Origin of the sequence: Arenimonas sp., assembly GCF_035721105.1 — a bacterium.
GTDB lineage: Bacteria > Pseudomonadota > Gammaproteobacteria > Xanthomonadales > Xanthomonadaceae > Arenimonas.
The window spans coordinates 1-46,246 of the sequence record NZ_DASTNG010000066.1; the positions used below are offsets into that span (position 1 = coordinate 1).

The following is a 46,246-nucleotide window of genomic DNA, read 5'->3' on the forward strand; positions in this document are numbered from 1 at the left end:
GATCTGGGGCACGCCGCGGGGAGCGGGGGGCAGGCCATCGAGGTGGAAGCGGCCGATGGTGCGGTTGCCGGCGGCCATCGGGCGTTCACCCTGCAGGACATGGATCTCCACGCTCGGCTGGCTGTCGCTGGCCGTGCTGAAGGTCTCGCTCTTCTTGGTGGGGATGGTGGTGTTGGCCTCGATGAGCTTGGTCATCACGCCGCCCATGGTCTCGATGCCCAGCGACAGCGGGGTCACGTCGAGCAGCAGCACGTCCTTCACGGTGCCGGCGAGCACGCCGCCCTGGATCGCGGCGCCGATGGCGACGGCCTCGTCCGGGTTCACGTCCTGGCGCGGGTCCTTGCCGAAGAACTCGGCCACCGCGGCCTTGACCTTGGGCATGCGGGTCTGGCCGCCGACCAGGATCACGTCGCTGATGTCGCTGGCGCGCAGGCCGGCGTCATTGAGCGCGACGCGGCAGGGCTCGATGGTCTTCTTCACCAGGTCGTCCACCAGCGCCTCGAGCTTGGCCCGGGTCAGCTTGATGTTCAGGTGCTTCGGGCCCGAGGCGTCGGCGGTGACGTACGGCAGGTTCACTTCGGTCTGCTGGTTCGACGAGAGCTCGATCTTGGCGCGCTCGGCGGCGTCCTTCAGGCGCTGCAGGGCCAGCGGGTCCTTGCGCAGGTCGATGCCCTGCTCCTTGTTGAACTCCTCGACCAGGTAGTCGATGACGCGGGCGTCGAAGTCTTCGCCGCCCAGGAAGGTGTCGCCGTTGGTGGCCAGCACTTCGAACTGCTTCTCGCCGTCGATCTCGGCGATCTCGATGATCGAGACGTCGAAGGTGCCGCCGCCCAGGTCGTAGACCGCGATCTTGCGGTCGCCGCCCTTCTTGTCCATGCCGTAGGCCAGCGCGGCCGCGGTCGGCTCGTTGATGATGCGCTTGACGTCGAGGCCGGCGATGCGGCCGGCGTCCTTGGTGGCCTGGCGCTGGCTGTCGTTGAAGTAGGCCGGCACGGTGATGACCGCCTCGGAGACCGTCTCGCCCAGGTAGGCCTCGGCGGTCTTCTTCATCTTCTCGAGCACCTTGGCCGAGATTTCCTGCGGCGCCATCTTCTTGCCGTCGGCGGTGTTGACCCAGGCGTCGCCATTGTCGTGGGCCAGGATGCCGTAGGGCACCAGGTCGAGGTCCTTCTTGACCTCGGCGTCGGTGAACTTGCGGCCGATCAGGCGCTTGACGGCGTAGAAGGTGTTCTTGGGGTTGGTGACGGCCTGGCGCTTGGCCGAGGCGCCGACGATCACTTCGCCGTCCTTGGTGAACGCGACGATCGAGGGCGTGGTGCGGTCGCCCTCGGAATTCTCGATGACCTTGGCCACGCCGCCTTCCATGACCGACACGCAGCTGTTGGTGGTGCCCAGGTCGATGCCGATGATCTTGCCCATGTGGATGCTCCGTAATTTTCTTGGTGACTGCGGCGTGGGCCGCGGATGGTTCTAAGGTGGGGTTGCGGGTCGGGCCTTCAAGTGGCCGTCACGGCGTCATTCAGCGGCCACGACCACCAGGGCCGGGCGCAGCAGGCGATCGTTGAGGGCATAGCCCTTCTGGAACACCTGCACGACGGTGCCGGCGGCATGGCCGGGCGAGGCGATCTGGCTGATGGCCTGGTGCCACTCGGGGTCGAAGGCCTGGCCGAGCGGGTCGAGCTGGGCCAGGCCGTTGTCCTCGCCCACCTTCAGCAGCTGGCGCAGGGTCAGCTCCAGGCCGTCCTTGAGCGGGCCGGTCTCGGCGCCCGCCGCGGCCAGGCCGGCGTCGAGGCTGTCGAGCACGGGCAGCAGCTGCGAGAGCAGCTTCTCGTTGGCGAAGCGGCGGGCCTGGTCGACGTCGCGGGCCAGGCGCTTGCGCTGGTTGTCGAGCTCGGCGCGCTCGCGCAGGGCTTCCTCGCGGAGGCTGGCCATGGCGGCGCGCAGCTGCTCGAGCTCGTTGTCCAGGCCGTAGTCGTCTTCGGGCGCTTCCGCGCCCGGGGTCGGGTTCTCGTTATGCATGGTTTTCCACTGGCTTCCCCGCGCGGCCCGCGGGCTCGCCCAGCCTTATGGGGCCGGGGTTTCGGGATTCAAGGCGGCCCCGAGCAGGTCGGCGGTGGCCTGCACCATCGGGATCACCCGCTCGTAGGCCATGCGGGTGGGGCCGATGACGCCCAGCACGCCCAGGACCCGGCCGTTGGCGCCATAGGGCGCGGTGACCACCGTGCAGCCGTCCAGCGGGGCCAGGCCGGTTTCCTCGCCGATGAAGACGCGCACGCCCTGGGCGTGGATGGTGCGCTCGAGCAGCTGCAGGATCTCGCGCTTGCGGGCAAAGGCCTCGAACAGCTCGCGCAGGCGGTCGAGGTCGGACAACTCCTGGACCCCCATCAGCCGGGTCTGGCCCGCCAGCAGCATGTCGTCCTGGCCGGGCTCGCCCAGGGCCTGCTCGGACAGTTCGACCGCGGCCGACAGCAGCCGCTCCATCTCGCTGCGGGTGTCGCGCAGGTCGCGCAGCAGGGTGGCGCGGATCTCGTGCAGGCTGCGGCCGGCGAAGTGGGCGTTGAGGAAATTGGCGGTCTGCTCGAGCTCGGACGGGGTGTAGGCCCGGCGCGGGGTGATGATGCGGTTCTGCACCTCGTTGTCGGTGAAGACCAGGATCACCAGCACGCGCTGGGCGTCCAGCGCCACGAAGTCGATGTGGCGGAAGGCGAACTGGCCGCGCTGCGGCACGGTGACCACGCCGACGAACTGGCTCATCGCCGACAGCAGCTCGCTGGTGTTCGACAGCAGGGCCTGGGTGCCGGCGCCGGCCGCCAGGTTGGCGCGCATCTGGCTGACCTCGGCCTCCTGCACGGGCTTGACCTGCAGCAGGCTGTCGACGAACACGCGGTAGCCCTGCGCGGTCGGGATGCGGCCGGCGGAGGCGTGCGGCGCGGCCACCAGGCCGATTTCCTCGAGGTCGGCCATGATGTTGCGGATGGTGGCGGGGCTGACGTCCAGGCCCGAGCTGCGCGCCAGCGTGCGCGAGCCCACCGGTTCCCCGTCGCGGATGTGCTGGGAGATCAGGGTGCGCAGCAGGCGGCGGGCGCGGGGGTCGAGGCTCAGGTCCATCCGCCATAGATAAGGCCCGGCGGGCGGCGGCGCAAGCCGCCCGTTGCCTACCCCACGCCGGGCGGTCCACTGCTGGACCCGGCGACGGGGGCAGCTAAACCTGCGCGGATTCAGGCAAAATCGCCCGGCCCATGATCAGCCATCTCACGCTCAAGGATTTTGCCGTCGTCAGCGCCGCCGAACTGGCCTTCGGGCCCGGCATGACCGTTGTTTCCGGGGAAACCGGCGCCGGCAAGTCGCTGCTGGTCGACGCCCTGATGTGGCTCACCGGCGCCCGCGCCGATGCCGGCATCGTCCGCTTCGGCGCCGAACGCGCCGAACTGGCGGCCGAGTTCCGGCTCGACGACGCGCCCGCCGCGCGCGACTGGCTGCGCGATAACGAGCTCGACGAGGGCGACGCCTGCCAGCTGCGCCGGGTCATCCGCGCCGACGGCGGCTCCCGCGCCTGGATCAACGGCCGGCCGGCGACCCTGGGCCAGCTGTCCGAGCTGGGCGGGCGCCTGGTCGAGATCCACGGCCAGCACGAACACCAGGCCCTGCTCGACCGCGGCCAGCAGTTGGCCCTGCTCGATGCCTTCGGCCAGCACGAATCCCTGCTGGCCGAGGTCGGCCGGCTGGCCCGCGACTGGGCCGCCCTGGACCGCGAGCTGGGTGAACTGGCCCGCGCCGGCGACGTCGGCGAGCGCGTGGCCTGGCTGCAGCACCAGGTCGACGAGCTGGCCGGGGAAAACCTCGACCCGGCCGAGCTGGACGAACTGCAGGCCGCGCACCGCCGCCAGGCCAACGCCGCCGGCCTGCTGCAGGGCTGCGAATCGGCGCTGGCGCGGCTGGCCGGCGACGACGGCCTGTCGCTGGGCCGCGCCCTGCACCAGGTGGGCGCCGAACTGGGCCGCCTGAGCGCCGACGAACCGCGCCTGGCCGAGGTGGTGTCGCTGCTCGAGTCGGCCGGGATCCAGCTGGCCGAGGCCGGCGCCGGGCTCGAACGCATCCGCGACGACTTCGACCTCGACCCCGCCCGCCTGCAGCAGCTCGAGGACCGCCTGTCCCGCCTGCACGAGCTGGCCCGCAAGCACCGCGTCCCCTTCGACGGCCTGGCCGCACGCCGCGACGCGCTGCAGGCCGAGCTGGACGACCTGGCCGGCGCCACCGAACGGGGCGAGCGCCTGGCCCGGGCCCTGGCCACGGCGTCGCAGGCCTGGCAGGCCGCGGCGACCCGGCTGGGCCAGGCCCGCGCCGGCGCCGGGCAGCGCCTGGGCGCCAGCGTCGCCGCGCTGATGGCCGAACTGGGCATGGGCGGCGGCGTGTTCAGCGTCGCCCTGGAGCCGCTGGACAGCACCCGTCCCACCCCGTCGGGCGCCGAGCGCTGCGAATTCATGGTCTCGGCCAACCCGGGCCAGCCGCCGCGGCCGCTGCGCAAGGTCGCCTCGGGCGGCGAGCTGGCGCGCATCAGCCTGGCCATCGAGGTCGCGGCCCTGGGCCTGGACGCCGTGCCGACGATGGTCTTCGACGAGGTCGACACCGGCATCGGCGGCGCCGTGGCCGAGGTGGTGGGCCAGAAGCTGCGGGCCCTGGGCGCCGAGCGCCAGGTGCTGTGCGTGACCCACCTGCCCCAGGTCGCGGCCCAGGGCCACCATCATTTCCAGGTCAGCAAGGCCGTCGCCGGCGACGCCACCCACAGCGCCGTGCTGCCGCTGGACGACAAGGCCCGCGTGGAAGAGCTCGCCCGCATGCTGGGCGGCGTCGAAATCACCAAGGAAGTCCGCGCCAACGCCCGCCAGATGCTTTCCCGCGCCCAGCAGGGCTAGAGCGGTTCAGCCACGGATGGACACGGAAAGACACGGATAAAGCGAAAGCGAATTTTGGCCGGGGTTCGCCAGTCGCGCGCACCACGCACAAACCCGGAACAGCCAGCGATCCACTGGCTTTTATCCGTGGTTATCCGTGTTCATCCGTGGCTAAAAACTACTTCTTTTTCTTGGCGCGGACATACAGCACCAGGGCGTGCTCTTCGATCACGTAGCCATGCTTGGCGGCGATCTCGTGCTGGAGGCGTTCGATCTCCGGGCTGGTGAACTCGATGATCTTGCCGGTGTCGACGTCGACCATGTGGTCGTGGTGCTGGCCGCGGTCGAGTTCGTAGACGGCCTGGCCGCCCTCGAAGTTGTGCTTGAGCACCAGGCCCGCCGCCTCGAACTGGGTCAGCACCCGGTACACCGTGGCCAGGCCGATGTCGTCGCCGTTCTCGAGCAGCTGGCGATAGATGTCCTCGGCCGTCAGGTGGCGCGGGCTGGAGGTCTCCAGCACGTCGAGGATGCGGATTCGGGGGTGCGTGACCTTGAGGCCGGCCTTGCGCAGGTCCGTCGATTCCATGGGATCTCCTGAATGCTGTCCGTCGCGATGTGCACGGCGGCCGGCTGGCGGCCGCGGGGCTTAGTGTATCATCGGCCGGTCACCGATCCGGATCAGCACGCAATGCGCAAGGCCTTGACGCTCCTCGTCTTCACCCTGTTCTTCACCGGCTGTGGACTCATCTACCGGCAGCCCGTGTTCCAGGGCAACCTGCTCGAGTCCAAGAACGTCGAGCAGCTGAAGGCCGGCATGACCCGCCAGCAGGTCTTCAGCCTGCTCGGCTCGCCGCCGGTCGCCGACCCGTTCCACCAGGATCGCTGGGACTACGTCGCCACCGAGCGCCGTCGCCGCGGCGACACCGAGATCAAGAACCTGACCCTGTGGTTCGAAGGCGAGACCCTCGCCCGCTGGGAAGGCGAGTATTTCCCGGAGGCCGACCAGGCCCTGGCCATCGAGATGCGCCGCTTCGGCAACCTCGCCCGCGACAAGGACAAGCCGCGCCAGCCGCGTCCGCAGGGCAACTGATTTCCCACCGGGCGCCTCGGCGCCCGGTGCGTCCACCCCGCCGTCCGACGCGCCCCGCGCGCGCCGCTCAGGCCTTTCCCGCCGACTTCGCCCGTTCGCGCCGCGCCTGCTTGGGATCGGCGACCAGCGGCCGCAGCACCTCGACCCGATCGCCGTCGTGCAGCGCCGACGCCAGCGTGGCCGTGCGGCCGAAGATGGCCAGCATCGACGGATCCACCGCCAGCCCCGGCACCTTCGCCGGCAGGTCCGCGGCCGCCAGCGCGTCGGCCACCCGCGCCCCCGCCGCCAGCGACACCGGCACCCGCCAGCAGCGGTCCACCAGCGCGTACACCACCTCGATCCGCAGCGTCGCCGCAGCGCTCACGCCCGGTCGGCCTCGCGGCAGAAGTCGTCGACCATCTTGTCGGCCAGGCCCTGGAAGCCGAGGGCCAGGGCCGTGCCCAGCACCGCGCCGGCGACGTCGAAGTCCAGGGTCAGCGACACCTTGCAGGCATCCTCGGCCAGGCTGTGGAACTGCCACAGGCCGGTGAACTTGCGGAACGGGCCCTCGACCAGCTGCAGCTCGATCCGGTTCGGCGGCTCGAGCGTGTTGCGGGTGCTGAAGCTGGTGCGCAGCCCGGCCACGGTGAGGTCCAGTCTCGCCAGCATGTGGCGGTCGCTGGACTCGAAGACCTCGGAGCCCTCGCACCAGGCGAAGCGCTCGGGATAGCTGGCCACGTCGTTGACCAGGGTGTACATGCGCAGGGCCGAGTGGCGGACCAGGGCGTGTCGGTGGATGCTCGTCATCGGGCCTCGGGTGCTGTGCCCTCCCCCAGCCGGCCCGCGATGGGCGACAATGCCCGCCAAGGAAGGAACATGTCGAAGAACAACGCCAAGAATACCGGAAGCGGCAAGGACAAGGCGGGCGCCCCCAAGACGATCGCCCTGAACCGCAGCGCGCGCCACGATTACCACCTCGAGGACCGCTACGAGGCGGGCATCGCCCTGCAGGGCTGGGAGCTCAAGTCGATCCGCGCCGGCCGCATGAACATGGGCGACGCCTACGCGCTGGTCAAGGGCGGCGAGATCTTCCTGTTCGGGTCGCAGATCACCCCGCTCAGCCAGGCCTCCACCCACGTCGTCGCCGACGACCGCCGCACCCGCAAGCTGCTGATGCACCGGCACGAGATCGACAAGCTGATCGGCTACATCGAGCGCGAGGGCTACACCCTCATCCCGACCGCCGTGTACTGGAAGGGCAACAAGGTGAAGCTGGAGCTGGCCCTGGCCAAGGGCAAGCAGGCCCACGACAAGCGCCAGGCCAGCAAGGACCGCGACTGGCAGCGCGACAAGCAGCGCGTGATGCGCAAGCACAACAAGGACGCCTGAGGGCTGCCGATGCCGAGGCCGGACTGGCGTGCCCTGCTCTCGCTGCGCGGCCGCCTGGGCCGCGGGGCGTTCTGGTGGCAGTCGCTGCTGCTCGCGCTCGGATTCGCACTGGCCTTCCTGGCCCTCGAGGCCACCCTGGGGCGGACGGCGACCTGGCTGGTTTATCCGCCGGCGTTCTGGCTGGCCCTGCGGCTGGGCGTGCGCCGCTACCACGACCTGGGGCGATCGGGCGCCTGGCTGCTGTGCCTGCTGGTCCCGCTCCTGGGGCCGCTGTGGGTGGCGGTGGAACTGCTGCTGCGCGGCGGCCGGCGCGAAACCAACCGCTTCGGCGCGCCGATCGAAGGCAGGCGCCACGATTACCACCGGGTGCCCTGAACATGGCCGAGTCCAATCCCCTGCTGATCAATGACGTCACCGGGCTCAATCCGGTGCCGGTCTGGGCCGTGGCCAGGCCCGAGACCGTGGCCGAGGTGCAGGACGCCGTGCGCCGCGCCAGCGGCCCGGTCTCGATCGGTGGCGGACGCTTCAGCATGGGGGGCCAGGTCGCCAGCCCCGGCAGCCTGCACGTGGACATGCGGGCGATGAACCGGATCGTGGCCTTCTGGCCGATGGAAAAGCGCATCCGCGTCCAGGCCGGCATCCGCTGGTGCGACATCCAGGCCTTCATCGATCCGCACGGGCTGTCGGTCAAGACGATGCAGAGCTACGCCAACTTCACCGTCGGCGGCTCGCTCAGCGTGAATGCGCATGGCCGCTACATGGGCCTTGGCCCGGTGGTGCTGTCGGTGCGCGCCATCACCCTGGTCCTGGCCGACGGCGAGCGCGTGGAGGCCAGCCGGGGCGAGAACAGCGAGCTGTTCCATGCCGCCATCGGCGGCTACGGCGGCATCGGCATCATCGTCGAGGCCGAGCTCGACCTCGCCGACAACGTGCGCATGGAGCGGGTCTGCCGCAAGATGCCGGCGGCCGACTACCTGGCCTTTTTCCGGGCCCAGGTACGCAGCGACCGCCAGGCGATCTTCCACAACGCAGACCTGTATCCGCCGGAATACCGCCGGCTGCGCGCGGTCACCTGGCGCCAGACCGAGGACGAAGCCACCGAGCCTCGCCGCCTGATGCCGCCGCAGCCGAGCTACCCGCTGCAGAAGTATTTCCTCTGGGCCGTCACGGAATCACCGTTCGGGAAGTGGCGGCGCGAGTACCTGGTCGATCCGCTGCTGTTCGCCGGGCGCAAGGTCTGCTGGCGCAATTTCGAGGCCGGCTACGACGTCGCCGAGCTCGAGCCGGCGTCGCGGCTGTTCACCACCTACGTGCTGCAGGAGTACTTCGTCCCGATCGACCGGTTCGACGAATTCACCGCGAGGATGGGCGAGATCCTCCGCCGGCACCGGGTCAACATGCTCAACGTCTCGGTGCGGCATGCGGTGGCCGACCCCGGCACGCTGCTGTCCTGGGCGCGCGAGGAGTGCTTCGCCTTCGTGCTCTATTACAAGCAGCGGGTGCGCGCCAACGCCCGCGACCGCGTCGCGGTGTGGACGCGTGAACTCGTGGAAGCCGCGATCGCATGCGGCGGCTGCCACTACCTGCCCTACCAGGCCCACGCCACCGACGACCAGTTCCATCGCGCCTACCCCCGGGCACGCGAGTTCTTCGCGCTCAAGCAGCGGGTGGACCCCGGCTTCCGGTTCCGGAACGTGCTGTGGGACAAGTACTACGCGCCGACCGTCCTGCCGCCGCCGGCGCAGGCCGTGGCCACCGACAGCGAATTCCACGCCGTCTACGGCGAGACCGGAAGCCAGGATGCCTTCTATCGCTTCCTGCAGAACGTCTACCGCCTCTATCCGGAGGACCGCTTCCACACCCTGATCCGCCAGGCCTGCGCCGACCACCCGGGCGACGAAGCGATCTACCGCCAGCTGCAGCACCAGCTGCCGGGCATCAAGCCCTTCCTGGCCGACCTGCGCTTCGCGCTGCCGTCGCTGGCCAAGCAGAAGCGCGAAATGGTGCAGCAGACCCTGCGCATCCTCGGCGAGCGCCGGCGCTTCGATGGTTATGTCGAGATCGGCACCACCGGCCGCTATGTCCGCAGCCTGCGCAGGGCGCTCGAGCTGTCCGGCGACGTGGTGATCGTCAACGACGTGGCGCCGGGCAACGGGCCGGTCGACCTGGTCGAGCGCGGCCAGCTGCGCCAGGCCGGCCGTTTCCACCCGATGGACTACCGCGCCATTCCCGCGCACGTGGTGGCCGATGCCAGCGTGGACCTGGTGAGCTGCTACATCGGCCTGCACCACTGCCCGCCGGACACCCTGGACGAGTTCGTGGCTTCGATCGCGCGCATGCTGCGGCCCGGCGGCGTGTTCCTGCTGCGCGACCACGACGTGGCCACGCCGGCGATGGACAAGTTCGTGGCGCTGGCGCACACGGTCTTCAACGCCGGCCTGGGCGTCGACTGGCGGGTCAACCGCGACGAGCTGCGCTACTTCGCGCCGCTGCAGCGCTGGATCGACCTGCTGGCGGCGCATGGACTGCGTGACAGCGGCCAGCGGCTGCTGCAGGACAACGACCCGTCGATCAACACCCTGCTCGCCTTCACCAAGGACTGAGGAGAACGCCATGCGCGCCTTCGGATGGACCCTGCTGCTGGCGCTGTGCTGCGGCCTCGCGCACGCCGCCGGGCCGGCGACCCCCGAGGCCGATCGCCGCGGCGAGGACCAGACCTTCCTGACCTACCCGGAATGGTTCCTGGTCTACAGCCCGGACGAATACGCCGACTACCTGGCCGAGGACCGGCCACCCAGCGAGTTCCCCTACTTCGGCCACCTGGTGCAGTTCTGGCAGGCCTACCGCGCGCTGGCCGCGCGCACCGCGGAGGCCTACGCGTTCAATGGCGAGTACCACACCATGATCGGCGTCATCGGCGTCAGCACGTCGATCGAATACGGGATCAAGTCGGCCTATGAACTCACCATCGGCCGGGTGACCGAGGCCACGCGCGGCGCCGGACCGACCGCCGAGGACCGGCTGGCCGCCGAGGTGGCGCGCGACTACGTCGATTTCCTCGATCGCCAGCCCTGGTACGAGTACGACTACGGGCATCGCCTGCGCCAGCTGTGGACCGACACGCCCTGGACCGGCCCGGACATGCTGCGCAAGCTCGAGCGCCGTTATTTCCTGACCACCGAGTTCGCCGCCAAGGCGATCTATGCCCGGCTCATCGGCTGGGGCGCCGCCTCCAGCTTCGACAAGCCCAAGCCCGAGACGCTCGCCCTGGTGGCCGGACTGGCGGACGACGCGCCGCTGCCCCCGGACGTTCGCCGGGTCGGGCACCACCCGGACGGCCAACTGCTGGCGCTCCCGCGTTACCAGCCCTTCACGCCGGCGGCGCTGGCGCTGGCGCGCGACGGCGGCCGCTTCATCGAGATCGCAGGCAACCGCGACGCAATCCTGGTCACCGCGCTGGCGCCGGCGGACTGGCAGCCCGACGCCGCCTGGCCGCATGCCCTGCTGTTCCGCCAGCCGGTGCTGACCCGGCCCGCGCAGCACCGGATCGCGGTGGCCGTGCCCGTGGCCGAGCTCGGACCGCTGCTGGAACGCGCGGCCTCCCCGCCGCTGGTCCTGGAACACGTCTACGACTACTGAGGCCGGCGGCGAAGCATTCAGCTTCCGCCTTGTGGCCGCCGGGGAGTGGCCCCATACTTCGGGCATCGGTTGATCGATGTGTTCCCAACGTTTCCGGGGGTGTCCTGGCTTCGACGGGGGTTGCAAAGTCGACTGGTGCATGCCGAGGGGGTAGCTTTCCTCGTTAATCCAGCTGCAAAACTTAGTTGCCAACGACGACAACTACGCTCTCGCCGCTTAAGGCGTAAGCCCCGAACCCACTTGTGCCCGTGCTCGTGGATGTAGGGTCATTATCACGGAACAGCTGCCGGCGGCGACCCGCCAACCGGTAGTGAACTTAGCGGGTGTGGACGACGGTGTGCCTCGCACGTTGTGTTGCCGTCGTACGAGAATCAACAACGCGCTAAGCATGTAGTACCGGAGATGGCGTGCTCTCGGACGGGGGTTCAACTCCCCCCACCTCCACCAAACACGACAACGCCGCCCACCCGGGCGGCGTTGTCGTTTGCGGCGGCCGCCGGACCCGGCAGGAATTTGATCTGGCGCATGGCGTGGCGCCTGGAAGGTGGTACCTTGCCGCTATCCGCCCAATGAACCACCCCACATGCCCCAGGGCCCGCGCAGCGCCGCAGTGATCGCCCGGTTGGCCTTGGGGATCGGGCTGGTCGCCACCGCCCTCGGCGCCTGGCAGGTCAAGCGCGACATCGAGCGTGATGCCCGGGCCCAGATGGGCTTCGCGGCCGAGCAGGTGTCCATCAAGATCGGCGAACGCCTGCGCGCCTACGAGATGATCCTGCGTGGCGGCGCGGGCCTGTTCGCGGGAAGCAACGACGTGTCCCGGGAGGACTGGCGGCGCTTCGTCGAGGAGTTCCAGGCCAGCGCGCTGGTCCCGGGCGTCCAGGGCATCGGCTTCGCCCGCGCGATCGCGCCCGACCAACTGGCGGCGCACGAGGCCGCGGTGCGCGCCGAGGGATTCCCCGACTACCGCGTGCGGCCCGAGGGGCCGCGCGAGTTGTACACGTCGATCCTGTACCTCGAGCCATTCCGCGACCGCAACCTGCGCGCCTTCGGCTACGACATGTACTCCGAACCGGTGCGCCGGGCGGCCATGGTCCAGGCCCGCGACACCGGCGAGGCCGCGCTGTCGGGCAAGGTGGTGCTGGTGCAGGAAACCGAGGCCCAGGTCCAGCCCGGCACCCTGATGTACGTGGCGGTCTATGACCCGTCGCGCCCCACCGATACGCCGGAACAGCGGCGCGACGCCCTGCTCGGCTGGGCCTACAGCCCCTATCGCATGAACGACCTGATGGCCGGTTTGCTGCAGGGCTGGCAAAGCGAGGACGGCCGCTACCTGCACCTGCGCATCTACGACGGCGAATCGATCGATCCGGCCAGCCTGCTGTTCGACAGCGCGGCAGAGGAAGGCCTGGCCACTGCGCCGGCGGCCAGCGACGCCGCCCTGGCCGCCCGCCGGACGCTGCGCTTCCACGGCCGCCCCTGGCGGCTGGAATTCAGCCGCAGCGCGGCGGCACCCGGCATCAGCTACCTGCCGGCCTGGCTCACGGCCCTCGGTGGGCTGCTGCTCACCGGGCTGCTTTACGGGCTGCTGGTTTCGCTGTCGCGCACGCGCGAACACGGCCTGCAGCTGGCCCACACCCTCACCGAGGCCGTGCTGCGTCGCGAGAAGCAGCTCGAGGAAAGCGAGTTCCGCTGGCGCTTTGCGCTCGAAGGCTCCGGCAGCGGCCTCTGGGACTGGAACCTCGCGGACGACACCGTGTGGTACTCCAGCCGCTTCAAGCAGATGCTCGGCCATGCCGATGACGACTTCGGCGACGGCCTGGAGGCGTGGTCCGGGCGTATCCATCCGGAGGACCGCGAGCGCACCCTGGCGGCGGCCAACGACTACCTGGCCGGCCGGACCACGCTCTATTCCTGTGAGCACCGCCTGCGCCACAAGGACGGGCACTACGTGTGGGTGCTGGGCCGCGGCATGGTGGTGGACCGCGACGCCGGCGGCAAGCCCCGGCGCATGATCGGCACCGACGCCGACATCAGCGCCAGCAAGGCCCTCGAGGCCTCGCTCCGGCACAGCCAGGCCGAACTCGAGGAAGCCCAGCGGATCGCCGAGTTCGCCAGCTGGACGCTCGAACGCGACAGTGGCCGGGTCACCTGGACGCCGCAGCTGTTCCACATGCTCGGGCTGCCGCCCGATCCCGGGGGGAAAGCCCCGCCCTTCGACACCCACCACCGATTTTTCAGCAGGGAAAGCCACGCCGCGCTGTCGGCGGCGGTCGAGCGGCTGCTCGCGGACGGCACGCCCTATGAACTGGAGCTCGAGATGATTCGCGCCGACGGCAGCCACGGCTGGATGCTGGCCCGCGGCGAGCCGGTGCGCGACGCCGAGGGCCGCGTCACCGGCATCCACGGCGTCGCCACCGACATCACCGCGCGCAACCAGGCCCGGCGGCAGATCGAACAGCTCAACCGGCTGTACGCCGCGCTCAGCGAATGCAACTGGGCGATCGTGCACTGCGCCAGCGAGCCCGAGCTGCTCGAGCGCGTCTGCGACGTCCTGGTGCGCCACGGCGGCATCGACACCGCCTGGGTCGGGCTGCTCGACCCGGCCACCGGCGCGGTGCGGTCCGGACATGCCCGCGGCGAAGGGGCCGCCGAGGCCGCGGCGCTGCCGGCCTCGGCCGACCCGGGCGAACCGGCCGGCCGCGGCCCGTTCGGCACCGCGGCGCGCGAGCTGCGACCGGTCTGGGTGGACGAACTGATGGCCGACCTGCCCCCCGGGGCCTGGCGCGAGGCCGCGACCCATCGCGGCTGGCGCTCGGCCGCGTTCCTGCCCCTGCGGCGCGGGCGCGAGGCCTTCGCCGTGCTCAGCCTGTTCTCCACCGAGACCGGCTGGGGCGATGCCAACCTCCGCCAGCTGGTCGAGCAGATCGGTTCGAACGTCAACTTCGCCGTCGAGAAACTGGGCATCGAGTCCGAAGCCAGGACATTCCGCCGGCAGCAGAACGAGGCCGCCGACCGCTTCCGGCTGCTGGTCGAGCAGTCCCGCGTCGGGGCCTTCATCATGCAGGACGGCGTGATCCGCTACGCCAACCTGCGCGCCGGCGAGATCCTGGGCCTGCCGGGCCCGGATGGATTGATCGGGCGTCGTCTCGATGACCTCGCCGATCCCGAGCACCGCGACAGCATTGGCCGGGTGCTGGCCGACCTGACCGGCGGCCGCGTGCGGGCGGCGAAGGCCGAGTTCAGCGCGCCGCGGCCGGACGGCAGCCGCGTCCGGATCGGCGTCAACGCGACGCTGGCCACCGACGGTGAACAGGCCCCCGTGCTGGGCCTGCTCGAGGAGCCGGCCGAGCGCCGGCCGGCGGCAGGCGCCTAGGCATGGGCATCCACCCGAGCCACCGCCCGGAAGCCGGCGCCAGCCTCGCCACGCTGTCGGTGCTGCTGCTGGTGCTGCTGGCCGTCAGCGCCCTGCCCCTGGTCGAGCCGGGCGTATCCCTGGTCCATTACCTGCCGATGCACACCGCGCTGGAGATGTTCGCCGTGGCGGTGTCGGCGATGATCTTCGCGCTCGGCTGGAGCACGCAGTCCCTGCGCCCGTCGCGCCGCACGCTCTGGACCGGCGGCCTGTTCCTGGGCGTGGCGCTGTTCGATCTCTCGCATGCGATGACGCTGACCGGCATGCCGCCCTACCTGGGCGAGAACACGCACGACAAGACGCTTTATTTCTGGCTGTTCGCGCGCAGCCTCGCGGCGCTGGCGATCCTGCTGGCCGTCGTGCTGCCCGACCGGGGCCGCCCCGCGATGCCGCGGGCCGGCGTGCTGTCGCTGGTGTTGGCGGTGGTGGTGCTGGGCCACGCGCTGGTGCTGCTGCGCCTGGACCGATTGCCCGTCCTGCTCGAAGTCGGCCGGGGCCTGACCACCGCCAAGCTGGGCGTCGAGTACGCGCTGGTGCTGGCCAACGTAGTGGCGGTGGTGCTGCTGGTCCTGGAGTTGCGAAAGCCGCGGCTACGCAATTCGGCGGGCCTGCTGGGCGCGGCCGGTGCGAGCGCCATGAGCGGCTACTTCTTCGCCAGCTATGGCGCCATCAACGACGGCTACGCGCTGGCCGGGCATGTCTTCAAGGTGGTGGCCTACCTGTTCCTTTACCGGGCGCTGTTCGTCGAGGCCGTGCGCACGCCCTACGCCGAGCTGGCCACGTCCCGGGCCAACCTCGGCGCCACGCTCGACACCCTGCCCGACCTGTTGTTCGAAATGGACGTCGACGGCAACTACCTCGACGTCCACGCCAATGGCGAAGAGCGCCTGCTGGCGCCGGCAGCGAACCTGGCCGGCCGCAACCTGCGCGAGGTGATGCCCGCCGCTGCCGCCGAAGCCTGCCTGGCTGCGCTGGCGGAAGCAGGTCGCACCGGACGCAGCGTGGGCACCCGCATCGCGCTCGAGGTGCCCACCGGCCGGCGCCAGTTCGAGCTGTCGATCGCCCGCAAGCAGCACGCCGATCCCGGCCGGGCCAGCTTCCTGGTGCTGTCGCGCGACGTCACCGAGCTGGTGGAGACGGAGGCGGCCATCGCGCACGAGGCCCGTCTCAACAAGGCCCTGCTGGCGTTCCCGGCCCAGGCCGCGTCGCTGGACGAGGCGGGCTACCTGGCGCACGGGGCGACGGTGGCCGGGCAGCTCACCGGCAGTCCGCTGGCCCTGCTCTACCTGGTGGATGAGGGCGCCGGCACCCTGCAGCTGGCCGCCCAGGTCGCCGAGGGCGTCGCCGCACCGGTCGCCGGCGACCGCGCCGCGTCCTTCCCGCTGGCCCGCGCCGGCGACTGGGCCGACGCGCTGCGCCAGCACCGCCCGGTGGTGCGCACGCAAGCCGAGACACCGATCGACGCGACCGGCCTGCCCGGCGAACTGCCGGCGCTGCGGCACACCCTGGCCGTCCCGGTGCTCGAGGGCCGCCTGTGCCGGATGCTGCTGCTGGTCGCCAACAAGGACGGCGACTACGGCGCGCGCGAGCTCGAATCCCTGCAGCTGGTGGGCGACGCGCTCTGGCACGTCACCTCGCGGCTCCGGCAGGAGCACCTGCTGCGCGAGAAACAGGAGGAGATGGACTATTTCTTCGCCTCCGACCTCGACCTGTACTGCATCGCCGACGCGCGCGGCGAGTTCGTGCGCGTGAACCCGGCCTGGGAACAGCTGCTGGGCTATCCCTCGGGGCGGCTCGCCGGCCGCCGGCTGCTCGACTTCGTGCATCCCGACGACCGTGACGCCACGCTCGCGGCGCTCGGGGCGCTGCAGGCGGGCCAGGACCGCGTGGAGTTCGCCAACCGCTACCTCTCGCGCGACGGCACCTACCGCGACATCGAGTGGGGCGCGCGCCGGCGCGGCGAGCAGGCCTACCTGTCGGCCCGCGACGTCACCGAGCGGCTGCGGCAGGAGTCGGCGATCCGCCGCCTGTCCTCGGCGGTGTCCCAGAGCCCGTCGGCGATCGTGATCACCGACACCAAGGGCCGCATCGAGTACGTCAATCCGGCCTTCACCGCGATCAGCGGCTACGAGGCCGCCGAGGTGCTGGGCAAGAACCCGCGCTTCCTGAAGTCGGGCCGCACGCCGGCCGCCACCTACCACGCGCTGTGGGCGCACCTGGCGCGCGGCGAGCCCTGGCAGGGCGAGTTCATCAACCGGCGCAAGGATGGCGTGGACTACCACGAAGCGGCGCATATCTTCCCGATCCGCGACGTCCGTGGCGAAGTGGTGGGCTTCATGTCCCACAAGGAAGACGTGACCGCGCGCCGCGCCGCGGCAGAACGGATCCAGCAGCTCTCCAACTTCGACCAGCTCACCGGCCTGCCCAACCGCAGCCACTTCGAGCAGCGCTTCCACGAGGTGCTGGGCGCCGCCGGCAAGTCCGGCGGCAGCGCCGCCCTGCTCTGGCTGGACCTGGACAACTTCAAGTCGGTCAACGACACGCTGGGCCACGACGTGGGCGACCTGCTGCTGCGCGAAATGGCCAACCGCCTGCGCACGCACCTGGGCGACCAGGACCTGGCCTCGCGCCAGTCGGGTGACGACTTCACCATCCTGCTGCCCGGCGCCGGCCAGGACCAGGCCGCGGCGCTGGCCCGGCAGCTGCTGCAGGACCTGCAGCTGCCGATTTCGCTGGGCCGCGAGGAGCTGATCATCAGCGGCTCGATCGGCATCGCCATGTTCCCGGGCGACGGCGGCAACGTCGCGGCCCTGGGCGCCTGCGCCGAGGCGGCGATGTACCGGATGAAGCAGGAAGGCCGCAACGGCTACCGCTTCTTCGCGCCCGCCATGCAGGAGCACAGTGCGCGCACGCTGGCGCTGACCACCGCGCTCAAGCAGGCGATCGCCCGCGGCGAGCTGCGCCTGGTCTACCAGCCCCAGTATTCGCTGGGCAGCGGCCGGCTGATCGGCGCCGAAGCCCTGCTGCGCTGGCGCAGCCCGCAATGGGGCGACGTCTCGCCGGGCGAATTCGTGCCGCTGGCCGAGGCCAACGGCCTGATCGTGGCCATTGGCGAATGGGTGCTGCGCACCGCGGCCGCCCAGCTGCGCGAATGGCAGGCGCAGGGCCTGGACGGCCTGACCGTGGCGGTGAACCTGGCCGCCGCGCAGTTCGCCCAGCCCGGCCTGCTCGAGACCGTGTCGAACATCGCCCGCGAGGCCGGCATCGCCACGTCGGCGATCGAGCTGGAGCTCACCGAGGCGGTGGCGCTGCGCGACCCCGAGGGCGCCCGCGTGACCATGCAGGCGCTGCACGAGGCCGGCTTCCTGCTGTCGATCGACGACTTCGGCACCGGCTATTCGTCGATGAGCTACCTCAAGCGCTTCCCGGTGGACAAGCTCAAGATCGACCAGTCCTTCGTGCGCGAACTGTCTGGCCGCCAGGACGACCAGGCCATCGTCAGCGCGATCGTGCAGATGGCCCACAGCCTGGGCATGGCCACGATCGCCGAGGGCGTGGAAACGGCCGAGCAGCTGGCGCTGCTGCGCGCGCGCGGCTGCGACGAGATCCAGGGGTATTTCTACAGCCGCCCGCTGGAGCCGGCGGCCTTCGTGGAATTCACCCGGACCCGGCGGGAACCGCATCCGGCCGGTCCGGGCTGATGCCCGGGCGCGCGGGCGGCGCCCGGCGCGGGCCTCACTCCGCGGCGGCGGGCTCGCTCGATTCGGCCGGCGCATCGCCCAGGTAGGCGGCGGCGCTGGCGCTGGCGGCGTCGACCGCGGCCTTGGCGGCCATCAGGGTGTCCTGGCTGGCGGTGATGTCGGCTTCGGCGGCCTGGATCTCGCCGCGCACGGCGTTGACGGCCGCGGAGGCCGATTCGGCCAGCTTGCGGTCCCGGTCCACCTGGTTGCGGGTGAGGCGGCCGCGGGCGGCCTGGGCTTCGGTGCGGGCCAGCTTCTGTTCGGCCTCGGCGCGCGCCGTTTCGGCGGCCTCGAGGTTGGCGCGGGCGGCCGCCAGCTGGGCCTGGCCGCGGGCCAGCGCCTCGCGCGCCGCGGACACGGCCTGGGCCGCTTCCTGCAGCTGCGCCTGCACCCGGGCGAGGTCGTCGGGGGATCCCGCCTGCGCCTGCACGTTGATCGAGCCGGCGCAGAGCGCCAGCGCCAGGATTGCTGCGGCCGAATGCCGCGACGCCTTCTTGTCCAAGCCGATTCTCCGGTGATCTGGCAGGCCGCCCCCACGGACCACGCCGGTGCGCGCAGTCTAGCCGGTTTTCACGCCGGCGCGCCGGCGCCTCAGTCGACGTAGATCGTCTTGATGTTGGTGAACTCGTGGATGCCGTGCCCGGCCAGCTCGCGGCCGAAGCCCGAGGCCTTGGTGCCGCCGAAGGGCAGCCGCACGTCGCTGCGGACGATGGCGTTCACGAAGCAGGCGCCGGCGACGATCTTGCGGGCCGCGGCCTCGCCGCGGTCGCGGTCCTGGGTCCAGACGCTGGCGCCCAGGCCGAAGGCGGTGTCGTTGGCCATCGCGATCGCCTCGGCCTCGTCGGCGGCGCGCAGCACGCTGGCGACCGGGCCGAACAGCTCCTGGTCATAGGCCGGCATGCCGGGCCGGACCTGGTCGAGGATGGACGCCGGGTACTGCGTCTCCCCTGCCCCGGGCTGGCAGCCCAGCAGCGGCCGGGCGCCGGCGGCGATGCTGGCCTCGACCTGCTTGTGCAGTTCGTCACGCAGGTCGGCGCGGGCCATCGGCGCCAGGCCGGTGTCCGGGTCGTTGGGATCGCCCAGGGCCAGCCGGGCGCTGGCCTCGGTGAAACGGCGCACGAACTCATCGGCGATCGCCGCCACCACGATGAAGCGCTTGGCCGCGATGCAGGTCTGCCCGGCATTGCCGAAGCGCGACTGCACCGCCGCGGCCACCGCCTTGTCCAGGTCGGCGTCGGCCAGCACCACGAAGGGATCGCTGCCGCCCAGCTCCAGCACGCACTTCTTGAGGTGCTGGCCGGCGGTGGCGGCGACCGAGCGCCCGGCGCGCTCGCTGCCGGTCAGGCTGACCGCCTTCACCCGCGGGTCGGCGATGACGCCGGCGGCCTGCTCGTTGTCGATGTGCAGCACGCCGAACACGCCGCCGGGCAGGCCGGCCTCGTCCAGCACCGCCTTGATGACGTCGGCGCATTCGGGGACGTTGGTGGCGTGCTTGAGCAGGGCGACGTTGCCGGCCATCAGGCACGGCGCCAGGAACCGGAACACCTGCCAGACCGGAAAATTCCACGGCATGATCGCCAGCACCGGGCCGATCGGCTCGTAGCTGACGAAGCTGCGGCGCGCCTCGGTGCGCACGCTGGCGTCCTCGAGGTAGCGCGCGGCGTGGTCGGCGTAGTACTCGCAGGCGGCGGCCGACTTCTCGATCTCGACCAGCGCTTCGCGGCGCAGCTTGCCCATCTCGGCCGTCATCACGCTGGCGATGGCCGCCTGGCGCGCACGCAGCGTGGCCGCGACGCGGCGCAGGCCGTCGCTGCGGCGGGCCACGCCCAGCCGCGCCCAGCCGGGCGCGGCCTTGTCGGCCAGGGCCAGGATGCGTTCGACCTCCGCGGCCGTGTGCTTGGGGTGCCGGCGGATCTCGCCGGTCCAGGGGTCGCGGTTGTCGACGCTCATGGTTTCAGCCTTTCTGAAGGGCCAGCTGCATGTCGCGCTGGCGTTTCTTGTCCTCGCGGGTCATCACCCACCAGCCGATCACCGCCGCCACCGAGACCGCCAGGATCATCAGCGACGCCAGTGCATTGATCTTCGGGCTCACGCCCAGTCGCACCGAAGAGAATACCTTCATCGGCAGCGTGGTCGATGAAGGTCCCGAGACGAAGCTGGCGATCACCAGGTCGTCGAGCGACAGCGTGAATGCCAGCAGCCAGCCGGAAATCAGCGCCGGGGCGATGATCGGCAGGGTGATCACGAAGAACACCTTGACCCGGTTCGCGCCCAGGTCCATCGCCGCCTCTTCCAGCGAACGGTCCAGCTCGGCCAGCCGCGAGCTGATGACCACCGTGACGAAGGCCATGCAGAAGGTGACGTGGGCGATCCAGATGGTGAGCATGCCGCGCTGCTCGCCGATGCCGATGATCGGCCCGATCGACACGAACAGCAGCAGGATCGACAGGCCGGTGATCACCTCGGGCATCACCAGCGGCGCCGTGATCAGGCCGCCGAACAGGGTCTTGCCGGGGAAGTCCCGGAACCGGGTCATCACCATCGCCGCCAGCGTGCCCAGCACCACCGAGGCGCAGGCGGTCCAGAAGGCGACCTGCACGCTGACCCAGGCCGCCGACATCATCTGCTGGTCGCGGAACAGCTCGACGTACCACTTCACCGAGAAGCCCGACCACACGGTCACCAGCCGCGACTCGTTGAACGAGTAGACGATCAGGCTGAGGATCGGCGCGTAGAGGAAGACGAAGCCGAGCACCAGCATCGTCAGGGTGAACTTCGAGTTCCGGCCCTGGCTCATGACAGTCGCGACTCCATTTCCCGGGACTGGTAGCGGTGGAAGACCATGATCGGCACGATCAGCAGCACCAGCATCACGATCGCCACCGCCGAGGCCACCGGCCAGTCGCGGTTGTTGAAGAACTCCTGCCACAGCACGCGCCCGATCATCAGCGTGTCGGCGCCGCCCAGCATCTCCGGGATCACGAACTCGCCCACTACCGGGATCAGCACCAGCATCGCGCCGGCGATGATGCCGGCCTTCGACAGCGGCAGCGTGACCGTCAGGAAGGACTTCCACGGCCGCGCGCCCAGGTCGTTGGCGGCCTCGATCAGGCGGTGGTCGTGCTTGACCAGGTTGGCGTACAGCGGCAGCACCATGAACGGCAGGTAGGCGTAGACGATGCCGATGTACACCGCCACCGGCGTGTGCAAGATCTGCAGCGGCTCGTCGATCAGCCCCAGGTTCATCAGGAAATTGTTGAGCAGGCCGTTGTTCTTGAGGATGCCGACCCAGGCGTAGATGCGGATCAGGAACGAGGTCCAGGACGGCAGGATGACCAGCATCAGGGCGATGTTGCGGTTGGCCGGCGACATCCGCGCGATGGCATAGGCGATCGGATAGCCCACCAGCAGGCACAGCGTGGTGGAGATGACCGCGATCTTGAGCGAACTGAGGTAGGCATTGACGTACAGGTTGTCGCGCACCAGGTACAGGTAGTTGCCGATGTTCAGGCTTACCTGCAGCCGGTCGCCGGCCCAGCTGAACAGGTCGGTGTAGGGCGGCATGGCGATGGCCGCGCTGGCGAAGCTGATCTTGAGCGCGATCGCGAACGGGATGGCGAAGAACAGCAGCATCCACAGGTAGGGCACCGCGATCACCAGCCAGCGTGGGCCGGGCAGTCGCTTGCGCAGCGATCGCAGCGCGCGCTTCACGAGGTCAGCACCACGCCGGCCTGGTCGTCCCAGCTGAGCCAGACCGCGTCGTTCCAGGTGAAGCGCTCGCTGGCCCAGCGCTGGCTGTTGACCATGTTGGCCAGGACCTTGGTGCCGCCCGGCAGCCGCACGTGGAAGACCGAGTGGCTGCCGAAATAGGCGATCTCCTCGATGATGCCGCGCACCTTGTTGTGCGGCTGCGCCGGCTCGTCGGCGCTGACCTGGATCTTCTCGGGCCGCAGCGCCAGCGCCACGTCCTGGCCCTCGAAGCCGGTGACGCCGTGGCCGACGTAGGCCGGGAATTCCAGCGCCGGGCTGGTGATGGTGATGAAGTCCTTCTCGTCGTCCTTGATCTTGCCCTCGATCAGGTTCACCGAGCCGATGAACTCGGCGGTGAAGCGGCAGCTGGGCTGCTCGTAGATCTCGTCGGGCGTGCCCAGCTGGCGGATCCAGCCGGCGTCCATGATCGCGATGCGGTGGGCCATGGTCATGGCCTCCTCCTGGTCGTGCGTCACCATCACGCAGGTGACGCCCAGGCGCTCGACGATGTTCACCAGCTCGAGCTGCATCTGCGAGCGCAGCTTCTTGTCCAGCGCACCCATCGGCTCGTCGAGCAGCAGCAGCTTCGGGCTCTTGGCCAGCGAACGCGCCAGCGCCACCCGCTGCTGCTGGCCGCCGGAGAGCTGGTGCGGCTTGCGCCGCGCGAACTTCTCCATCTGCACCAGCGCCAGCATCTCCTGCACGCGCCGGGCGATGTCGGCCTTGGCCATGCCGTCCTGCTTCAGGCCGAAGGCCACGTTCTGCTCCACGCTCATGTGCGGGAACAGCGCGTAGGACTGGAACATCATGTTGATCGGCCGCTCGTAGGGCGGCAGGTCGGTGATGTCCTGGCCGTCGAGCACCACCCGGCCCCTGGTCGGCTTCTCGAAGCCCGCCAGCACCCGCAGCAGCGTGGACTTGCCGCAGCCCGACGCGCCCAGCAGGGCGAAGATCTCGCCCTGCCGGATGGTCAGGCTGACGTCGTCGACCGCGACGAAGCCATCGAACTCCTTGCGCACCGTCTCGATCCGGAGGTAATCGTCGGCCCCCAGCTTTTCCAGCCTGGGTGCCCCGGGGGTACCGCCGTTGGGTACTGCTGCCATGCGTGGTCTTCCGATTGCGGGGCCGTTTACTGGCCGGTCTTGAGCGTGGTCCAGTGGCGGGTGAACAGGCGGTCCACCTCGGGCGGCAGCACCGCCAGCGTGAACAGGCCCTTCTTGGCCTCCTCGGTCGGGTAGATGCCCGGGTCGTTGAGGATCGCCTCGTCCACCAGCGGCAGCGCCGCCTGGTTGGCGCTGGCGTAGGCCACGTAGTTCTGCACGCCGGCCATCACCTCCGGGCGCATCAGGTAGTCGAGGAACAGATAGGCGTTGTCGGTGTTGTTGGCGCCCTTGGGGATGGCCAGCATGTCGAACCACATCGGCGCGCCTTCCTTGGGGATGACGTAGCTGATCTCGACGCCCTTGGCGGCTTCCTCGGCCCGGGCCTGGGCCTGGATGATGTCGCCCGACCAGCCGATCGCGACGCAGATGTCGCCGTTGGCCAGGTCGTTGATGTACTGCGAGGAGTGGAAGTAGGTGATGCTGGGTCGCAGCTCGGTGAGCCGGTCGACCGCCTTCTGGATCACCGCCTCGTCGAAGCTGTTGGGCTCCTCGCCCAGGTAGCGCAGCACCGGCGGGATGATCTCGGAGGGCGTGTCGAGGAAGGCGACGCCGCAGCCCTTGAGCTTGGCCAGGTTCTCCGGCTCGAACACCATCGCCCAGCTGTCGAGCGGGGCGTCGTCGCCCAGCGCTTCGCGCACCTTCTCGACGTTGTAGCCGATGCCGGTGGTGCCCCACAGGTAGGGAATGGCGTGGCCGTTGTCCGGATCGTTCTGCGCCAGCAGCGCCATGAATTCCGGGTCGAGGTTGCCGTAGTTGCTGAAGCGGGTCTTGTCGAGCTCCTGGAACACGCCGGCCTGGACCTGGCGCGAGAGGAAGGTCAGCGACGGCACCACCACGTCGTAGCCGGTGTTGCCGGACATCAGCTTGGCCTCGAGCAACTCGTTCGAGTCGAACACGTCGTAGGTGACCTTGATGCCGGTCTCCTTCTCGAAGTTGGCGATGGTGTCCTCGCCGATGTAGTCGGACCAGTTGTAGACGTTCAGGACCTTGCTGGCCTCGGCGGGCGCCGGGGCGGCGCCTGGCGCGGCGTCGGTGCCCGCCTCGCGGCTGCAGCCGGCGGCCAGGACGGCGAGGATCAGTGCGGTGAGTGCGGTCAGTCGGTGCTTCATCTCTTTCCCCATGTCGGTGAATGAAACGGTGAACGGCAGTCGAACCACGAAAGCATCATACACACGCGCCCCGCCCGCGCTCCCCCTGCGGGCCGGGCCGGTCACCCGGTGGCCATGCCCAGCTCGCGGGCCGTCATGTCCAGCGATTTCCAGGCCTTCTCGGCCAGCTCGTCGACCTGGGCGCGGCTGATCACCAGCGGCGGCGACAGCAGCATCGAGTCGTAGGTGGCGCGCAGGATCAGGCCGTTCTTCAGGGCGATGTCGCGGCACAGCTGCCCCACCCGGCCGCGGTCCTCGAAGAAACGGCGCGCGGGCTTGGACGGCACCAGTTCGAGCGCGCCGACCATGCCGGCGATGCGCGCCTCGCCGACCAGCGGGTGCTCGCCGAGCTGCTTCCACTTCTGCGCCAGGTAGGGCGCGGTGTCGGTGCGGCAGGTGTCGACGATCTTCTCGTCCTGGAGGATGCGGATGTTCTCCAGCGCCACCGCCGCGCACACCGGGTGCCCGGAATAGGTGTAGCCGTGCGCCAGCTCGCCGCCCTTGGCGTTGAGCACGCCGGCGACGCGGTCGTTGAACATGGCCGCGCCCAGCGGGATGTAGCCGCTGGTGATGCCCTTGGCCAGGGTCATGATGTCGGGCTGGAAGCCGTAGTAGTCGGCGGCGAACCACTCGCCGGTGCGGCCGAAGCCACAGATCACTTCGTCGGCGATCAGCAGCACGTCGTGCTTGCGGCAGATGCGTTCGATCTCCTTCCAGTAGTTCTTCGGCGGGATGTAGACGCCGATGGCGCCCATGATCGGCTCGCCGATGAAGGCCGCGACGCGGTCGGCGCCGAGCTCGAGGATCTTGTCCTCCAGGCGCTGGGCGCAGTGCCGGCCGTAGGTCTCCTCGTCCATGTCGCCGCCGTCGGCGAACCAGAACGGCGGGTCGATGTGGTGGATGTCGGGGATCGGCAGGCCGCCCTGCTTGTGCATGCCCTTCATGCCGCCGAGGCTGGCGCCGGCCACGGTGGATCCGTGGTAGCCGTTGTGGCGGCCGATGACGATGTTCTTCTGCGGCTGGTCCTGCACCGCCCAGAAGTGGCGGACCATGCGCAGGATGGTGTCGTTGGCCTCGGAGCCCGAGTTCGAGAAGAAGGCGTGGTTGAGGTCGCCCGGGCACAGTTCGGCCAGCTTGGCGGCCAGGTGCACGGTGGGCTCGGTGGTGCAGCCGAAGAAGCTGTTGTAGTAAGCCAGCTGCGTCATCTGCTTCGAGGCCGCCTCGCCCAGCTCGCGGCGGCCGTAGCCGATGTTCACGCACCACAGGCCGGCGAAGGCGTCGAGCAGCTGGTTGCCTTCGGAATCCCAGACGTAGCAGCCCTCGCCCCGGGTCAGGATGCGGGTGCCCTTCTTCGCCAGCGCGGCGTTGTCGTTGAACGGGTGCAGGTGGTGCGCGGCGTCGAGCTGCTGCAGGCTGCGGATGTCGATCGATTCCATGGTCACTCCTTGGGCGTTGGGCAGCAGGGCGTCCCGCGCTTCAAACATTCAAAAGCAGGAACTCGCGCTCCCACGAACTGATCACGCGAAGGTAGGTCTGGTGCTCCTTCTCCTTCACCGAGGTGTAGGCCTTGACGAAGCGCTCGCCCAGCAGCCCGCGCAGCGGCTTGCACTTGCGCAGCAGCACGATCGCCTCCTCCAGCGAGCGCGGCAGGTCGTAGCCCTTGGCGTGGGCGCTGCCGGCCAGCGGCGGGGTCGGCGCCAGCTTCTCCTGGATGCCCAGGTAGCCGCAGGCCAGGGTCGCGGCCAGGGCCAGGTAGGGATTGACGTCGGAGCCGGCGAAGCGGCTTTCGACGCGGGTGTTCTCGGGGCTGTCCAGCGGTACCCGCAGGCCGCAGGTGCGGTTGTCGTAGCCCCACTGCACGTTCTTGGGCGAGACCTCGCCGAAGGCCAGGCGCCGGTAGGAGTTCACGTTGGGGCCGAAGATCGCCATCGCCGCCGGCACGTACTTCTGCAGGCCACCGAGGTAGTTCATGAACAGATCGCTGTGCACGCCCTTGCGCGGCCCCGCGAACACGTTCTTGCCGGTGCGGGCGTCGACCAGGCTCTGGTGGATGTGCATCGAGCTGCCCGGCTCGTTCTCCATCGGCTTGGCCAGGAAGGTGGCGTAGATGCCGTGGCGCATCGCCGCCTCGCGCATGGTGCGCTTGAACAGGAAGACCTGGTCGGCGCGGGACATCGGGTCGGCGTGCTCGAAGTTGACCTCCAGCTGGGCGGCGCCGGACTCGTGGATCAGGGTGTCGACGTCGAGCTCCATCGCCTCGCAGTAGTCGTACATCAGGTCGAGGATGGGGTCGAACTCGTTCACCGCGTCGATCGAATACGACTGCCGGGCCGTCTCCGGGCGGCCGTTGCGGCCGGCCGGCGGCTGCAGCGGGAAGTCCGGGTCGGTGTTGCGCTGGACCAGGAAGAACTCGACTTCGGGCGCGATCACCGGCGACAGGCCGATGGCCTCGTACAGGTCCAGCACCCGGCGCAGCACGTTGCGCGGCGCCAGCTCGTGGCGCTTGCCTTCCTTGGTGTAGCAGTCGTGGATCACCTGCGCGGTCGGATCGGTGGCCCAGGGCACCATGCGCACGGTGTCGGCGTCGGGCCGCAGCTGCATGTCGGAGTCCGAGGGCGACACCAGTTCGTCGTAGTTGTCCGGGTACTCGCCGGTGACCGTGGTGGCGAAGATGCCCTCGGGCAGGCGCGTGCCGTAGTCATGCGAGAACTTGGCGGCCGGGATGATCTTGCCGCGGGCGTTGCCGGTGATGTCGGGCACCAGGCACTCGACCTCGGTGATGCGGCGCTCCTTGAGCCAGCGCTTGAGCGTGCTTTCCTGCTGTTCTTCCGGGGTCTGCTTGGGTTCTTTCTTCTTCGACATTGGCTAGCTTCTTTGCTTGGCGCGTTCGCGGCAGGCGGCCGCGAAGGCTTGGAAGATGCCCAGGTAGAAGGGATTCTCGCCGACCCTCCACTCCGGGTGCCACTGCACCGCGAGCAGGAAGGGCCCAGGATCGTCCAGGCGCACGGCCTCGACCAGCCCGTCGCGCGCGGTGGCCTCGACCACCAGGCCGCGACCCAGCGTGCGCAGGCCCTGGCCGTGCAGCGAATTCACCTGCGCCACCGGCCCGCCGGCGATGCGCTCGAGCAGGCCGCCCGGCGCCAGGTCGATCGGGTGCGAGGGCGCGTACTGCACGCCCAGCGGGTCGTCCGGGTTCTCGCGGTGGTCGTCGAAGCCGGGGGCCTCGTGCACCTTCTGGTACAGGGTGCCGCCCAGCGCCACGTTCACTTCCTGGCAGCCGCGGCACAGGGCCAGCACCGGCACCCGCAGCTCGATCGCCAGCGGCACGATGCCCAGCGCGGTGGCGTCGCGGGCCGGGTCGTGCAGGTTGCCCGGGTAGCTGGGCTCGTCGGAATAATGGTGCGGCTCGATGTTGCTGTAGGCGCCGGTAAGCAGCAGCCCGTCCAGGTTCGCCAGCACGGCGCGCAGGTCCAGCGGCGGCGACAGCGAGGGAATCATGACGGGCAGGCAGCCGGCGCCGTCGACCACCGCGCGGAGGTATTTCTCCCCCACCGCCTGGAAGGGGTGGTGGCCGATCTGTTTCCGGTCCGAAGGCAGGCCGACCAGCGGGGGCTGACGCATGGGACGCCTCACGAGGGGATGGCTGACCTTACTCCGGGCGTTTGATTTCATCAACGGGGGATGATTATTTTTTACAGCCAGGGCCGGAATGCTAGACTCCGCCGACCCCAGCGGATGCCCGTTCCCATGACCTCCTCCCTCCTCCCGCCGGCCGACGCCGACGTCCTCGCGCAGCTCCCGGACTGCGAGCAGATCGACCTGCTGCTGCCCGACATGAACGGCCTGCTGCGCGGCAAGCGCATCACCCGCGACGCGCTGGAGAAGGTATACCGCGACGGCGTCTGCCTGCCGATGTCCCTCATCGCCACCGACATCACCGGCAACACGGTCGAGGAAACCGGCCTGGGCTACGACATCGGCGACGAGGACCGGATCTGCCGGCCGGTGCCGGGCAGCCTGCGCCCGATCCCTTGGCAGCACCGGCCGATGGCCCAGCTGCTGCTGCAGATGGAGGACGGCCGCGGCGGCCTGTTCGAGGCCAATCCGCGCGACGTGCTCAAGCGCGTGGTGGCCCGGTTCAAGGAACGCGGCCTGACGCCGGTGGTCGCGGTGGAGCTGGAGTTCTACCTGCTCGACGCCGAGCTGACCCACGACGGCCGCCCGCAGGCCTCGGTGAACCCGGCCACCGGCGAGCGCAACCGCAGCACGCAGGTCTATTACATGCAGGACCTCAACGACTACCAGGGCTTCACCGACGCGGTCGCCGACGCCTGCGCCGCCCAGGGCATCCCGGCCGACACCGCGGTGGCCGAGTACGCGCCGGGCCAGTTCGAGATCAATCTCAAGCATCGCGCCGACGCCGTCGCCGCCTGCGACGACGCCCTGCTGCTGCGCCGGGCGATCAAGGCCATCGCCGACGAACAGGGCATGATCGCCAGCTTCATGGCCAAGCCCTTCGTGGACCAGGCCGGCAGCGGCACCCACGTGCACGTGAGCGTGCTCGACGCCGACGGCCGCAACCTGTTCGCCTGCACGCCGGAGCAGCCCGCCGACGCGCTCCGCCACGCCGTCGCCGGCCTGCAGCGCGCCAGCGCCGAATGCATGCTGATGTTCGCGCCGCACGCCAACAGCTACCGCCGCTTCGTGCTCAATGCCTTCGTGCCGCTCAACGACGCCTGGGGCTTCAACAACCGCACCGTGGCCATGCGCATCCCGCACAGCGACCCGGCCAACACTCGCATCGAGCACCGCATCGCCGGCGCCGACGCCAATCCCTACCTGGTCACCGCGGCCGTGCTGGCCGGCATCCTGCAGGGCCTGGACGACCGCGGCGACCCGGGCGCGCCGGTGATCGGCAATGCCTACGAGCAGACCGAGCACCGCGAGCTGTTCTGGCAAGACACGATCCGCGACTTCCAGGCCAGCGAGTTCGTGGCGCGCCACTTCGGCGTGCCGTTCCGGCACATCTACGGCCAGCAGAAGCTCAAGGAACTGCGCAGCTTCAGCCGCGAAGTGACCACGCTGGAGTACGACTGGTACCTGCGGACGGTCTGAGATGACGGTGCGCTCGCCCGCCGCGCACGTCGATTCCTGGTATTCGCGCAGCGCCACGCCGGCGCCGGAACACCCGCGCCTGCAGGGCCGCGAGACCGCCGACGTGGTCATCCTGGGCGCGGGCCTCACCGGGCTCTCGGCCGCGCTGGAGCTGGCGCAGGCCGGCCTGCGCGTGATCGTCGTCGAGGCCCGGCGCGTCGGCTGGGGCGCCTCCGGGCGCAATGGTGGCCAGGTGATCTTCGGCTATGGCTGCGAGCAGCCGAAGATCGCCGCGCTGGTGGGACCAGCGCTGGCGCGGCGGATGTTCGACTGGTCGCTGGAGGGCGTGCGCCTGGTGCGCGAGCGCATCGCCACGCACGGCATCGACGCCCACTGGCGCGATGGCCACGCCCACGTGGCGATCAAGCCGCGGCACATCGATGAACTCAAGGCCTGGCAGGACGACCTGGCCGAAAACTACGGCTACGCCCTGCCCTGGTGGGACCGCGAGCAGCTGCGGGCGCAGCTCGACAGCCCGCGCTACCTGGGCGCGCTGTTCGACCCGGCGTCGGGCCACCTGCATCCGCTCAACTACACGCTGGGCCTGGCGCGGGCGGCGACGGCGGCCGGCGTGCGCATCTTCGAGCACTCGCCGGTGGTGTCGCTCACGCGCGGGGCCAGGGCCGTGCTGCGCACCGCCCAGGGCGAGGCGGAAGGCGCCTTCTGCGTGCTGGCCGGCAACGCCCTGGTCCACGGCATCGCCCCCGAGCTCGACGACAAGATCATGCCGGTCGGCACCTACGTCGGCGCCACCGCGCCGCTGGGCGAGGCGCTGGCGCGTTCGCTGGTCCGCAACGACATGGCCGTGGCCGACATCAACTGGGCGCTGGACTATTTCCGGCTCAGCGCCGACCACCGGCTGCTGTTCGGCGGCCGGGCCAGCTACTCCACCCTGCCCCCGCCGAACCTGGCCGGCACGATGCAGCGGCGCATGGCGCGGGTGTTCCCGCAGCTCAGGGACGTGAAATTCGAAAGCGTGTGGGGCGGCCTGATCGACATCAGCCTCAACCGTGCGCCGCACTGGGGGCGGCTGGGCGACAACATCTACTTCGCCCAGGGCTTCAGCGGCCACGGCGTCGCCGCCACCGGGCTGGCGGGCCGCATCGTCGCCGAGGCGATCCGCGGGCAGGCCGAGCGTCTTGATGCGTTCGCGAAGATCCCGCATCGCGACTTCCCCGGCGGCCGCGCCCTGCGGACCCCGATGCTGGTGGCCGCCATGGCCTGGTTCAAGCTGCGCGATGCGCTCTGGTGAGCCCTCGGGGTGCGGGGTCACGACCGGTCGGGTAGACTGCGCCCCGCGACATTCGCCCCGCAACGAGACACCTCTCCCAGTGATGACGCCACCGTAGGCCAAGGCAGCGCCTTCCTCGACCCGACGGGACACCCCGTCGCGCGGCTTCACGCTCAAGGTCCCGGCCAACCCGGCCCGGGCCATGGAATCATCGAATTGAATACTTTCTCCCGCCTGGGCCAGGAATGGTTCGGCAATATCCGTGGCGACGTGCTCGCCGGACTCGTGGTCGCGCTGGCCCTGATCCCGGAAGCCATCGCCTTCTCCATCATTGCCGGCGTCGACCCCAAGGTCGGCCTGTACGCCTCGTTCTGCATCGCCGTGGTGATCGCCTTCTTCGGCGGCCGCCCCGGCATGATTTCCGCGGCCACCGGCGCCATGGCGCTGGTGATGGTCGACCTGGTCAAGGACCACGGCCTGCAGTACCTGCTGGCGGCGACGCTGCTGACGGGCGTCTTCCAGATCATCGCCGGTGCGCTGAAACTGGGCACGCTGATGCGCTTCGTGTCGCGCTCGGTGATCACCGGCTTCGTCAACGCGCTGGCGATCCTGATCTTCATGGCCCAGCTGCCCGAGCTGATCGGCGTGCCGTGGACCGTCTACGCGATGTGCGCCGCCGGCCTGGCGATCATCTACGGCTTCCCTTACCTCACCCGCGCCATCCCGTCGCCGCTGGTGGCCATCGTGCTGCTGACGATCGTGGCGATCTGGCTCAAGCTCGACATCCGCACCGTCGGCGACATGGGCGAGCTGCCCGACAGCCTGCCGGTCTTCCTGTTCCCGGACATCCCGCTGACGCTGGAGACGCTGTGGATCATCCTGCCGGTGTCGGGCACGCTGGCCGTGGTGGGCCTGCTGGAGTCGCTGCTGACCGCGCAGATCGTCGACGACCTCACCGACACCCCCAGCAACAAGAACCGCGAGTGCGCCGGCCAGGGCATCGCCAACATCGCCGCGGGCCTGATGGGCGGCATGGCGGGCTGCGCGATGATCGGGCAGTCGGTGATCAACGTGAAGTCCGGCGGCCGCGGCCGGCTGTCGGCCTTCGTCGCCGGCACGGTGCTGCTGCTGATGGTGGTGTTCGGCAGCGAGTGGGTGCGCCAGATCCCGATGGCGGCGCTGGTGGCGGTGATGATCATGGTCTCGATCGGCACCTTCAGCTGGCGCTCGGTGCGCGACCTGGCCACGCATCCGGGCACGTCCAGCATCGTCATGGTCGCCACCGTCGTCGTCACCGTGTTCACCCACGACCTGGCCAAGGGCGTGCTGACGGGCGTGCTGCTGTCGGCCCTGTTCTTCGCCCGCAAGGTTGGCCGCGTGCTGCACATCGGCTCGGCGTCACTCGATGCCGGCAAGGCGCGCGCCTACACGGTCACCGGGCAGGTGTTCTTCGCCTCGGCGGACGCCTTCGCCGCGGGCTTCGACTTCAAGGAAGTGCTGGAACGCGCGGTGATCGACGTCTCCGGCGCCCATTTCTGGGACCTCAGCGCCGTCGCTGCCCTGGACAAGGTGGTGCTGAAATTCCGCCGCGAGGGTACCGTGGTCGAGGTCGTCGGGCTCAACCAGGCCAGCGCCACGCTGGTCGACCGTCTCGGCGTGCACGACAAGCCCGATGCCGAACGCCTGATGGGCGGCCACTGAGGAGCACCGCATGCGCCAACCCCTGATCCATGCCGACGGCCACGTGCTGGCCGCGATCGACCCCTCGGTCTATGGCCGCAGCGTCGCCGGGCTCGCCGCCTGGGCGGCCGGGCGCCTGGAGGCCCCGCTGGTCCTGCTCCACACCATCCAGCGGAACCTGTCGCCGCCCGCGGCCGACCTGAGCGGCAACCTGTCGCTGGGCGGCCAGGAGGCACTGATGGCCCAGCTGGCCGACCTGGACGAACAGCGCGCCAGGCTGGCGCAGGAGCACGGCCGCATCCTGCTGGAACAGACGCGGGATCAGCTGGCCGGCAGCGGCGGCGTCGAGGCGGAGGTCCGCCAGCGCCACGGCGAGCTTTCCGACACCCTGCTCGACCTCGAGGCCGGCGTGCGCCTGTTCGTGCTCGGCAAGCGCGGCGAGCACGCCGACTTCGATCGCGGCCAGCTTGGCGGACAGCTCGAGCACGTGCTGCGCGCGGTGCACCGCCCGGTGCTGGTGGCCTCGCGCGCCTTCAGGCCGCCGCAGCACTTCATGATCGCCTTCGACGGCGGCGCCACCACCCGCCGCTGCGTCGAGATGGTCTGCGCCAGCCCGCTGCTCAAGGGCCTGGCCTGCGAGCTGATGATGGTCGGCGACGCCGAGAACGCGGCCCTGCGCGAGCACCTGGCCTGGGCCAAGGGGCAGTTGGAGGCGGCGGGCTTCGCGCCCAATGCCGGCATTTTCCCCGGCCATCCGGAGGCCGTGATCGCCCGGGAGGTCGGCGCGCGCGGCATCGACCTGCTGGTGATGGGCGCCTACGGCCACTCCCGCATCCGCACCCTGATCCTGGGCAGCACCACCACCCAGGTCCTGCGCAGCTGTCCGATCCCGGTGCTGCTGCTGCGCTGAACCCTCAGGGGTCGAGGTTGATCCAGGTCGCCTTGACCTCGCTGTACTTCTCGAAGGCGTGCAGCGACTTGTCGCGGCCGTTGCCGGACTGCTTGTAGCCGCCGAAGGGCGCGGTCATGTCGCCGCCGTCCCAGTAGTTCACCCAGACGCTGCCGGCGCGCAGCTTGCGCGCCACGCGGTGGGCGCGGCTGAGGTCGCTGGTGAACACGCCCGCCGCCAGCCCGTAGTCGCTGTCGTTGGCCAGGCGCAGCGCCTCGTCCTCGGTGTCGAAGGCGATGACGCTCAGCACCGGCCCGAAGATCTCCTCGCGGGCGATGGCATGGCTGGCCTGGACGCCGTCGAAGATGGTGGGCCCGATGTAGCAGCCGCCGTCCACCGTCTGCAGGCGCTCGCCGCCGATCACCACGCGCGCGCCCTGCTCGCGGCCCTTGGCGATGTAGCCGAGCACGCGTTCGGTCTGCGCCTCGTCCACCATCGCGCCCATCGCCGCGCCGGGTTCGAGCGGGTGCTGGGGCTGCATCTTGCGGCCGAACTCGGCGACCCTGGCGACGAACTCGTCGTGGATGCGGCGCTCGACGAACAGGCGCGAGGCGGCGGTGCAGACCTCGCCCTGGTTGTAGAAGATGCCGCTGGCCGCGGCCTTGGCCGCGCGCTCGAGGTTGGGCGCGTCGGCGAACACCAGGTTCGGGCTCTTGCCGCCGCACTCCATGTAGGCGCGCTTCATGTTGGAGCTGCCGGCGCAGACCATCAGGTGCTTGCCGACCGCGGTCGAGCCGGTGAACACCAGGCCGTCGACGTCCATGTGCATGGCCAGCGGCTCGCCGGCGCCGCGGCCGAAGCCCGGCACCACGTTGAACACGCCTTCGGGGATGCCGGCCTCGATTGCCAGCTCGGCGATGCGCAGCGCGCTCAGCGGCGATTTCTCGGACGGCTTGAGGATCACCGAATTACCCATCGCCAGCGCCGGCGCGATCTTCCAGCAGGCCATCAGCAGCGGGAAATTCCAGGGCACGATCGCCCCGACCACGCCCAGCGGCTCGCGCGTCACCAGGCCGAGTTCGTCGTGCCCGGTGGGCGCGACCTCGCCGTAGACCTTGTCGATGGCTTCACCGGTCCAGGCCATGCAGCGCACCGAGGCGGCCACGTCCACGTGCAGGGCGTCGTTGACTGGCTTGCCCATGTCCAGTGCGTCCAGCAGGGCCAGCTCGTCGGCGTGCTGCTGCAGCAGCTGGGCAAAGCGCTGGATCACCTTCTTGCGCTGCGCCGGGCGCGCGTTCGACCAGCGGCCGGCGTCGAAGCTGCGGCGGGCGGCCGCGACCGCGCGATCGATGTCGACCGAACCGCACTCGGCGACCCGGGCCAGCAGGCGCCCGTCGATCGGACTGCGGCACTCGAAGGTCTTGCCGCTGGCGGCGTCGACGTACTGGCCGTCGATGAAGGCCTGGTGGCGGAGGCTGAGGCGGCTGGCGAGCAGTTCCCAGTCTTCGCGGGTCTTGGGCTTGGTCATGGTGGGGGTCCGGTGGTGTGGGGGGGAAAGGGGCTTCCCCCTCTCCCCAACCCCTCTCCCGCGGGGGGGAGAGGGGCTTTAGAAGGTGGGCGGGGTGTTTGCGCTGACGAGGATGGCGGTGTCGGGGCCGATGTTGCGGAAGCGGTGGGGCTGGCGGCTTTCGAAGTAGTAGGCCTCGCCGGGGCCGAGCACACGGACCTGGTCGCCGACGGTGACTTCCACGCGGCCCTGGATCACCACGCCGCCCTCCTCGCCGTCGTGGCTGAGCATGGTCTCGCCGGTGTCGCTTCCCGGCGGCATCACCTCGCGCAGGATGCACATCTGCCGGTTGGGGCGGTGCTGGCCGACCAGGAAATAGTGGATTTCGTTGTTGCCCACGTCGGGCTGTTCATCGGCCGGGTAGAACGGGCTGTCGCCGGTGTCGGCCAGGTCCAGCGTGAAAAAATCCGCGAGCGAGATCGGGATGCCGTCCAGCACTTTCTTGAGCGAACTGATCGACGGGCTGACCTTGTTCTGCTCGATCAGCGAGATGGTGGAGTTGGTGACGCCCACGCGCTTGGCCAGCTCGCGCTGGCTGAGGTTCTTGCTCTTGCGAACGGCCTGCAGCCGGATCCCGATATCCAATGCGCCCACCTCCGGATGTTGTGGAATATTTAACATCCGACCCCGGTTCGGTCAATTAAAACGGGGTTTTCCGGCCAGTTGTAAAGTTTATTCAACGCGGTAAGCTGGCCGGCATTCGCCTCCGGAAGCCCGCCATGTCCCCTGCCGACGACCTTGCCCACCAGGCCACCGCCGCCCCCGAGCACACCGATGCATTCTGGATGCCGTTCACGGCCAACCGGCAGTTCAAGAAGACGCCGCGCCTGCTGGCCAGCGCCGAGGGCATGTACTACCGCAGCACCGACGGCCGCGAGATCCTCGACGGTACCGGCGGCCTGTGGTGCTGCAATGCCGGCCACGCCCGGCCCCGGATCGTCAAGGCGATCCAGGAACAGGCGGCCACCCTGGACTTCGCGCCGACCTTCCAGATGGGCCATCCCCTGCCCTTCGTGCTGGCCGAGCGCCTGAAGGCGATCGCGCCCGACGGGCTGGACCATGTCTTCTTCACCAACTCCGGCTCGGAGTCGGTGGACACCGCGCTCAAGATCGCCCTGGCCTACCACCGCGCCCGCGGCGAAGGCCAGCGCACCCGCCTGATCGGCCGCGAAAAGGGCTACCACGGCGTCGGCTTCGGCGGCATCGCGGTCGGCGGCATGGTCAACAACCGCAAGTTCTTCGGGCCGATGCTGCCGGGCGTGGACCACCTGCGGCACACGCTGGACATGGCCCGCAACGGATTCAACCGCGGCCTGCCACGGCACGGCATCGAGCTGGCCGAGGACCTCGAGCGCCTGGTGCAGCTGCACGACGCCAGCACCATCGCCGCGGTCATCGTCGAACCCATCTCCGGCAGCGCCGGCGTGGTGCTGCCGCCCGAGGGCTACCTCCAGCGCCTGCGCGAGATCTGCGACAAGCACGGCATCCTGCTGATCTTCGACGAGGTCATCACCGGCTTCGGCCGGGTCGGCAAGGCCTTCGCGGCGCAGCGCTTCGGCGTCACCCCGGACCTGATCACCACCGCCAAAGGCCTGACCAACGGCTCGGTGCCGATGGGCGCGGTGTTCGCCAGCGGCAAGATCCACGACGCCTTCATGCACGGCCCGGAGGGCGCGATCGAGCTCTTCCACGGCTACACCTACTCGGGCCACCCGCTGGCCTGCGCCGCGGCCCTGGCCACCCTGGACACCTACCAGGAGGAGGGCCTGTTCGAGAAGGCGATCGAGCTGGGCGGCTACTGGGAGGACGCGATCCACGCCCTGAAGGGCCTGCCCAACGTCATCGACATCCGCAATTTCGGCCTGATCGGCGCGGTGGAGCTGGCCGCGCGCGAAGGCGCCCCGGGTTCACGCGGCTATGACGCCTTCCAGCGCGCCTTCAACGACCAGAACCTGATGGTGCGCTGCACCGGCGACGTCCTGGCCCTGTCGCCGCCCCTGATCCTGCAAAAAGAGCACATCGACCGGATTTTCGACCGCTTGGCCGCTACCATACGCGCCACCGCCTGACCGGGCGGCCGACCCCACAAGAACAGATCCGCCCCGGGAGGGCAGTTTCATGCTTATCGGCGTCCCCAAGGAAATCAAGAACCACGAGTACCGCATCGGCCTGACCCCGGCCGGCGCCCGTGAACTCACGGCCCACGGCCACCAGGTGGTCGTGCAGCGCGACGGCGGCAAGGCCATCGGCCTGACCAACGAGATGTACGAGAAGGCCGGCGCCCGCATCGTCGACACCGCCGAGGAAATCTTCGCCAAGGCCGACATGATCATCAAGGTCAAGGAGCCGCAGCCGGTGGAGTGCGCCATGCTGCGCCCCGGCCAGCTGCTCTACACCTACCTGCACCTGGCGCCCGATCCCGAGCAGACCCGGGCCCTGGTGAAGTCCGGCGCCACCTGCATCGCCTACGAAACCGTCACCGACCGCAAGGGCGGCCTGCCGCTGCTGGCGCCGATGAGCGAAGTGGCCGGCCGCATGTCGATCCAGGCCGGCGCGCACGCGCTCGAAAAAGCCCAGGGCGGCTCCGGCGTGCTGATGGGCGGCGTGCCGGGCGTGAAGCCGGCCGAGGTGCTGGTGATCGGCGGCGGCGTGGTCGGCATCAACGCCGCGCGCATGGCGATGGGCCTCAACGCCCGCGTCACCATCCTCGATCGCTCGCTCGACCGCCTCAAGTACCTGGACGAGCTCTACGGCGACAAGATCACCACGCTCTACTCCACCATCGATGCGATCGAAGAGCTGCTGCCGCAGTCCGACCTCGTCGTCGGCGCGGTGCTGATCCCGGGCGCGGCCGCGCCCAAGCTGGTGTCGCGCAAGCAGCTGGGCCTGATGAAGCCGGGCTCGGTGCTGGTCGACGTCGCCATCGACCAGGGCGGCTGCTTCGAGACCTCCAAGGCCACCACCCACCAGCACCCGACCTACGAAGTGGACGGCATCATCCACTACTGCGTCGCGAACATGCCGGGCGGCGTCGCCCGCACCTCCACCTTCGCCCTGACCAACGCCACCCTGCCCTACGCGGTGAGGCTGGCCAACAAGGGCGCGGCGGCGATGCTCGACGACGAGCACCTGCTCAATGGCCTGAACGTGCATGCGGGCAAGGTGACGTACGAGGCCGTGGCCAAGGACCTGGGCTACGACTACGTCCCCGCCGCGCAGGCCCTGAAGGGCTGACGAAACACCCCTGTAGGAGCGCCTTCAGGCGCGAATCTTTTCGCCGAAAAGCTTCGCGCCAGAAGGCGCTCCCACGGGAAGCATTCCACCGGGGGACCCCATGAAGCGCATCGATCACTTCATCAACGGCCAGGCCTCCCCCGGCAGCGGCGATCGCCGCGGCGACGTCTTCAACCCCGCCACCGGCCAGGTCCAGGCCCACGTCGCGCTGGCCTCGCCGGCCGACGTGGATGCCGCGGTGTCCGCCGCCCAGGCCGCCTTCCCCGCCTGGGCCGCCACTACCCCGCTCAGCCGCGCGCGGGTGCTGTTCAAGTTCAAGGAACTGCTGGAGCGGCACGCCGACGAAATCGCGGCCTGCATCACCGCCGAGCACGGCAAGGTGCTGGCCGACGCGCGCGGCGAGCTCACCCGCGGCCTGGAAGTGGTCGAGTTCGCCTGCGGCGCGCCGCACCTGCTCAAGGGCGAGCACTCGATGAACGTCGGCCGCGACGTCGACGCCTACACCGAGTACGCGCCGCTGGGCGTGGTCGCCGGCATCACGCCGTTCAACTTCCCGTGCATGGTGCCGATGTGGATGTTCCCGGTGGCCCTGGCCTGCGGCAACACCTTCGTGCTCAAGCCGTCCGAGCGCGACCCCGGCACGCCGATGCTGCTGGCGCGCCTGCTTCGGGAGGCCGGGCTGCCGGATGGCGTGTTCAACGTCGTGCACGGCGACAAGGTCGCGGTGGATGCGCTGCTGGACGATCCGCGCGTGCAGGCGGTCAGCTTCGTCGGCTCCACGCCGATCGCCGAATACATCTACGCGCGCGGCAGCGCCAACGGCAAGCGCGTGCAGGCCCTGGGCGGCGCCAAGAACCACATGGTGGTGCTGCCCGACGCCGACCTCGACGGCGCCGCCAATGCGCTGCTGGGCGCGGGCTATGGTTCGGCCGGCGAACGCTGCATGGCGATCTCGGTGGCGGTCTGCGTCGGGGCGGCCACCGCCGATGCGCTGGTGGCCAGGCTCAAGCCGATGGTCGAAGCGCTGGTGGTCGGACCCGGCGACCAGGGCGCGCCGGACATGGGCCCGCTGGTCACCGCGGCACACCGCGACAAGGTGCGCGGCTATGTCGACGCCGGCCTGGCCGAGGGTGCAACGCTGGTCGTCGACGGCCGCGGGCTGCACCTTGCCGCGGCGCCGGACGGCTTCTTCCTTGGCGGCTGCCTGTTCGACCATGTCACGCCGGCGATGCGGATCTACCGAGAGGAGATCTTCGGCCCGGTGCTGTGCGTGGTGCGGGTGCCGGATTTCGAGGCGGCGCTGGCGCTGGTGAACGCGCACGAGTACGGCAACGGCACCGCTGTGTTCACCCGCGACGGCGACGCCGCGCGCCAGTTCGCGCATCGCGTGCAGGCGGGCATGGTCGGCATCAACGTGCCGATCCCGGTGCCAATGGCCTTCCACAGCTTCGGCGGCTGGAAGCGCTCGCTGTTCGGACCGCTGCACGTGCACGGGCCCGACGGCGTGCGCTTCTACACCCGGCTCAAGACCGTCACCGCGCGCTGGCCCACCGGGGTGCGCGCGCAGGCCGAGTTCACCATGCCGACCATGAAGTAGGCGCTGGCCGAACTCCTACCCGTCGGCGCGCGATTGCGCTGACTACGCCGCGCCGGCCCGCGCCTAGCCTGAGTCCAGCCCGCGCCATCCGGCGCCGGCCCCACGGACCAGGAGATCGCCATGAAATTCGGACTCGCCCTGCTGCTCGCCGGCCTCGTCGGCGCGGTCGCCACGCTCGCCCCCGCTCCGGCGCGCGCCGGCGAAAGCCACGACTGCACCGACGGCTGCTACATCATCACCTGCAACGAACGCGTCTGCGCCACCTGGCGCTGCGACGAGCGCGGCTGCCAGCTGCTCAACACCTTCCAGCGCTCGCTGGTGGAGCTGCAGGCGGCGGGCGCGCCGGCCAAGCGCGCCGGCCCGCCGGAAGTCGCCCATGCCAGGGTGTGCCCGGCCAACCGTCCGTGCGAGCTGTACGAACTGAACACGTCCGAGGCCCTGCACCTGGGCAGCTTCGACAACGTCGACGACCTCGCGGCCCAGCGGCGCGCGCTGCGCGCCCTGCCCCGGCGCTGACTCAGCGCAGCTTGTCGGGGAAGGCCTGCACCAGCTTGGCCACCTTGGGCAGCGACACGAACTGGATGTAGGGCTGCCCGGGGTTCTTCGCGGCGTAATCGTGGTGGTAGGCCTCGGCCACGAAGAAGGCCTCCAGCGGCTCGATGCGGGTCGCCAGGCGCGAGGCGAAGGCGCCCGAGGCATCGAGCTGGCCGAGGTAGGCCCGCGCCACCTGCTCCTGCCCCGCATCCAGCGGGAACAGGGCCGAGCGGTACTGCGGGCCGACGTCATTGCCCTGGCGATCCTTCTGGGTCGGGTCGTGGGCCACGGCGAAGAAGACCTTCAGCAGTTGGCCGTAGCTGAGCTGCATCGGGTCGTACAGGATGCGGATGGCCTCGGCGTGGGCGGTCTGGCCGCTGCAGACGGCCTTGTAGTTGGCGGTGTCGGCGTCGCCGCCGGCGTAGCCGGGCACCACCTCGGTGACGCCGGCCAGCTGGCGGTAGACCGCCTCGGTGCACCAGAAGCAGCCGCCGGCGAGGATGGCCTCGCCGCGGTCGGCGGCGGTGGGCACGTCCACGGCCGGATCGGGAACACGCGCCGGCGGCACGCGCAGGCCGGCGCCGGGAAGTTCGCAGCTCGGGTCAGCCATGGCAGGTCTCCGGTGGGCAGGCCACTATCGCGGGTCCGGCGCGAAACGGGCGCGAAGGCGGCCTCGCCCGTCGCGGGCTCAGGTCAGGTCCACCATCAGGGCCTCGGCGGCTTCGGCGCAGAACTCGCCCTCCCACTTGGCCATCAGCGCCAGGTACAGCAGCTTCTCGAACTCGGGGCGGAAGCGGCGGATCACTGAGTCCGGGTCGGGCATCAGCTTGGCGTCGGCGATCAGGCCGAAGTGGACGGCGCCGTTGTAGCTCAGGATCGAGATGCCCAGCCCGATCGAGCCGGTCTGCGGCACCCAGAACATCAGGTCCGTGATCTTGCTGCCGCCGAAGTACAGCGGCATCTGCGGCCCCGGCACGTTGGTGGCCACGGCCGAGGCCTTGCGGCTGAACATCTCCAGCGCGAAAGCCTGCACCGCCGGCGGCGCCATGCCCACCGCCGCCAGCGCGCCGAAGGTGGCCACGGCCTGGCGCGACTTGCGCAGGACCTTCATCGAGGCGGTGATGCGCTCGAGCCGGCGCATCGGATTGGCCTCGCCAACCGGCAGTTCCAGGAACACCAGGCCGAAGTGGTTGCCCAGCTGCTTGGCGTGCTCCAGCGGCCGCAGGTTCACCGGCACGGTGGCGCGGATGGTGATGCCCTCGAGCTGTTCGCCGCGCTCGAGCATGTAGCTGCGCAGCGCGCCGCTGGCCGACGCCAGCAGGATGTCGTTGACGGTGCAGCGCAGCGCGCGGCTGACCGACTTCACTTCTTCCAGCGGCAGCGGTTCGGCCCAGGCCACGCGCTTGCTGACGCCCAGCCGGCCCTTGAGCACGGTCTCGGGATCATCCGACAGCGACAGCGCCAGGCCGACTTCCTTGGCGATGTCGACGCCTTCGGTCGCCAGCACGGCGGCCAGGGTCGGGTCGCGGTAGAAGTCCATGCCCTTTTCGAGCATCTTGCCGCCGATCTGCATGTAGCGGTCGATGGCGCCGACCCGCTGCGCCACCGGGGCGTGCTCTTCCTTCTTCAGCCAGCGCTTGGCCAGTGCGGCCTTGCGCTTGGGGTCGAGGCCCATCTCGGTCAGCGACAGCAGCACCTGCACCAGGGCGATGCCGTCGGCGTAGCAATGGTGGATGCGCGAGATCAGGGCCGAGCCGCCGCCGAACTTCTCGACCAGGTGGAACTGCCAGAGCGGCTTGGTCTTGTCGAGCGGGGTCGAGGCCATCTGGCTGGTCAGGCGCTCGAGCTCGCGCTTGCCGCCGCGCCCGGGCAGCGCGGTCAGCCGCACGTGCCAGTCGAGGTCGAAGTCGGCGTCGTCCTGCCAGAACGCGCCGGTGGGCGTGTCCACGGCCTTCTGCCGGAAGCGCGGGTAGGCCAGGAACTTGGTTTCGATGACCTTGCGCAGGGTGCGGATGTCGAGCGGAGTCTCGAACATCATCACGCCGGTGATCATCATCAGGTTGGTGGGCCGCTCCATGCGCAGCCAGGCGGTGTCGACCCGCGACATCGGCGATTTGCGGATCCTGGTGCGCGCCTCGGCCATGTCCCCTCCCCGTTGAGTGGGCAGGATGCCGCCTGCGGCGCGCAGGCGTCAACGCTGGGCGGACGGCTTGCCCTTGGGGCCCGAGTAGGCCTCCAGCGCGGCCTCGCGGCTGGCCTTGAGGTCGACGATGGGCCGGACCGGGTAATCCGGGGCCAGCCGGCGCAGCCGGGCCGGGTCCTCCCAGGGCGCGGCCAGCGCCGCATCGGGCAGTGCGGCCAGCTCGGGCACCCAGCGTCGGATGTACTTGCCGGCGGCGTCGAACTTCTGCGCCTGCGCGATCGGGCTGAAGATGCGGAAGTACGGCGCGGCGTCGGCGCCGGTGCCCGCGGTCCACTGCCAGCCCTGGGTGTTGTTGGCCAGGTCGGCGTCCACCAGGGTGTCCCAGAACCACTCGGCGCCGTGCTTCCAGTGGTAGCGCAGGTTCTTGGTCAGGAAGCTGGCCACCACCATGCGCACGCGGTTGTGCATCCAGCCGGTGTGCCAGAGCTCGCGCATGCCGGCGTCGACGATCGGCACGCCGGTGCGGCCGCGCTGCCAGGCGCGCAGGTGGCCGGCATCGGGCCGGGCCCAGCGGAAGCCTTCGAACCGGGGATTGAGGTTCTCGTTGGCGGTGTGCGGGAAGTGGAACAGCAGGTGGTGGCTGAACTCGCGCCAGCCCAGCTCGCTCAGGAAATGGTCGACATCGGGCTGCACCGCCGCCGGCCAGCTCCGCGCCAGCACCGCCGAGACGATGCGCCGCGGCGAGATCTCGCCGAAGTGCAGGTGCGGCGACAGCTTCGAGGTGGCGATGCGGTCGGGGTAGTTGCGCTGCTCCTTGTAGCCGGTGGCGGCGCCGTCCAGGAAGGCGTCCAGCAGGTCGCTGGCGCCGGCTTCGCCCGGCTGCCAGTCGCTCCAGAAGCCTTCGTCCCAGCGCGGCTCGGGCCGCTGGGGCTCGAGCTTCAGGTCGGCGAGGTCGAGGCCGGCCAGCCGCGCGGGCGGCTCGGGCAGCTTCGCCGGGGCGGCCGGCGGCGCCTTCGGGTCCAGGCGCTGCCGGGCGTTCTTCCAGAACGGCGTGAACACCCGATACGGATCGCCGCTGCCGGTCTGCACCGTCCAGGGCTCGACCAGCAGCGCGGCGTTGTGGCTTTCCACCGTGAGCCCGCGCGACTTCAGGCCCTGCTTGATGCGGGTGTCGCGGGCGATCGAGGCGGGCTCGTAAAGGCGGTTCCAGTGCAGGGCTTCGGCCTGGGTCTCGGCGATCAGCTTTTCCAGCTCGGCCAGGCTGTCGCCGCGGCGGATGACCAGGCGCGAGCCGCGCGCGCGCAGGTCGGCGTCCAGCGCCTTCAGCGCGCGGTGCAGCCAGGCGTGGCTGGCCGCGCCCGGCGCCCAGGGCGCCTCTTCATCCGGGGCATGGATGTAGACGAAAACCGGCGCCAGGCCCGCACGCAGTGCCGCCTGCAGGGCGGGATTGTCGTCCAGCCTCAGGTCGCGGCGGAACCAGATCAGGGCGTTGGCCATGGCGCAGACTCAGGCGGATTTGACGTAGGGTCGCACCGCCTGGAAGCCGCCGTCGAGGCCGATCACCTGGCCGCTGATCCAGCCCGCCGCGTCCGACAGCAAGAAGGCGCCCAGCGCCGCGGCGTCGGCCGCCTCGCCGTGCCGGCCCAGCGGGTACTGGCCGGCGATGGCCTTGGCCGCCGCCTCGTTGCTGAGCATGCGCTCGGTGGCGGGGGTGCGCATCAGGCCGGGCGCGATCGCGTTGGTGCGCAGTCCGGCGCCGGAGAAGTCGGCGGCCAGCGAGCGCACCAGCGCCTCGACCCCGCCCTTGGCCATCGCGATCGCCGCATGGTTGGCCACGCCGATCCCGGCCGCCACCGAGCTGAAGAACAGCAGCGCGCCCGGCTGCGGCGCCTTCTGCACGCGCGGCGCGTAGGCCTTGGCGATGAAGAAGGCGCTGTCGAGGTTGGCCGCCAGGCAGGCGCGGTACTGCGCCTCGGTGGTGCGGCCGATCGGTGCGATCAGGATGGCGCCGGCGCAGTGCGCCACGGCATCCGGCACCTGGCCAAAGGCCTCGGTGGCGCGGGCGACGGCGGCTTCGGCGCCCTCCTCGGTGGCCACGTCGGCGACGATGGCCAGGTCGCCCTCGGGCAGCGCCAGTTCCTCGGCGCGACGCGAGGCCAGGGCCAGGCGCCAGCCGTTGGCGCGCAGGCGTTCGGCCAGGGCGGTGGCGACGCCGCCGGAGGCGCCAGTGATCAGGCAGGTCTTCATGGGGATTCCGTCAGGAAGGAAGCCGCGCCACCCTACCCGTCCACCCCGTGTTTCGACCGTGAATCCAGCGCCAGCGCCTCGCGCAGCGTGGCGGCCTGGGCACGGATGGCGTCGACCTCGGCGGCCGGCTTGCGGGCCAGGTTCTTCCACTGCAGCGCGGTGCGCGGGTGCCGGGCGAAGCGGGCCTCGTGCCGCGCCAGGAAATCCCAGTACAGGGTGGTGAACGGACAGGCGTCGGCGCCGACCGCCACGCCGGGCTTGAAGCGGCAGCCCGCGCAGTGGTTCGACATCTTCTGGATGTAAGCGCCCGAGGCGGCGTAGGGCTTGGACGTCATGCGCCCGCCGTCGGCGTACTGGCTCATGCCCAGCACGTTGGGCAGCTCCACCCACTCGACCGCATCCACGTACACCGCCAGGTACCAGGCATGCACCTCGCGCGGCCGCACGCCCAGCAGCAGCGCGAACAGGCCGGTGACCATCAGTCGCTGGATGTGGTGCGCGTAGCCAAGGTCGAGCGTCTGCCGCAGCGCGTCGCGCAGGCAGGCCATGTCGGTGTCGCCGGTCCAGTAGATGTCCGGCAGCGGCGCCTCGGCGCCCAGCGCGTTCTCGTCCAGGAAGCCGGGCATGCGCTGCCAGTAAACGCCGCGCACGAACTCTCGCCAGCCGATCACCTGCCGGATGAAACCCTCCACCGCCTCGATCGGCGCGTGGCCGTCGCGATACGCCTGCTCGGCCGCCGCCACCACGGTGCGCGGCGACAGCAGCTTGAGGTTCATCGCCGCCGACAGCCGCGAATGGTAGAGCCAGGGCTCGCCCTCCCACATCGCGTCCTGGTAGCGGCCGAACAGCGGCAGCCGGTGGGCGATGAAATCGTCGAGCGCCGCCCGTGCCTGTTCCGTCGTCAGCGGCCAGTCGAAACCGTCCAGCCGGCCGGGATGCACCGCGAAGCGTTCGTTGACCAGGGCCAGCACGCCGCGCGTGGTTCCATCCGGCGCGAACGCCCGCGGCGCCGGCAGCAGGCCCGGCCCGCGCTTGTCGAAGCGGCCGCGGTTGTCGTGGTCGAAGTTCCACTGCCCGCCGACCGGCTCGCCGTCCTGCATCAGCACGCCTTCGCGCTTGCGCAGCCAGCGGTAGAAGAACTCGAGCCGGTACTCCTTGCGCGACCCGCACCAGTCGGCGAAATCGTCGGCGTCGCAGTAGAAGTGCCGGTCGGGGCGCTCGATCCAGCGCACGCCGGCGGCCTCGCACACGGCCGGCAGCGACTGCGCCAGCCGCCACTCGCCGGGCTTCACGGCCAGCAGCTTCGCCGGCTGCAGCGCGTCGAGGTCTGCGGCCAGCGCCGTCGCCAGGTCCGGGTGCGCGTGCTCGTCCAGCGCACGGTAGTGCACGGTGAAGCCACGCGCCCGCAGCGCATCGCGGAACTGGCGCATGGCCGCCAGGAAGATCGCGATGCGCGGCTTGGTGCTCCAGACCTGGGTCGCCTCGTGCGCCGCTTCGGCCATCCAGACCGCGTCCCGCGCCGGGTCGAACTCATCGAACACGGCCGAGTCGGCGTCCAACTGGTCGCCGAGGACGAGGATCAGGTTGCGCAAGGTCTTGGCCATCCCGAAATGCTGCCCTCGCCCCCGTGCACGCCATGGCACGAACCCCGCGCCCCCGCCCCCGCGCACACCACGCCACGAACCCCGCGACCCCGCCCCCGGCGCACGCCACGCCACGAACGCCGCGCCCTCCCCCTGTAGGAGCGCCTTCAGGCGCGAATCTTTTC

38 protein-coding genes and 1 other RNA gene are annotated in these 46,246 nt (G+C 70.2%); 17 read left to right on the forward strand and 22 right to left on the reverse strand.

Features of this window, described 5'->3' with window-relative positions; all coding sequences use genetic code 11:
* The 3 genes from dnaK to hrcA form a co-directional block, all read right to left on the reverse strand.
* The coding region (gene dnaK, locus VFQ84_RS10790) for a molecular chaperone DnaK (protein ID WP_325131636.1) at positions 1–1,419 on the reverse strand (1,419 nt) is incomplete at its 3' end.
* A gap of 96 nt (positions 1,420–1,515) precedes the next feature.
* Positions 1,516–2,019, reverse strand: a complete 504-nt coding sequence (grpE, locus tag VFQ84_RS10795) for a nucleotide exchange factor GrpE (RefSeq protein ID WP_325131637.1) — start codon at positions 2,017–2,019, stop codon at positions 1,516–1,518.
* Between the two features lie 45 nt (positions 2,020–2,064).
* Entirely contained in the window at positions 2,065–3,108 is a 1,044-nt protein-coding gene (gene hrcA / locus VFQ84_RS10800; protein WP_325131638.1) for a heat-inducible transcriptional repressor HrcA, read from the reverse strand.
* Between the two features lie 131 nt (positions 3,109–3,239).
* Here hrcA and recN point away from each other — a divergent pair, with 131 nt between their 5' ends.
* Positions 3,240–4,913 carry a DNA repair protein RecN gene (recN, locus tag VFQ84_RS10805; protein ID WP_325131639.1) on the forward strand — a complete coding sequence of 558 codons (1,674 nt, stop codon included), beginning with the start codon at positions 3,240–3,242 and terminating at the stop codon, positions 4,911–4,913.
* Between the two features lie 157 nt (positions 4,914–5,070).
* Here recN and fur read toward each other — a convergent pair whose 3' ends face one another.
* Positions 5,071–5,478, reverse strand: a complete 408-nt coding sequence (gene fur / locus VFQ84_RS10810) for a ferric iron uptake transcriptional regulator (protein ID WP_034211001.1) — start codon at positions 5,476–5,478, stop codon at positions 5,071–5,073.
* A 102-nt stretch (positions 5,479–5,580) separates the two neighbouring features.
* Here fur and VFQ84_RS10815 point away from each other — a divergent pair, with 102 nt between their 5' ends.
* Complete coding sequence (locus tag VFQ84_RS10815; protein ID WP_325131640.1) at positions 5,581–5,982, forward strand: outer membrane protein assembly factor BamE; 402 nt, start codon at positions 5,581–5,583, stop codon at positions 5,980–5,982.
* A 67-nt stretch (positions 5,983–6,049) separates the two neighbouring features.
* Here VFQ84_RS10815 and VFQ84_RS10820 read toward each other — a convergent pair whose 3' ends face one another.
* Together VFQ84_RS10820 and VFQ84_RS10825 are read right to left on the reverse strand one after the other, a co-directional pair.
* The gene (locus VFQ84_RS10820; protein WP_325131641.1) at positions 6,050–6,346 is read right to left on the reverse strand and encodes an RnfH family protein; all 297 of its coding nucleotides are present in this window, start codon (positions 6,344–6,346) and stop codon (positions 6,050–6,052) included.
* Complete coding sequence (locus VFQ84_RS10825) at positions 6,343–6,768, reverse strand: type II toxin-antitoxin system RatA family toxin (RefSeq protein WP_325131642.1); 426 nt, start codon at positions 6,766–6,768, stop codon at positions 6,343–6,345. Before VFQ84_RS10825 ends, VFQ84_RS10820 begins: the two co-directional genes overlap by 4 nt.
* Before the next feature lie 69 nt (positions 6,769–6,837).
* On the opposite strand from VFQ84_RS10825, the gene smpB reads away from it, so the two are divergent.
* The 7 genes from smpB (at position 6,838) to VFQ84_RS10860 (ending at position 18,102) form a co-directional block, all read left to right on the forward strand.
* Positions 6,838–7,350, forward strand: a complete 513-nt coding sequence (gene smpB / locus VFQ84_RS10830; RefSeq protein WP_325131643.1) for an SsrA-binding protein SmpB — start codon at positions 6,838–6,840, stop codon at positions 7,348–7,350.
* 9 nt (positions 7,351–7,359) lie between these two features.
* Positions 7,360–7,725, forward strand: coding sequence for a DUF805 domain-containing protein (locus VFQ84_RS10835; protein WP_325131644.1), 366 nt, complete (start codon positions 7,360–7,362; stop codon positions 7,723–7,725).
* Positions 7,726–7,727: 2 nt separating this feature from the next.
* Entirely contained in the window at positions 7,728–9,953 is a 2,226-nt protein-coding gene (locus tag VFQ84_RS10840) for an FAD-binding protein (protein WP_325131645.1), read from the forward strand.
* Between the two features lie 10 nt (positions 9,954–9,963).
* Complete coding sequence (locus VFQ84_RS10845; protein WP_325131646.1) at positions 9,964–10,989, forward strand: hypothetical protein; 1,026 nt, start codon at positions 9,964–9,966, stop codon at positions 10,987–10,989.
* A gap of 95 nt (positions 10,990–11,084) precedes the next feature.
* Positions 11,085–11,436, forward strand: a transfer-messenger RNA (tmRNA) gene (gene ssrA / locus VFQ84_RS10850).
* A 136-nt stretch (positions 11,437–11,572) separates the two neighbouring features.
* Positions 11,573–14,362: a CHASE domain-containing protein gene (locus tag VFQ84_RS10855; RefSeq protein ID WP_325131647.1), complete on the forward strand. Its 2,790-nt coding sequence runs from the start codon at positions 11,573–11,575 to the stop codon at positions 14,360–14,362.
* A 2-nt stretch (positions 14,363–14,364) separates the two neighbouring features.
* A complete protein-coding gene (locus VFQ84_RS10860) occupies positions 14,365–18,102 on the forward strand; it encodes an EAL domain-containing protein (RefSeq protein ID WP_325131648.1) in 3,738 nt (1,245 codons plus the stop codon).
* Positions 18,103–18,136: 34 nt separating this feature from the next.
* On the opposite strand, the gene VFQ84_RS10865 is transcribed toward VFQ84_RS10860, so the two are convergent.
* The 9 genes from VFQ84_RS10865 to VFQ84_RS10905 form a co-directional block, all read right to left on the reverse strand.
* A complete protein-coding gene (locus tag VFQ84_RS10865) occupies positions 18,137–18,643 on the reverse strand; it encodes a hypothetical protein (RefSeq protein ID WP_325131649.1) in 507 nt (168 codons plus the stop codon).
* Between the two features lie 89 nt (positions 18,644–18,732).
* Positions 18,733–20,091 carry an NAD-dependent succinate-semialdehyde dehydrogenase gene (locus tag VFQ84_RS10870; protein WP_325131650.1) on the reverse strand — a complete coding sequence of 453 codons (1,359 nt, stop codon included), beginning with the start codon at positions 20,089–20,091 and terminating at the stop codon, positions 18,733–18,735.
* Positions 20,092–20,095: 4 nt separating this feature from the next.
* Positions 20,096–20,938: an ABC transporter permease subunit gene (locus tag VFQ84_RS10875; protein ID WP_325131651.1), complete on the reverse strand. Its 843-nt coding sequence runs from the start codon at positions 20,936–20,938 to the stop codon at positions 20,096–20,098.
* A complete protein-coding gene (locus VFQ84_RS10880; RefSeq protein ID WP_325131652.1) occupies positions 20,935–21,852 on the reverse strand; it encodes an ABC transporter permease subunit in 918 nt (305 codons plus the stop codon). The genes VFQ84_RS10875 and VFQ84_RS10880 overlap by 4 nt, the downstream gene beginning before the upstream one ends.
* On the reverse strand, positions 21,849–22,994 hold the full coding sequence (locus VFQ84_RS10885; protein ID WP_325131653.1) for an ABC transporter ATP-binding protein: 1,146 nt from the start codon (positions 22,992–22,994) through the stop codon (positions 21,849–21,851). The genes VFQ84_RS10880 and VFQ84_RS10885 overlap by 4 nt, the downstream gene beginning before the upstream one ends.
* A 26-nt stretch (positions 22,995–23,020) precedes the next feature.
* Complete coding sequence (locus tag VFQ84_RS10890; RefSeq protein ID WP_325131654.1) at positions 23,021–24,163, reverse strand: extracellular solute-binding protein; 1,143 nt, start codon at positions 24,161–24,163, stop codon at positions 23,021–23,023.
* A 101-nt stretch (positions 24,164–24,264) separates the two neighbouring features.
* On the reverse strand, positions 24,265–25,638 hold the full coding sequence (locus tag VFQ84_RS10895; protein ID WP_325131655.1) for an aspartate aminotransferase family protein: 1,374 nt from the start codon (positions 25,636–25,638) through the stop codon (positions 24,265–24,267).
* A gap of 40 nt (positions 25,639–25,678) precedes the next feature.
* On the reverse strand, positions 25,679–27,064 hold the full coding sequence (locus VFQ84_RS10900; protein WP_325131656.1) for a glutamine synthetase family protein: 1,386 nt from the start codon (positions 27,062–27,064) through the stop codon (positions 25,679–25,681).
* A 3-nt stretch (positions 27,065–27,067) separates the two neighbouring features.
* Positions 27,068–27,823, reverse strand: coding sequence for a gamma-glutamyl-gamma-aminobutyrate hydrolase family protein (locus tag VFQ84_RS10905; protein ID WP_325131657.1), 756 nt, complete (start codon positions 27,821–27,823; stop codon positions 27,068–27,070).
* Between the two features lie 126 nt (positions 27,824–27,949).
* Here VFQ84_RS10905 and VFQ84_RS10910 point away from each other — a divergent pair, with 126 nt between their 5' ends.
* From VFQ84_RS10910 to VFQ84_RS10925, 4 genes are all read left to right on the forward strand, one after another.
* Positions 27,950–29,317, forward strand: a complete 1,368-nt coding sequence (locus VFQ84_RS10910; RefSeq protein WP_325131658.1) for a glutamine synthetase family protein — start codon at positions 27,950–27,952, stop codon at positions 29,315–29,317.
* Position 29,318: 1 nt separating this feature from the next.
* Complete coding sequence (locus tag VFQ84_RS10915) at positions 29,319–30,608, forward strand: FAD-binding oxidoreductase (protein ID WP_325131659.1); 1,290 nt, start codon at positions 29,319–29,321, stop codon at positions 30,606–30,608.
* A 195-nt stretch (positions 30,609–30,803) separates the two neighbouring features.
* Positions 30,804–32,288, forward strand: coding sequence for a SulP family inorganic anion transporter (locus tag VFQ84_RS10920; RefSeq protein ID WP_325131660.1), 1,485 nt, complete (start codon positions 30,804–30,806; stop codon positions 32,286–32,288).
* A 10-nt stretch (positions 32,289–32,298) separates the two neighbouring features.
* A complete protein-coding gene (locus tag VFQ84_RS10925; protein ID WP_325131661.1) occupies positions 32,299–33,177 on the forward strand; it encodes a universal stress protein in 879 nt (292 codons plus the stop codon).
* Positions 33,178–33,181: 4 nt separating this feature from the next.
* On the opposite strand, the gene VFQ84_RS10930 is transcribed toward VFQ84_RS10925, so the two are convergent.
* Positions 33,182–34,684 carry an aldehyde dehydrogenase gene (locus VFQ84_RS10930; protein ID WP_325131662.1) on the reverse strand — a complete coding sequence of 501 codons (1,503 nt, stop codon included), beginning with the start codon at positions 34,682–34,684 and terminating at the stop codon, positions 33,182–33,184.
* Between the two features lie 78 nt (positions 34,685–34,762).
* Entirely contained in the window at positions 34,763–35,308 is a 546-nt protein-coding gene (locus VFQ84_RS10935) for a cupin domain-containing protein (protein ID WP_325131663.1), read from the reverse strand.
* Positions 35,309–35,442: 134 nt separating this feature from the next.
* On the opposite strand from VFQ84_RS10935, the gene VFQ84_RS10940 reads away from it, so the two are divergent.
* The 4 genes from VFQ84_RS10940 (at position 35,443) to VFQ84_RS10955 (ending at position 40,070) form a co-directional block, all read left to right on the forward strand.
* On the forward strand, positions 35,443–36,792 hold the full coding sequence (locus tag VFQ84_RS10940; protein WP_325131664.1) for an aspartate aminotransferase family protein: 1,350 nt from the start codon (positions 35,443–35,445) through the stop codon (positions 36,790–36,792).
* 49 nt (positions 36,793–36,841) lie between these two features.
* Entirely contained in the window at positions 36,842–37,957 is a 1,116-nt protein-coding gene (ald, locus tag VFQ84_RS10945; protein ID WP_325131665.1) for an alanine dehydrogenase, read from the forward strand.
* A gap of 100 nt (positions 37,958–38,057) precedes the next feature.
* On the forward strand, positions 38,058–39,554 hold the full coding sequence (locus tag VFQ84_RS10950; RefSeq protein WP_325131666.1) for a CoA-acylating methylmalonate-semialdehyde dehydrogenase: 1,497 nt from the start codon (positions 38,058–38,060) through the stop codon (positions 39,552–39,554).
* Between the two features lie 120 nt (positions 39,555–39,674).
* On the forward strand, positions 39,675–40,070 hold the full coding sequence (locus tag VFQ84_RS10955; protein WP_325131667.1) for a hypothetical protein: 396 nt from the start codon (positions 39,675–39,677) through the stop codon (positions 40,068–40,070).
* Position 40,071: 1 nt separating this feature from the next.
* Here VFQ84_RS10955 and msrA read toward each other — a convergent pair whose 3' ends face one another.
* The 5 genes from msrA to VFQ84_RS10980 form a co-directional block, all read right to left on the reverse strand.
* On the reverse strand, positions 40,072–40,698 hold the full coding sequence (gene msrA / locus VFQ84_RS10960) for a peptide-methionine (S)-S-oxide reductase MsrA (RefSeq protein WP_325131668.1): 627 nt from the start codon (positions 40,696–40,698) through the stop codon (positions 40,072–40,074).
* 78 nt (positions 40,699–40,776) lie between these two features.
* On the reverse strand, positions 40,777–42,231 hold the full coding sequence (locus VFQ84_RS10965) for a wax ester/triacylglycerol synthase family O-acyltransferase (RefSeq protein WP_325131669.1): 1,455 nt from the start codon (positions 42,229–42,231) through the stop codon (positions 40,777–40,779).
* A gap of 48 nt (positions 42,232–42,279) precedes the next feature.
* Complete coding sequence (locus VFQ84_RS10970) at positions 42,280–43,728, reverse strand: deoxyribodipyrimidine photo-lyase (protein ID WP_325131670.1); 1,449 nt, start codon at positions 43,726–43,728, stop codon at positions 42,280–42,282.
* Between the two features lie 9 nt (positions 43,729–43,737).
* Positions 43,738–44,478 (reverse strand): SDR family oxidoreductase, encoded by a 741-nt coding sequence (locus VFQ84_RS10975; RefSeq protein ID WP_325131671.1) that lies wholly within the window; start codon positions 44,476–44,478, stop codon positions 43,738–43,740.
* A gap of 32 nt (positions 44,479–44,510) precedes the next feature.
* Positions 44,511–46,082: a cryptochrome/photolyase family protein gene (locus tag VFQ84_RS10980; RefSeq protein ID WP_325131672.1), complete on the reverse strand. Its 1,572-nt coding sequence runs from the start codon at positions 46,080–46,082 to the stop codon at positions 44,511–44,513.
* Between the last annotated feature and the right edge of the window lie 164 nt (positions 46,083–46,246).

Excerpts from the sequence above, each read along its gene's own strand:
- msrA (WP_325131668.1), bottom strand. The coding sequence starts at position 40,698 with ATGGCTGACCCGAGCTGCGAACTTCCCGGCGCCGGCCTGCGCGTGCCG.
- hrcA (WP_325131638.1), bottom strand. The coding sequence starts at position 3,108 with ATGGACCTGAGCCTCGACCCCCGCGCCCGCCGCCTGCTGCGCACCCTG.
- VFQ84_RS10965 (WP_325131669.1), bottom strand. The coding sequence starts at position 42,231 with ATGGCCGAGGCGCGCACCAGGATCCGCAAATCGCCGATGTCGCGGGTC.
- VFQ84_RS10980 (WP_325131672.1), bottom strand. The coding sequence starts at position 46,082 with ATGGCCAAGACCTTGCGCAACCTGATCCTCGTCCTCGGCGACCAGTTG.
- VFQ84_RS10905 (WP_325131657.1), bottom strand. The coding sequence starts at position 27,823 with ATGCGTCAGCCCCCGCTGGTCGGCCTGCCTTCGGACCGGAAACAGATC.
- VFQ84_RS10840 (WP_325131645.1), top strand. The coding sequence starts at position 7,728 with ATGGCCGAGTCCAATCCCCTGCTGATCAATGACGTCACCGGGCTCAAT.
- VFQ84_RS10835 (WP_325131644.1), top strand. The coding sequence starts at position 7,360 with ATGCCGAGGCCGGACTGGCGTGCCCTGCTCTCGCTGCGCGGCCGCCTG.
- VFQ84_RS10855 (WP_325131647.1), top strand. The coding sequence starts at position 11,573 with ATGCCCCAGGGCCCGCGCAGCGCCGCAGTGATCGCCCGGTTGGCCTTG.
- smpB (WP_325131643.1), top strand. The coding sequence starts at position 6,838 with ATGTCGAAGAACAACGCCAAGAATACCGGAAGCGGCAAGGACAAGGCG.
- VFQ84_RS10915 (WP_325131659.1), top strand. The coding sequence starts at position 29,319 with ATGACGGTGCGCTCGCCCGCCGCGCACGTCGATTCCTGGTATTCGCGC.
- grpE (WP_325131637.1), bottom strand. The coding sequence starts at position 2,019 with ATGCATAACGAGAACCCGACCCCGGGCGCGGAAGCGCCCGAAGACGAC.
- VFQ84_RS10825 (WP_325131642.1), bottom strand. The coding sequence starts at position 6,768 with ATGACGAGCATCCACCGACACGCCCTGGTCCGCCACTCGGCCCTGCGC.
- VFQ84_RS10950 (WP_325131666.1), top strand. The coding sequence starts at position 38,058 with ATGAAGCGCATCGATCACTTCATCAACGGCCAGGCCTCCCCCGGCAGC.
- recN (WP_325131639.1), top strand. The coding sequence starts at position 3,240 with ATGATCAGCCATCTCACGCTCAAGGATTTTGCCGTCGTCAGCGCCGCC.
- VFQ84_RS10975 (WP_325131671.1), bottom strand. The coding sequence starts at position 44,478 with ATGAAGACCTGCCTGATCACTGGCGCCTCCGGCGGCGTCGCCACCGCC.
- VFQ84_RS10870 (WP_325131650.1), bottom strand. The coding sequence starts at position 20,091 with ATGAGCGTCGACAACCGCGACCCCTGGACCGGCGAGATCCGCCGGCAC.
- VFQ84_RS10890 (WP_325131654.1), bottom strand. The coding sequence starts at position 24,163 with ATGAAGCACCGACTGACCGCACTCACCGCACTGATCCTCGCCGTCCTG.
- ald (WP_325131665.1), top strand. The coding sequence starts at position 36,842 with ATGCTTATCGGCGTCCCCAAGGAAATCAAGAACCACGAGTACCGCATC.
- VFQ84_RS10910 (WP_325131658.1), top strand. The coding sequence starts at position 27,950 with ATGACCTCCTCCCTCCTCCCGCCGGCCGACGCCGACGTCCTCGCGCAG.
- VFQ84_RS10860 (WP_325131648.1), top strand. The coding sequence starts at position 14,365 with ATGGGCATCCACCCGAGCCACCGCCCGGAAGCCGGCGCCAGCCTCGCC.
- VFQ84_RS10875 (WP_325131651.1), bottom strand. The coding sequence starts at position 20,938 with ATGAGCCAGGGCCGGAACTCGAAGTTCACCCTGACGATGCTGGTGCTC.
- VFQ84_RS10815 (WP_325131640.1), top strand. The coding sequence starts at position 5,581 with ATGCGCAAGGCCTTGACGCTCCTCGTCTTCACCCTGTTCTTCACCGGC.
- VFQ84_RS10895 (WP_325131655.1), bottom strand. The coding sequence starts at position 25,638 with ATGGAATCGATCGACATCCGCAGCCTGCAGCAGCTCGACGCCGCGCAC.
- VFQ84_RS10900 (WP_325131656.1), bottom strand. The coding sequence starts at position 27,064 with ATGTCGAAGAAGAAAGAACCCAAGCAGACCCCGGAAGAACAGCAGGAA.
- VFQ84_RS10955 (WP_325131667.1), top strand. The coding sequence starts at position 39,675 with ATGAAATTCGGACTCGCCCTGCTGCTCGCCGGCCTCGTCGGCGCGGTC.
- VFQ84_RS10940 (WP_325131664.1), top strand. The coding sequence starts at position 35,443 with ATGTCCCCTGCCGACGACCTTGCCCACCAGGCCACCGCCGCCCCCGAG.
- VFQ84_RS10925 (WP_325131661.1), top strand. The coding sequence starts at position 32,299 with ATGCGCCAACCCCTGATCCATGCCGACGGCCACGTGCTGGCCGCGATC.
- fur (WP_034211001.1), bottom strand. The coding sequence starts at position 5,478 with ATGGAATCGACGGACCTGCGCAAGGCCGGCCTCAAGGTCACGCACCCC.
- VFQ84_RS10845 (WP_325131646.1), top strand. The coding sequence starts at position 9,964 with ATGCGCGCCTTCGGATGGACCCTGCTGCTGGCGCTGTGCTGCGGCCTC.
- VFQ84_RS10930 (WP_325131662.1), bottom strand. The coding sequence starts at position 34,684 with ATGACCAAGCCCAAGACCCGCGAAGACTGGGAACTGCTCGCCAGCCGC.
- VFQ84_RS10970 (WP_325131670.1), bottom strand. The coding sequence starts at position 43,728 with ATGGCCAACGCCCTGATCTGGTTCCGCCGCGACCTGAGGCTGGACGAC.
- VFQ84_RS10885 (WP_325131653.1), bottom strand. The coding sequence starts at position 22,994 with ATGGCAGCAGTACCCAACGGCGGTACCCCCGGGGCACCCAGGCTGGAA.